Genomic DNA, 57671 nt, shown 5'->3' with positions numbered 1-57671 from the left:
AATATTATAATAATGAAACGGTTTTACAACTTGCGGCTAATCAAAAAGGATTAAACAAAAAACCTGGAGAAAAAGTGTTGTACAGCAATACAAATTATAACCTATTAACAATTATTATAGAAAGAATTTCGGGAAAAAATTTGAATGAATTTGCCAAAGAAAAATTGTTTAAACCTTTACAAATGAACTCCAGTTGCTTTAAAACTTCTAACAAACAAATTATTGAAAACAAAGCTGTTGGTTATCAATTTACAAATGGAAAATATATTTCAAACACAAGTTCACAAGAAAGTTATGGTGCTGGAAGTATGGCTTCAACCGTTGAAGATCTTTCAAAATGGATTGCTGTTTTAAATGGAGCTAATTCGGAATTCAAATCACTTTCGAAATTTTTAATTCAATCTGAGAAATTAGAAAATGGCGAAAAAGCCAAATATGCACGAGGCGTAATGGTGGACAAGTATAAAGGCTTTCAAACAATTAGTCATAGTGGTTTTGGTTGGGGCGGACAATCGCAATTGATTACTGTTCCAGAAAAAAACTTAGGTGTAATTATCATGACGAATTTAGAGTCGATTAACCCTACTCCTATTTCCTATCAAATTTTAGATTTGTTTCTTAACGAAGAAACTATAGAAAAATCAAATATAAAGAAGCTTTATCAAAACGAGAATTTAGATGCTTTTATTGGGCAATATAAAGAAATGAATAGCGCCATGAAGATGGAAATCTTTGTGGAAAATGATACGCTTAAAGCAAAAGGAAGTCAAGCTAAAAAAGGAATTAGTCTTTTAGCATTTGAAAAAAATAAATTTCACAGAATAAATAATGAAAGTGTTACTTATGATTTCACAAAAGACAAAAATAAAGATTTAATTATTTCTTTTGGAGGCCCGCCTTTTTACTTCAAAAAAGCACAATTTGTAAAACCAGAAACTGTAAAAATCAATGAATTTGTTGGTATTTATTATTCCGAAGAGCTAAAAACCACTTACTCCTTTTTTGAAAAAGACAACAAACTATTCTTAACCTATAAAAACAATGAAAACACACCATTATCAACCATAGAAAAAGATGAATTTGGCAATAATGCTCGAACTTCTTATCAGTTTAAAAGAAATTCAAACAATCAAATTGTAAGTATGGAACTTTCATCTGAAGGAACGGTCAAAAACATTAGCTTTATAAAACAAAAAAACCGCCTATAAAGCGGTTTTTCTTCTTTTATGTAACTTTTATACTTCTTTGAAACATCTTTTATTAAACACAATTAAAACACCAAATCCAGTAGAAATGGCTACATCGGCAATGTTAAAAATGGCATTAAAAAAAGTAAATGGTTTTCCGCCAATAAACGGCACCCATTCTGGCATTGGAATATCTTTAATGATTGGAAAATATAACATATCTACTACTTCACCGTGAAACCAAGTTCCGTAAGGTTCGTTAGAAAAAATCGTTGCAACTTGACTATAACTGTCATTAAAAATTACGCCATAAAAAACCGAATCAATGATATTTCCAATCGCTCCTGCTAAAATTAACGTAATGGCGAAAGTTAAGTAATTAGATAAGCCTTTTTTGATTGTATCATTTAACCACCAAGAAATTCCTCCAACAGCAAAAATTCTAAAAACAGTTAAAAACAATTTTCCGTAAGCACCTGGAATTTCTACACCCCAAGCCATTCCTTCGTTTTCCACAAAGTAAATTCTAAACCAATCGAACACTTTTACTTGTTCGTTTAGATAGAAATTCGTTTTAATATATATTTTACTTACTTGATCAATTAGTAAGATAAGAAATACAAATAAATAGGCTTTTTTTAGATTCATTTTTTTATAATTTGTGCAAAAATAGGAATTTAATGTAATAAAAAACGCTCCAATAGGAGCGTTTGTATATTTATTAACGTTTTTTAACGCTGTAAATTTTTAGCTTCAATGCTCATAGTGGCGTGAGGAACAATTTTTAATCTTTCTTTATTGATTAATTTTCCTGTTACTTTACACAAGCCATACGTTTTGTTTTCAATACGAATTAAAGCGTTTTTTAAATCACGAATAAATTTTTCCTGACGAATAGCTAATTGCGAATTCGCTTCTTTACTCATTGTTTCACTTCCTTCTTCGAAAGCTTTAAATGTAGGCGAAGTATCGTCAGTTCCGTTATTAGAATCATTTAAATAAGCACTCTTAATTAAATCTAAATCGTTTTTAGCTTTATCTAATTTCGAATTGATTAATTCTCTAAATTCTGCTAATTCTGCATCTGAGAATCTTATTTTTTCATCTACCATAATTTCTTATTTTGAAATTAATATTATTGTTTTTAGCTCATCAAACTCAATTTCCGTACCATTATTGATTTCTGATACAAAAATTAGTTCATTTGTTAGTGTTTCTGATTTTATGTACGATTCATTTGCGGCAACCGCTTGTTCAATAATTTCATTATTTTGAATTTGAACTTTAATTTTATCGGTAACTTCAAAACCAGAATCCTTACGGATATTTTGAATTCTGTTGACTAACTCCCTTGCTATCCCTTCTTTACGTAATTCATCAGAAATTGTAATGTCTAATGCAACTGTAATTCCGTTTGAATTGGCTACTAACCAACCCGGGATATCTTGAGAAGAAATCTCAACATCTTCGATGGTTAAAGTAATACTTTTTTCTGAACTAACAAGTGTTATTTCGCCTGTTTTATCTAATTCATTTATCTGATCTTGCGAAAAAGCTTGTATCTCTTTGGCAATCAAGCCCATATCTTTTCCAAAACGTGGCCCTAAAGCTTTAAAATTTGGCTTAATTTGCTTCACTAAAACACCTGAAGCGTCTTCTAATAACTCAATTTCTTTTACGTTAACTTCCGCTTTAATTAAGTCTTCAATAGCTAAAATTTCTGCTTTAAAAGCTTCGTCAAGTACTGGAATCATTACTCTTTGTAACGGTTGACGTACTTTAATCATTTCCTTCTTACGTAGTGATAAAACCAAAGAAGAAATCGTTTGCGCTTTCTGCATTCTACTTTCTAGTGATTTATCAACAAAGTTTTCAACCGAAACCGGGAAGTTTGCCAAGTGAATACTTTCAAAACTTTCCTTGTTAGTCGTGGCATTCAAGTCTTTATATAACCTATCCATAAAGAATGGCGCTACTGGTGCAGATAATTTAGCAACTGTTTCTAAACAGGTATAAAGCGTCTGATAAGCTGCAATTTTGTCTTGCGCGTACTCACCTTTCCAGAATCTACGACGACATAAACGCACATACCAGTTACTTAAATTCTCTTGTACGAAGTCGGAAATTGCTCTTGTGGCACGAGTCGGTTCGTAATCCGCATACGCTTCATCAACTAATTGAATTAAAGTGTGTAATTCTGATAAAATCCAACGGTCAATTTCTGGTCTTTCTGCTAATGGAACTTCCGCTTCACTATAAGTAAACCCATCAATATTTGCATATAAACCAAAGAAAGAATACGTGTTATATAAGGTTCCGAAGAATTTTCTACGTACCTCAGCAATTCCTTCTAAATCGAATTTTAAGTTGTCCCACGGATTGGCATTTGAAATCATGTACCAACGTGTGGCATCAGGACCATATTCAGACAAAGTCTCAAACGGATCGGCAGCATTACCTAAACGTTTCGACATCTTTTGTCCGTTTTTATCTAATACTAAACCATTAGAAACTACATTTTTATACGCTACTTTATCGAAAACTAATGTCGATATAGCATGTAAAGTATAAAACCAACCACGAGTTTGGTCGACTCCTTCTGCAATAAAATCAGCAGGGAAATCTTTATTTTCGTCAATTTTATCTTTGTTTTCGAAAGGATAATGCCATTGTGCATAAGGCATTGAACCTGAATCGAACCAAACATCAATTAAATCACTTTCACGGTTCATTGGTTTGCCCGAAACGGAAACTAATATGATTTCATCCACTACATTTTTATGTAAATCGATTAAATCATAATTTGATTCTACCATATTTCCGATTTCGAATCCTTTGAATGGATTTTCGGTCATGAAACCAGCGGCAATTGACTTTTCAATTTCGTTATATAATTCTTCTACAGAACCTACACAGATAGTTTCTGTACCTTCATCATTTCTCCATAAAGGCAAAGGAATTCCCCAATATCTTGAACGAGATAAGTTCCAATCGTTAGCGTTTTTCAACCAATTTCCGAAACGCCCTTCACCAGTTGCTTTTGGCTTCCAGTTGATAGTTTCGTTTAAATCGAACATTCTATCTTTAACTTCCGTTACTTTAATGAACCAAGAATCTAAAGGATAATATAAAATAGGTTTGTCTGTTCTCCAACAATGTGGATAACTGTGTACGTATTTCTCCACCTTAAAGGCTTTGTTTTCTTCTTTTAACTGGATAGCGATTTCTACATCTGCAGAACGTTCTGGTGCTTCGCCATCATTATAATATTCGTTCTTGACATATTTTCCAGAATATTCTCCTAAATTTTGGATGAATTTCCCTTGTAAATCTACTAAAGGAACGGCGTTTCCATTTTCATCTAAAACCAACATTGGTGGCACTTCTGGTGTAGCTTCTTTAGCTACTTTCGCATCATCCGCTCCGAAAGTTGGTGCCGTGTGAACAATTCCAGTTCCGTCTTCAGTCGTAACAAAATCTCCAGAAATTACTCTAAACGCATCTTCTGGATTTTGATATGGTAAAGCTAATGGCATTAATTGTTCGTAACGAATTCCAACTAAATCAGCACCTTTGCATTCCGCTACAATTTGGTATGGAATGTTTTTATCGCCTTCTTTAAAGTTTTCGAAATCTGAAGCTTCAGTACTTGCAAAAAATCCTTTTCCGAATTGTTTCCCAACTAAATTCTTAGCTAAAATTACTTTTACTGGTCGGAAGGTATATTGATTGAACGTTTCAACTAAAACATAATCGATTTTTGGACCAACTGTTAAAGCCGTGTTACTTGGTAATGTCCAAGGAGTTGTTGTCCAAGCTAAAATATGAACATCACCAAAATTCTGTAAGAAACTTGGAAGCGTTTCTTTTAATGATTTGAATTGCGCTACCACAGTTGTATCTGTTACATCACGATAAGAACCTGGTTGATTGACTTCATGAGAAGACAAACCTGTTCCTGCTTTTGGTGAATACGGTTGAATCGTATAGCCTTTGTATAATAAATCTTTGTTATAAATTTGTTTTAGCAACCACCAAACCGACTCCATGTATTTAGATTTGTACGTCACATATGGATCTTCCATATCTACCCAATATCCCATTTTTTCGGTTAAGTCGTTCCAAACGTCTGTATAACGCATTACGGTTTTTTTACACGCTTCGTTATATTCTGTAACCGAAATGGTTTTTCCAATATCTTCTTTGGTGATGCCTAGTTCTTTTTCGGTACCTAATTCTACAGGTAAACCGTGCGTGTCCCAACCGGCTTTACGCTTTACTTGGAACCCTTTTTGAGTTTTATAACGACAAAAAATATCTTTAATCGCACGCGCCATTACGTGGTGAATTCCAGGTAATCCATTAGCTGAAGGTGGTCCTTCAAAAAACACATACGGTTGGTTTCCTTCACGAGTGGTTACACTTTTTTCAAAGATGTTATTTTCTTTCCAAAAATCAAGAACTTCTGATGCTACTGTTGGCAAGTCAAGTCCTTTGTAATCCCTAAATTTTGTACTCATTTTGTCGCTTTCTAAAATCAATTTGCGAAAGTAATGATAATAAGTAAAAAGGCAAAAGTAAAAAGGTAAAAGTTGTAGGTTAGGAAAAAACTTCTTTTAAAATTTCTAAAGAATTTGGTTTTTTGAAACCCTGTAAATGAATGGAATAATACTCTAAAAGAATTTTAAGAAGTACTTGTCTTTCTTCTTTATGGAAGTTTTTTTGAGTGTCTTCAAATCTTAAATTTAATAATTTTTTCAACAACTGTGTTTCGTGTTCGTTTAAACAACTTGTGCCTTGAAATGGTGAAAAAACGCCGTCAATCATTTCAAAATAAGTAGCATCCGTTTCTTGCAGTTGTGGATAAAAGCCTAAGAATTTTGTGAGTTGTACTAAAAAGATAAGGTGAAAATTTGAAATAGAATCATGTGTATCTAACCACATTAACGAGGTTTCTAAGTAAGAAAAAAGATTTTCGTTTTTTTCCTCTTCAAAAATACTGTTGTGCAATACTTCTGACAAGAAAAGAACCATCGAACTCTTTATAATATCGGTATGTATGTTTTGGTAATTATATGCGAGTTTAACTTCTTTAAAATGTTCTAAAGTACCTTTGTTTTTATGATTGGCTTCTATTTCTAAAAGGTTCAATGGTTGAAAATAAGCAATTTTCTGATTCGATTTTTTGGAAGAAAAGGCACTTTGTATAAAATAGGATTTTAGCCCATCAGATTGGGTAAAGCATTTTACAATTAAACTTTTTTCTTGAAACTTAATAGCGCTTAAAACAATGGCTTTAGTTTTAATTTGCATTACCTAACGACCATTATTTTTTTCACGGTAGTTTCAGCGGCATCACTAGAAGTTACAAAAACCATATAAACTCCAGAAGCCACTTTGTATTTACCAAAAGCCGTAGTATCCCACTCTACAGTTCCTCCAGAAGAGGTAGTTTCAAAAACTAAATTCCCTTCAATATCGGTAATTTTAAGATTTACTTTATCCATTAATCCAGATATTTTTACTGTTCCTGTATAACCAGGTCGAACTGGGTTTGGGTAAGCATAAACATTTTCTAAATTTTCATCACCTCTAGTAGAAGTTCCTAAATAGGAAACTAAACCTTTATCTGTTGCGAAAAACACTTCACCTGAAACCTCATCAATATCAATATCCATTACGTTATTACTTGGTAATGGTGAGTTTTCTTTAGTAAAACGTCGCAATGTCGTTTGTCCATTTGGGCTAACTTGAAACACACCCGCATCAGCAATTGAAACCCATTTATTATTTGATCCATCAACTTTGATATCTTGAATTACCTGTTGGTAGAATAACTCTTGAGCTAAATCTCCCTCTTGGATTACAATGTTAGTAGTTGATAATTCATTTTCTGAAAGGAATCTATCAACGCTGTTTAAAATTCTTAAGCCTTTAAATGTTCCTACCCATAATTGATTTTTATTATCCACAGCTACACAACGCACATCATTACTGGGTAAATTACCGTTTTCTTCATTAATAACAATAAACTTATTATTATATTTTTCATTAAAAGCAATTACACCTCTACCGTAAGATGCTACCCATTTTGTGCTGTTTTTATCAATATCAATGTTTCCGTAATGTATGCCTTTGGGATTTTGTACAACACTACTTAAATTATAAGATTGCCAAGTATTGTTACTTCTTAATACTTTAATTCCTTTATCAACAAGTGCATTTGTTATCCACAAACCACCATCTTTATCATATTTCATTCCGTTAATTCTAACTGAAATAAAATTTTGATTCGGTGGCGGTAATTGCACTGTTTCTAAAAAATTAGTTTGATTGTATAAAAAAGCATTTGCTTTATTAGTAAATTTCAACATACCACTATGGCCAGAAGCTACAAAAACCTCATTTAAATTTCTAGGATTTTCAGCTATTACCGCTAAAGAAACAGCACCTTGTACATCAGTTGATGGTATTTTACTCCAACCATTGTTTTTATTAAAGAGACTAATTCCTTGTAATTTATAATCCGGAGTATACGTTCGGTCATATTTTCCGTGAGCCAACCACAAATCGTTAGTTGTTTTTGTAACTTTAAACGCATAATCTTCAATAGGTCCGTTTGGAGAAATGTTTGTAAAAACCGTTGGATTAACAACAGTAGTTTCAAACAAACCGTTTTTTGAAGTACCGATATATAATTTATCGTTTTTAGTTATGGCACAAGTAAAAGAATCTGGAAAATTAGGAATTTGATAAACAATACTAACCAAAGAAAAGCTCTGATTATAAATCAAAATTTGCCACTGGTTGCTGATTGTCAAATAGGAATTATCTGTTCTTAATTTTAAACCTGCTCCTACCTGATTTGAAAATTGTTGCAGTGTGCTTCCTAAAAACTTATAAGTAAATCCATCATTATTCATAGCTACCAATTGATTATTGAAAGTAACAACACTTAACCAATTTGAAGTATTAAAAACCGACCATTGTGAAAAATCATATAAAAAAGGATTGCTTAGTGTTGCTTTTTTTAATCCTTGAGTTCTAGTAGCGGCAAAAATTTCACCATTAAAAATGGTAGTTTGCAAAACATCAATAAATTCCCCAGCACTTCCAATATAAAAATTACTTTCAATTTCAAAATTTGACAGTTTAATAACACTAATTCCATACTGAGTGGAGACGTAAACTTTACCGTTAAACTCATAAAAATCGTTTATTCTTTTACTATTTGGGGGAACAGGAACGTCTGTAATAATGTCTACTTTGTTTAAAGTACTCCCGTCTGGCTTGATCAAAATAATTAAACCATTTTTATTTCCAATTAAAGTATGCTTGTTTGAAGTTTGAAAAACCGCTGTAATTTCATCTGGTTTTACATCATTTACCGAAGTAAAAGTGGTTAAAATATTTGAAGAAACCTCTTTGTTAAAAACAGAATTTTTAGTACTTGAATATACTTTACTTGGTGAAATACAAACATCTGTAATTTCATTATACGAGAAATACCCTTTCCATAATTTCTGTTGTGAAAAAGAAAATAGCGTAAAGCTTAAAAACAAATATGGAAATAATTTTTTCATTTGTAAATGATTATTGTTTTTTATTGGTCAAATGTAATTCGCAAATAATTATAGAAATTTCGACAAGTTTTGATGATGCTCATTTCATAAATAATAAAACATTTTAAACTACAAATATACAATAAACGTAAATATCTGAATTTTATTGAGTTTACGCACCAATAACTTGTACTAAATGTTGCAATTTTTCAAAATCTAATTGCATGTTTCCTTCGGAAGTTGGCATATATCTTGCCTTTTCACAACTTTGTAACAAACCAATAAAATCAGTTGTGTTTTCTGGAGAAACATTATATTCTTGAAACTTTTGAATGATATTATCTTTATTGAAATCTGCTTTTTCTAATGAAAATTTATGATGTAAAAACTCGGCAATTTTACCTTCCATTTTCTGATAAAACAATTCTTTGTTTGAAATAAATTCTTGGATCTCGGTTACAGAAAAGTCCTTTTTTATCGGTTCTTCTTCAACAATAACTTCTTCTTCACTTGGTTTTTTGTTTCTCTTTAAAGTGAAAAACAGCAACGCTAATCCGCCGGCAGCAACCGTACCAATAAAATGCATAAATGTAAATTCAAAACCAAATTTAGTTTCTTCTTTTTGCTCTTTTACTTCGGGTTTTGCTTTTGAAGTTGCCGTTACATTTGCTTGATTTTCTCCTTGTAAAACATTCAAATCAACAGCTTCCGAAGAAATTGTTTTATACGATTTAGATTGCACATCAAAGAAAGAAAACAGTTGAGGTTTTAGTCTGAAAACACCCTTTTCTTGAGGAATTATCGTATAACTATCCATGATTTTACCTGAAATCCCTTTCATGTTTTCACTGATAAATTCTTGGTGTTTCGGTTCGTAAATTTCAAAATTGGAAGGTAAACTTGGCTTCGGAATTTCGAATAATTTTAAATTTCCATTTCCAGAAACAATCAAATCCAATTGTAAAGATTCACCTGATTTTAATTCGCTTTTTTGAACGTTAACATTGAATTCGAATTTACCAACCGCTCCCGTAAAATTATCAGGTTTTCCCTTTTCAGGTAACGGATTTACTTGAATATGTTTAACATTAGAAACCACTTCTCTTCTGGCAACTCTATATTCGGGCTGTCCAAAAAAATCGTAATCACCAGTTGGATAATTGATATTTAAATCGAGAGTAATGGGTGTAATTTCTAACTTTCCAGTTTTTTGTGGATACAGAATGGCTTTCTTGAAAAGTTTCGATTTATACACGCGATTATTTACCACGGAACGTTCCCATCCACCTTGTACATCTTCGGTTTGACTCCAAAAATTATTGAATTTTGTCGCAATTTTTTTATTCAGTTCCACGTCTAAATTTGGCGCTAAATAAATGCGATAATACACTTCAACAGGTTCGTTTACAAATGCGGAAGTTTTGTTCACTTCTACATCTACAAACAATAAATTATTCGCGCCTGTAATTGTTTTGTTATTAGAATTTGGTTTTGGAGTAGCTGGTGGATTTTGTCTAGGAATAGCATTCGAAGCTTTCTCGTTTGAAACAGAAACCAAAACAGGGTTTGAAGCATATACTTTTCCATCAAACCTAATATTTGCTGGTGAAATAGTGACTTTTCCAGCTTTAGCCGCTTGAATTACATAAGTATAAACCTGTTGAATCGAATACACACCATTGTTATACACTTCGTTAGACGAAACATACGAACCACCTTTATTAAAACCTGCAAAACTTGGCGGCACAAAGTTTCTTCCTTCTTCATTAAAAACATAATTAACCTGAGTCACTTCGCCTAGTTTTAGGCTCGTTTTCTCTATTTTGACTTCCAATTTAACTTGACTTAAAGCTAAAAAAGGAAGCAGAATAATCGTTATTACTATTTTAATTAATGAATTCATTTTTACCAATCTTTTTCTGAAACTTTTGTATTCGTCTTTGTTTTATTTGCGTTTATTTTTTCTTGTACTTTCTTTTCATCATTCCCAATCGCTTTTAAAACATTATCCATGCGTTGCTTGTTGGCGTTTGGTTTCTTTTTATTCTCCCCATCTCTCTTCTCCTTATCTCCTTTTTTCTCCTTGTCTTTTTTATTCTCCCCTTCTCCTTTTTTCTCCTTATCCTCTTTGTTTTTTCCTTTTTCCTTATCGTCTTTTTTATCTTTGTTCTTGTTTTTAGGCTTTGGTTTTGGCGGATTTTTTTCTAACAATTTCTTAGCTAAAGCTAGATTATATCTCGTTTGTTCGTCTTTAGAATTTGCTTTTAATGCCTTTTTATAAGATTCAACAGCCGATTTATAATTCTTATCTTGCATGTACGCATTTCCTAAATTGTGAAAGGCTTTGTGTTTTTCGATATCCGTTTTAGCAAGTTCTGAAGCGTTTTTATAATTCGTAATCGCTTCGCTATATTTTTTATTTTTATAAATCGTGTTACCTAAATTGTATTCCGCTTTTTCTTTTTGAGCTTTTTCCTTAGATTTTACGATGCGTAATTGCTTTTCTTTTTGCTGCGAATTCATCGTTTTCTCTTGTGCAAAAGTAGTTCCGGAAACAAAAATAAATACTAAAACCAAGTTAAACTTTTTAGAAGTCAACCATTTTTTAGCGTGAAATCCTTTGAAATCCTGATTCACCATAAAGAAATCAATCAATAACAATAAAAAGGCAATGCCTAAAAACCACTGAAATTGCGATTGTTTTTGCGCCAATTGTTGGGCTTTAAATTCTTGTTGTTCTACGTTAGATAAAGCACTTTTTATATTAGAAACCGCTTTTGAAATCTGGTTTTCGTACACATAAGTTCCTTTAGATTCCGAAGCAATTTTTTGTAAAACCTCATCGTTTAATTTTGTGATTACAACTTGTCCGTTTTGGTCTTTTTTAACTTGTTGAAATCCGAATTCGTCCAGATATTCAATATTTCCACCATTTGTTGTTCCGATTCCAACCGTAATAATTTTAACGTTTTTGCCTTTGGTTAATTTCGACACATCAAAATTCGCGTTTTCATGATCTTCCCCATCCGAAAACAAAATAATTGCTTTTCCAGAGGTTGGATTATCGAAGAAATCGACACTTGTTTGCACCGCGCTTTCAATAGCTGTTCCTTGTGAGGAAATCAAATCGGTATTGACACTTTGCGTAAACATCTTTGCTAATTCATAATCAGTTGTCATTGGTAAAACCGGATATGCACTTCCAGCATATGCTACAATTCCGATTCTATCACTTCCAATAGAGTTGATAATTTGCGTGATAATTTGTTTAGTTTTTTCTAATCGATCAGGTGCAACATCTTTACACAACATACTTTTCGAGACATCGATAGCGAAAACAATTTCCACACCTTTTGCGTTAACCGTTTCGACTTTCGAACCTAATTTCGGATTCACTAAAGCTAAAACAATAAAAAACACAGCCATTAATTGAAGTGTGAATTTTAATCGTTGTTTTTGGTTGGAAGCATTAACAAGTAATTTTTGAATGGCTTTTTCGGTACCAAATTCCGCTTGTTTTTCCGTTTGCCATTTGACATACTTATTTTGTGCTACTAAACCAATTGGGATCAGCAACAGCAAAATAAAATAATATGGATTTTCAAATTCAAACATTAAATAAAACTTTTAAATAGGGTGCGACTCAAAATCATTTCCAAAGCCAATAAAAACAGACCGATTAACAACCATGGTCGAAATTGCTCATCAAACATCATAAATCTGTTTTCTGTAATTTTAGATTTTTCTAATCTGTCAATTTCATCGTAAATCGCTTCTAACTTCTTATTATCCGTAGCTCTAAAGTATTTCCCGTTGGTAATTGTTGCAATTTCTTGCATTAATTTTTCGTCAATTTCTACTTTTTGTGGTTGAAAAACGATGTTTCCATTCGCGTCTTTTGCTACTGGAAAATTCGCCATTCCGTTCGTTCCTACTCCAACTGTATAGACTTTAATTCCGTACGTTTTAGCAATTTCTGCGGCTGAAATCGGATCTAAACTTCCTAAATTATTCACACCATCAGTTAATAAAATAATAATTTTAGATTTCGTTTTACTGTCTTTTAATCGGTTAATTGCTGTGGCTAAACCAATACCAATTGCGGTTCCGTCTTGCAAAACCATTCCGTTATATTGTACTTCTTTTAGTGAATTTAATAACATTGCTTTATCTGAAGTAACAGGTGTTCTGGTATAACTTTCCCCAGCGTAAACTACCAAGCCCATTCTGTCATTCGTTCTTTTTTGAATAAAGTTGTAAGCTACTTCTTTAATCGCTTCTAGTCTATTGGGTTTAAAATCCGTGGCCAACATACTTCCCGAAACATCGGTCGCAATTACGATATCAATTCCGCTGGTGTTATCTGTGTAACTCGATTTTTGAGTATTTCTTGGTCGCGCCAAAGCGATAATGATAAAACCTAAAGCCAATAATTTCAATACGTACAAAAACGGTCGCAACTTAATTAAAAGCGATTTTTTTGTGGACAAACCTTCAATTGTGCTCATTTTTATAGCGACTTCCTGCTGGTTTTTGATAAAATAATGCCAATAGAACGCTATTGGAATCACCAACAACAACCATAAAAAATGCGGATGCATAAAACTACTACTCATCTTCTTCTTGGTTTAGTTGTTCTAGGCTATTAGTGACACGTTCTATAAAATTTTTAGCAAATTTATCTTTGGCTTCATGTGTAATTCTTACAGTTTGTAAACCATAATTATCCGAAATAAAAACAGTTAAAAAGCGCATTTGCTTCGTTTCAGAGCCTTCATTGATTTCATAAGTTCCTTCTAAAATATCACCAGAAAGGTCTTTTACGTTTTTAAATTTTCTGGCTGTAGTTTTGATATTTTTCGCTTGTTCTTGCATTAAACTTTCTAATTCTGAATCAAAAATTACTTTTAAATCGGATTTTATAGAATCTGTATATGCTACGGTACGCAAAGAAATTGACAATTTATCTGATACTTTTTGCCATGAAAACTGCGAAATACTCCTAATATTCGGATTTTTACTTTCAATTAAATCACGAACTAAAAATTCAGGTGTTTCAATTTGTAAGATGGGTAATCCGTATTCGGAAACCATCCATTCTTTTTTCAAGTAATAATCAGCGTCTTTTCCGTTGATTTTCGCATTGCAATAATTCGTTACATTTTCCCATCCGAAATAGAAAACTACAGAAACAATCGACACCAAAAACGTGACAATAAATGCTGTTTGTCTAATATTTTTATATTTATGCTGTTTTTGTTCTTCGGCTAATTTAGCGAATGCGAAACGTTGTTCTTCGGCAGATGTTGGTAATGTATTATGAAAAACAATAATAATGTTTTCAGATATTTTTTTATCTGAATTTTGCTCTTCATTAGATATAGAAATCTTTGCGAATTTTACTAAATCCGCTTTATTGAATAAGGTTTCTGTTTTAGCAATCGTGGTTTCTGAAATTTCGAATTGTTTTTCTGCAACGGCAGTTTTCAACTTGAAAATAAATTGTTCGGTTGTGCTTTCTAAAGCAGAAAATTCGAGTGTTTTTTCAAAATACGATTTAATAATTTGTGTTAAACTTGAATAATAAGCTTTCGAATCGGACTGATTATCTAGTTCTGAAAATTGTAAAAAAGCTTTATTGTAAGGCGAAATGTAAGATTCAGATTTCTTTTTGTTTCGATGTTTTACTCGTAGTATTAGATAGAAAATTCCAGCTATTATAAAAGCTATCAATCCACCTAGAAGCACTTCATTATCTGTTAGTTCTGGAGTTTGTTGTGTTTGTTCTAATTGAATTACCTCATCTTCTTTGATGTCGTGCATTTTCTGTTTCGTCGTGTCAACAGCTACATCTATGACAGAAATTTCAATGCTTTCGGAATTAATTTTCTTTTTATTTACGACAACTTCTAACGACGGAATTTTATATTTTCCGGCATCAAATTGTGTTAAATTGTATTTTTTTATCCATTCAATTTGATTAGCATTTTTAATTTTTTCTGGCGGAAAAGATTGTACCACTTCAAATTTTCCAATAGAATCTAAATCGGGAAAAACGACCAAATCCTTTTTGTTTACTTTTGTTTTTAAAGACAACTGAATTTGTTCGCCAATTTTGATTTCTTTTTTGGATACCGAAGTGCCAACCGTTTGAGAAAATCCAGAAAAAAAACTGAATAGAAAAATCAGTAAAGCAAAAGTTCTAGATTCGTCACTTCGAGTGCGAAGCGTATCGAGAAGTTTTGCTTCGCTTCTCTTCGCAAAAAACACTCGAACTGACGATTTTAATTTCGCTTTTGAAGTTACAAACCTTCTCATTACGTTCTACTTTTAAAATAGGTTAATAATTTTGTTACGTAACTTTCGTTCGTTTCGGTTTCTACCAAACCGGCAGAGCATTTGCTAAACATATTTTGACAGTTTTCTACTTTCGAAATATAATTTTTTTCGTACGCCAATCTTGTTTCTGAAGTTTGGGTATCGATCCAAACCAATTCACCTGTTTCGGCATCTTGCATTTGAATAATCCCAACATTTGGTAAGCTTTTTTCACGCGCATCGTAAATTCTAATTCCAGTTACATCGTGTTTTTTGGATGCGATTTGTAACGGTTTTTGGAAATCAGATGTCATAAAATCGGAAATTACAAACACAATGGCGCGTTTTTTAATCACACTTGATAAGAATTCTAAAGCACCAGAAACATTGGTTTTTTGACTTTTTGGATGAAATTCAATCAGTTCACGTATGATTCGTAACACGTGAGATTTTCCTTTTTTGGGTGGAATAAACAATTCGATTTCATCGGTAAATAAAATCAAACCAATTTTATCATTGTTTTGCGTGGCTGAAAAAGCTAAAGTTGCGGCAATTTCAGTCACAATATCTTTTTTATTCTGTTCCGATGTTCCAAAGTTTTGAGAACCAGAGCAATCGACCATTAACATCATGGTTAGTTCGCGTTCTTCTTCGAAAATCTTAACAAAAGCATCGTTATTTCTAGCGGAAACATTCCAATCAATTGCTCTAAAATCGTCACCGTATTGGTATTGTCGCACTTCTGAGAAAGTCATACCCCGCCCTTTAAACGACGTGTGGTATTGCCCCGAGAAAATATGATTGCTCAATCTTCGGGTTTTGATTTCAATTTTCTTGACTTTCTTAAGTAACTCTTTGGTTTCCATTTTAGTTTTCAGTCTCAGTTTTCAGTCTCAGTTTTCAGTCTCAGCACAAAAACTGTAAACTGCGACTGCGACTGTAAACTACTTTAAGGTACTTGAACCTGATTTAAAACTTTATTGATAATGTCTTCTGAAGTAATGTTTTCGGCTTCGGCTTCATACGTAATTCCGATTCTGTGACGTAAGACATCGTGAACCACGGCGCGAACATCTTCTGGAATGACATAACCTCTACGTTTGATAAAAGCATAACATTTCGCGGCTAACGCTAAATTGATACTTCCACGAGGCGAAGCTCCGAAACTAATTAAAGGTTTTAAACTTTCTAAACGGTATTTTTCTGGATAACGCGTGGCGAAAACAATATCTAAGATATATTTTTCGATTTTCTCATCCATGTAAACTTCTTTTACCGTTTCCTGCGCTTTGATAATTTGAGCAATACTTACTACTGGATTAATTGTAGCTGCACTTTCTTTCAAACTGTTGCGAATAATTAATTGCTCTTCTTCCATTTTCGGATAATCGACGATGGTTTTTAGCATAAATCTATCGACTTGCGCTTCAGGTAACGGATAGGTTCCCTCCTGCTCGACTGGATTTTGTGTTGCTAAAACTAAAAACGGATTGTCTAATTTATATGTCGTTTCCCCAATCGTAACTTGTTTTTCTTGCATCGCTTCTAACAACGCCGATTGCACTTTGGCTGGCGCTCTGTTGATCTCATCTGCTAAAACAAAATTCGCGAATATTGGGCCTTTTTTAACGGTGAATTCGTTTTCTTTGAAATTATAGACCATCGTTCCTACTACATCTGCGGGAAGTAAATCTGGTGTAAATTGAATTCTGTGGAAACTTCCGTGAACGGCTTTTGAAAGTGTATTGATCACTAACGTTTTGGCTAAACCAGGCATTCCTTCTAACAAAACGTGACCTTGACCTAATAAACCAATCAATAATCGTTCAATCATGGATTTCTGACCCACAATAACTTTGCTTAATTCGGAAGTCAATAAATCTATAAAAGCGCTTTCTTTTTCGATCTTTTCGTTGATAGCACTTATGTCGATACTTGTATTATTTTCTTGCATTTGATTTGGTTTAATTCGGGTGTAAATTTTAAAAAAATACTTTAACAATGCAAGTTGGAATATAAAAATATTTTTTGTTGTTAATTGTCCGTTAAATTATAGTGAAAAGGTGAAACTTTAGTGAATAATTAAGAAAATGTTGTTATTTTTAATAAAAATTAAATCTTTATGATTAATAAACGACTTCTTATTAAAAATTTATTGGCTCATAATAACGAAAACAGTTTTTATGATAAAAAGCGCCAATTAAATTTGCATTCCAAAGAAGGAAAAGGGAAGTTTTTAAAACATATTTGCGCGCTTTCAAATTCCAATCCGTTTAACAATTCGTACATTGTGGTTGGCGTGGAAGATGATGATAATGAAATTGTGGGTGATGATTTTTTTGATGACAGTCGCATTCAGAATTTAGTCAATGCCTATTTAGAAAATCCACCAAAAATAACCTACGATAACATTCCATTTCCAAATTTACCGAAGGAAAAAGTAGTAGGTTTGGTTACGATAAAACCCAAAAACAAGGTTTCTTTTTTTAAGAAAAATATTTATACAATTTTTACGGGTGCTACTTTTATTCGAATTGGTAGTAATACACAACCTACAGAAGAAAAAATTTCAGCTTCAAAATCCAATGTGGAAACGGTAATTAGTATTGAAAATAATTCGAGAAACAGTATTCAGCATACGTTAGATGGCGTGTTGGATTTTATCACGGTTCGACACAAAGATTTAGACAATCAATATCAGGTTTTTAAAGAAAATTTTGTGGTGTGTTGGGCTGGGAAAAAAAATGTGGTTCGAAATGAAACCTATTATTCTCGGGTTGATATTGAATTGGTAAACGAACAAATTAAACTATTTTATTCCAATCAAGATGAAGTGATTGTGAGTTATGATGAAGATAGTTTTACGATTACCGAATATGTGAAATTAGGCTTAAATGACAAAACCAGTTATTATCCATTAGAAAAATTAACGTTCTATTTTTACGATAATGGATATTATAAAATGGAAACACAAATGTTGTTTGAACCGCCACAATACAACAAGAAATTACTGCATCATATTTATAATTCGGTATTAATTACGATTGAAAAATTACACAAAAACAAAGAAGTTCCAGAAATGGAAGTGTTGCGAATTCCGCACACTTTAATGATTTGCTATTTGAACGATTTTAGAGAAGCCAAACACAAATTGATTGAAGCCAAAAGTGTTTTAAAAGCCTATAAAAATCCGTTAGCATATATTTATTTTAAAGAAAGTTTGAGGATTTTGAGGAAGATGAAATATAATTGATTTGTTACCAATCTGGATTCATTTTATTTATTGAAGTTTTAGGATGTACTTTTACATATTTTGAAAAAAAGCCACCTCCATTAGCGCTTGGTACTGAATAAGTAATTAGAGAATCTTTATTAAGAAAAATAATTTCATATTCACTTAAATTATAAGCTCCTTGAAATTTATATTTGTACTTCATATGAGATTTACCTTTCTTTTTACCATAAAAACCCATCTCTGCTTTTTTTGGGTTAAAATCAAAGCTTTCCTCATAGTCTAAATATCTTCCAATCTTTCCGTTACTATAAAAAACCAAATAATTTTGTCTCACTTCTGAAGATTCATGGATTTTACCTAAACCTTTAGCTTTTTCTATTTTATAGAAACCATTAAAAATCTCTAAACTGTCTTCCAAAATATATTTTTCTTTATATGGTGATAATCCAATTGTAGTAAAACGTGGCTTTTTAAACTCGTTTTTCGTAGGAAAACAGGAAATTAAAACCAAAAAAACTGAAAGAAGTATTAGTGCCTTTTTTACCATGATTTAAAAATGTTTTTAATAACTAATCTTTTTCAGATAAATACTCAATATCTTCCAATAACTGGGTTAGATTTTTTTCGTCTTTTACGTTTTTGTCGATATTTAAACCGTTGTAAAAACCTCTAATTCTACCTTTTTGATCGACTAAAACAAAATTTTCAGTATGAACCATATCGTACATTTCTTCTGGTTTTCCTGTTTTTACTACCAAATACGATTGACGTGCAATTTTATAAATTTCGTTTTGATTTCCGGTAACTAAATTCCATTTTGAATCGATAACACCTTTTTCTGTAGCGTATTTTTTCAATACTTCAACCGTATCTTCATCAGGAAAAACAGAGTGAGAAAGCAATTTTACTTTCGGATTGTCTTTAATTTTATCTTGTAACCAAACCATATTATCCGTCATTTTCGGACAAATCGTCTGGCAAGTTGTAAAAAAGAAATCGGCTACATAAATTTTTCCTTCATAATCTTTATTTGTAACCTTTTTTCCGTTTTGATTTGTAAAGGCAAAAGGTGCAATTTTATGATTATATCCAATGTGTTGTACTAAAGAATCCACCAACTCAGGATTTACATCTCTAGGCATAATTATGGGTAAATTTTTTCTATTAATTAAACTATAAATAGAAAAAAAAATTACAGCTAATAAACTTATGAAGAAAATTGTAAAAATTTTATTTTTAAACATCATGAAAAATTTAGCTGCAAAAGTATAAAAAGTTGGTGTTAGAACTAAGTTTTTTAACATTTCTTAAAAAATAATTTAGTAAGTTTGCGTAACCTAAAAAACTACTAACATAATGAAAAACACCTACTTAACCTTATTATTTCTTTTTTCAGCTGTTGGATTTTCCCAATACAATCCAACTGCACCATGGAAAAATTCAACTTCAAATTCAAAAAGCACCAACTTTCAAAATGAAGTTGATGCGTTTAATGAATATTGGAAAACCCATAACAAAAACATCAAAGGAAGCGGTTACAAGCCTTTCAAAAGATGGGAAAGTTTTTACGAAAATCAATTAAACCCTGATGGAACAATTGTTACACCTCAACAACTTTGGGCAGCATGGGAAGAAAAAAACAATGCGAAAGCATATAGAACTAATAGTGCCATGGCATTACCGCCAAGTAACTGGCAACCTGTTGGCCCTTTTTCTCATACAAATACTGGTTCTTGGTCTTCTGGTCAAGGAAGAACAAGTGCCGTTGCTGTTGATCCATCAAATCCAAATATTATTTATGTTGGTTCGCCAGCTGGAGGGATTTGGAAATCAACCAATTCTGGTTCTACTTGGACTCCATTAGCTGATCAATTACCACAAATAGGTGTGTCAGGGATTGCTGTTGACCACACCAACTCTAACACGATTTTTATTGCTATTGGTGATAAAGATGCTTCTAATACGTATTCTATTGGCGTTTTAAAATCTACTGATGGTGGGTTAAATTGGGGAACAACTGGATTAGTTTTCGCTGGAACAGGAAATCAAGCTGGAGATTTAATCATGCATCCAACAAATAATCAAATAATTTTATGTGCTACATCAGCTGGTTTATATAAAACTATAGATGGAGGAACAACTTGGGCAGTGGAACAAGCTGGAGATTTTTCTCAAGGATCAGTACGTTTTAAACCAAATGACCCAACGGTTGTATATGCAACTACAAATAATCAATTTTTCAAGTCAACTAATACAGCAGATACTTTTACAAATATTACAACTGGATTATCAGCTGCAGGCTCAACAAGTAGAATGATTTTAGATGTAACACCTGCTGATAATAATTATGTTTACGTTTTAAGTATATCGAATGGGGGAGCATTAAACGGATTGAATGGAATTTATCGTTCTACAAATAGTGGAACTTCTTTTACTGCTACTCAAACCACAACAGATATATTAGAATCTGGACAAGGTGGGTATGATTTAGCTTTAGGGGTTTCTGACACCAATAAAGATTTGGTTTTTACAGGTTGTTTAAATGTTTGGAAATCAATAAATGGTGGAACTGCAGTAACGAAAGTAAACAATTGGAGTAGTCCAACTTCAGCAACTTATACACACGCTGATATTCATCATTTACAATATATTAATGGAAAATTGTTTTGTTTAAGTGATGGTGGTATTTATGCTAGTACTAATAACGGAACGAGTTTTACAGATTTAACTGCAGGGCTTCAAATAGGTCAGTTTTATAAAATTTCTGTTTCTAAAACATCATCAGGTAAAATGGTTGGTGGGCTACAAGATAATGGTGGTTATGCTTTTAGTAATGCTGCTTGGAAAAATTATTATGGCGCTGATGGTATGGATACAGCTGTGAGTCAATCAAACAGTAATTTATACTATGGATTTATTCAAAATGGTTCTTCTATGTATATTTCTAATAATGCTGGAAATGGAATTACAGGAAGTGTTGGTTCTCCTGGTGGTCTTGATGGAAATTGGGTAACACCTCTAAGAGGTGATAGTCAAGGAAATATGTATTCTGGATTTAATGGATTATATAAATTAGTAACAGGTGGTTGGGTACTACAAAACACAAATTCTGTAGGATCTACTAACTTAGAACTTATTTCTATCGACCCTTCTAATGACAATATAATTTACGTAGCAAATGGTAGTTCTTTATACAAAAGTATCAATGCTGGAGTTACTTTTTCTCTAGCTTCAACTGCTGCGTCAACAATTACAAGTATTTGTGTTCATTCTTCTAATAGTAATATTGTTTATATTACAAGAAGTGGAACTGGCGGTCAAGCAATGATTTCTAATAACGGTGGAACAACATTTACAAACATTGCAACTGGTTTACCTGCAATTGCTAAAAATTGTATTGTACATCAAGCTCGAAACACTGATAATCCTTTATATGTTGCTACTTCTTTAGGTGTATATTATAAAGACGATACAATGACAACTTGGCAACCATTTGACACGAATTTACCAAATGTTTCTGTAACCGATTTAGAAATTAATTTAGAAGATGCTAAAATAATTGCTGCAACTTATGGTCGTGGTATTTGGCAAACTGATATTCCAATTCAAATTCCTGCAACGGATGTAAAATTTATTTCAGTAAATAATCCGACCCTAAACATTAACTGCGGTGCTTCGGTTACACCACAAATAGTAGTAAAAAATGGAGGCACAAATGCAATAACATCTGTAACTGTTAATTACACTGTTGATGCTACACCTTACACCTTCAATTGGTCTGGAAATATTGCAGCTTCTCAAAATCAAAACATTGATTTACCTGCAGTTACTACGACCAGAGGTGTTCATAATTTAAACTTCAATATCACTACAACAGGTGATGCTTATGCTGACAATAATACTGGAACCTCAACTTTTTACACAAATGATACTGGTGTAGTTGGTTTGGTTAATACTTTTACCGCTGCTTCAGATGAATTACTAGTTATTTCTGATGGCGCAGGTTGGGTAAGAGGAAATAGAACAGGCGATGTATTACAAACTTCTGGAAACCCAGCATACTTAACAAGTTTATCAGGAAATTATTCAGATTCTTCAAAATCATATTTAGTTTCTCAATGTTACAATTTATCAAATGTTTCAAACCCTCAAATTAGTTTCAAATTGGCTTACGATTTAGAATTAAATTGGGATGTTGCTTATGTAGAATATTCTACAGACTTAGGAGCTACTTGGAGCGTTTTAGGAACAATGGGGGCTGGTTGGTATAACAGTAATAGAACTCCTCAAACAACAGGATCAGATTGTAACGATTGTGTTGGCGCACAGTGGACAGGAACAAATACAACATTTAATACCTATTCATATGGTTTATCAGCTTTAAATACTCAAACAAATATCATTTTTAGAGTAGTTTTTATTGCTGATGGAGGCGTGAATCAATTAGGAATAAAATTAGATGACTTTGTAATTAGTGGTGTTTTATCTGCAAGTGCTTTTGAAGCGAATCAAATTGCTGTTTTCCCAAATCCTTCAACAGGTATTTTTAATATCGCTTTCGGTAATTTAAATCCAAATAAAATTGAAGTTTATGACATTACTGGAAAATTAATTATGAAAAAAGACAGTTTAGAAGTAAGTGGTAATAATCAAACTAATATTGATTTATCAAATACCTCAAACGGTGTTTATTTTGTGAAAATTTCAACTGAAAATAATACTATTACAAAAAGAATAATTAAAAACTAAAACATATAAAATCGTTTTATCTTCTGGCATATTTTACGATATGTCTATTAAGATAAAACGATTTTTCATTTCAAAAAACTAACAGACAAGTTACTAAACCTTATGAAAAACAAAATTTTAATATTGAGTGCTCTACAGCTAATTGTACTTTTTCAAAGTTGTTCCATTTCAATTGGAGCAGGAAAAGATGGACTACCAGGAAAAGATGGGTTACCAGGAGAAGCAATTAATTCAAAAAAATACGGAATTCATACCGAGCATATGGACGCTTCGGTTAAACCAAATGATGATTTTTTTAGATATGTAAACGGAACTTGGTTAGACAACACAGAAATTCCAGCCGACAGAACGCGTTGGGGAAGTTTTGATGAATTAAGAAAAAACACGGATGACGATGTAATGGCTATTTTGAACGAAGCTGTTGCGAATAAAAATTTAGATCCAAAATCAGATCAAGCCAAAGCTTTAAACTTATACAAAGCAATTTTAGATACCGTTTCTAGAAATAAATTAGGAATTACACCTATCCAACCCTACTTAACAAAGATAAATGCTGTTAAAAACAGTGGTGATTTAATGAATCTTTTAGTAGACACAAAAGCTGATGCTAGTTTAGGTTTCTTCAGTGCATTTGTTAGTGCTGATGCTAAAAATAGTAATAAAAACGTGGTATATGTTGGAACTGGAAGTTTAGGTTTACCAGATAAAGATTACTACATGTCTGACAAACCAGACACCAAAGAAAAAAGAGAAAAATACGTGTTACATGTTGCTAAAATGTTCGGTTATTTAGGTATGGATGCTAAAACAGCTTCTGACAAAGCAACCAGAGTTTTAGCTTTCGAAACTTCTCTTTCTGAACCAACTTTAGACAGAGTTGAAAGACGTGATAGAAGAAAAACCTACAATCCAATGTCTGTTGCTGATTTACAAAAAATGGCGCCATCAAACAATTGGAAAACGTATTTTGAAAAATCTGGTTTTACTAGTTTAGATTCTGTTGTGGTTTCTCAACCAAAATACATGACGAAATTAGATGAAATTCTTAAAGAAAATAAAGTTGAAGACTGGAAAGCTTACATGACATGGACACTTTTACGTTCTAATGCTGACGAATTAACTACAGAAATTGAAAAAACAGATTGGGATTTTTATAGCAAAACTTTATCTGGAGCCGTAAAACAAAGACCTGCAACAGAAAGAGCATTAGCGACAGTAAATGGGGTTTTAGGTGAAGCTTTAGGAAAACTTTATATTGAGAAAAAATTCCCAGCAGAAGCGAAAGCTAAAGCAGAAGCTATGATTGCCAACGTTTTTAAAGCGTATGAAAACAGAATTAATAATTTACCATGGATGACACCAGCAACAAGAGCCAATGCCATCGTGAAATTAAAAAAATTCAGAGTAAAAATTGGTTATCCTGATACTTGGAAAGATTACAGCGAATTACAAATTAAAAGTCCTGAACAAGGCGGAACTTTACAAGAAAACTCTCTAGCAATTAGCCGATGGAGCAATAAAGAAAACGTTTCAAAACTTGGAAAACCTGTAAATAAAGAAGAATGGGGCATGTCGCCACAAACCGTAAATGCATATTATAGTCCTACAAACAACGAAATTGTTTTTCCTGCAGCGATTTTACAACCGCCTTTTTACGATTATAGAGCAGACGAAGCGGTTAATTATGGTGGAATTGGTGGTGTAATTGGTCATGAAATTTCTCATGGTTTTGACGATTCAGGTTCAAGATACAACGCAGAAGGAAACTTAATCAACTGGTGGAGTGAAGAGGATTTAAAACAATTTACTTCTTTAGGAACAGCTTTAGCAGATCAATATTCTGCTTTACAGCCTTTACCAGGAATTTATGTAGATGGAAAATTCACTTTAGGAGAAAATATTGGTGATTTAGGTGGTGTAAATGCTGCGTATGACGGTTTACAAATTTATTTGAAAGAAAAAGGAAATCCTGGATTAATAGATGGTTTTTCTCCTGAACAACGTTTCTTCCTTTCATGGGCAACCATTTGGAGAAGTAAAATGCGTGATGAAGCCATTAAAAATCAAGTGAAAACAGATACACATTCGCCAGGACAATACCGTGCGTATGTGCCGCTTCAAAATATTGAATCTTTCTACAAAGCTTTTGGTATTAAAGAAGGAGACAAAATGTATATCGCTCCTGAAAAAAGAGTGAAAATTTGGTAAAAAATCTAAAACCATCTTGCTAAAAACAAGATGGCTTTTTTTTTATACATTTGCGGCATGCAATTTTCTTACCCAAAAAACGAAAAACTTAAAAGCCATAAAACAATTGACCGCTTGTTTTCTGAAGGAAAATCCGTGTCGAAATATCCGCTACGTTTGGTTTATGTGGAGAACACCGATGAACATAATTCGGAAAAAGTATTAATGGGCGTTTCTGTATCTAAAAAATATTTTAAAAAAGCCGTTGACCGAAATTATTTTAAAAGAGTTTTGAGAGAATGCTACCGTTTAAACCAAAATTTATTGAAAGAAAACTTAAGCAAACCCTACGCTTTCATGTTTTTTTATCAAACCAAAGAGAAAATTTCTTATCAAGAAATTGAAGAAAAAACCATTCAATTGTTTCAAAAATTTAAGGAAACTGTGAAGTAAATCACAACTTTGGATTGGTTTTTGAAGATTTTAATTAAATTCGTAAAAAATTAAACTACAACTCATGGGTTTTTTAAATAAAAAGAAAGTAATTATTCCAACACTTGCGGCTGGATTTTTATTTATTGCAGTAAGTTTTCAAAATGATTTTTTTGCCTTAGCGAAACAAATTGAAATTTTTACAAGCCTATATAAAACTGTTAATCAGAATTATGTAGACGAAACTAACGCTGGAAATTTAATGGACGTAGCTATAAAAAGCATGTTAACCGAGTTAGATCCTTACACAGTTTACTTTGACGAACAAGATGTGTTGAAATTTAAAATCAACAACACCGGAGAATATACTGGAATTGGCGCAATGATTACCCGAAAAGACGATAAAATTATTTTAAAAGAAATCTATGAAAACATGCCTGCTGACAAAGCGGGTTTCAGAGCTGGTGATATTATTATTCAAATTGGTGATGTCGTTTTAAAAGATTTTAAAGACGATGCTTCTCAATTGCTAAAAGGCGCTAAAAACACCAAAATTGATATTGTCTATTTCCGACAAGGAGTTGAGAAAAAAGGACAAATCGTTTTAGATGAAGTAGAAATAAAAGCGGTTCCATATTTTAAACTTTTAAGTGATAAAACAGGTTATATTGTATTGCAAAAGTTTAACGAAAAAGCATCAGCAGAAACAAAAGCGGCTTTATTGACCTTGAAAGAGCAAGGTGCTACCAAAATTATTTTAGATTTAAGAGACAATCCGGGTGGTTTATTGCACGAAGCGGTAAATATTTGTAATTTATTTGTCGCAAAAGACGAAGTAATTACGACGACCAAATCTAAAAACACAGCTCATAATCATATCTACAAAACAAAAAACACTCCAATTGATACAGAAATTCCATTGGCGATTATTGTAAATGATAGAAGTGCTTCTGCTTCAGAAATTGTTTCTGGTGCATTACAAGATTTAGATAGAGCGGTAATTGTTGGAAACAGAAGTTTTGGAAAAGGATTAGTACAACGTCCATTTAACTTAAGTTACGGAACACAAGTAAAAGTAACTATTTCCAAATATTACACACCTTCTGGAAGATGTATACAAGCCACAGATTACAGTAGAAAAGACGCTAACGGAAAAGCAATAAAGACTTCAGAAAAAGAATTTAACGCCTTTAAAACGAAAGGCGGAAGACCCGTTTATGATGGTGGTGGCGTTTTACCAGATGTAGAAATTGCCGACATGAAAAAAAGTGCAATCAGTTTAAGTATTGCTAATTCTGATGCTGTTTTTGAATTTGCTAATATCTTGTTTTACAGAAATCCGTCTGCGAAAAGTGTTTCTAGTATTTCTGATTCGGAATACAATGAGTTTAAAGCGTATTTAAAGAAAGAAAAAGTGGAAATCAGCACCAATATCGATAAATCTTTAAAAAACCTTTTAGAAGCGGCTAAAAAAGATAAAATTGATGGTGATTTATCTGTTGAAATTAAACAACTAGAAACTGCGATTGAAAAATCTAAAGACAAAGAATTAGATAAAAATAAAGACGAAATCAAACGTTTGCTTTTGCAAGAATTATTATTGAGATACGGTTACCGAACTGCATTTTACGATTATGTATCTACTAAATATTCCGATGTTTTAAAATCGCAACAAATTTTAAATAACCCAACAGAATATAATAAAATTTTAAAAAAATAATTAAAAAATAAGATGAAGAAGCTAGTATTTGCCCTATTATTACTTTCAACATTTCTTGGTTTTTCTCAAGAACAAACTGTTCACTCTATTTATTTCGATACTGATGTTCGAGAAATAAAACAACTTCAATCAGATGGAGTAGTACATTTTTTAAGCTTAATTGATACCACACGTTTAGAAAGCGTTTCTATTTATGGTTATTGTGACGATGTAGGAAAAGTAGATTACAACTACAAATTATCTCAAGACAGAGCCAATAGCGTGAAAACCATGCTGGTAAAAAAAGGCGTGAAATATAAAATTATCGTAAAAATTGAAGGAAAAGGAAAAGTAATGATCGACGAAGATTTGGAAGATAATGTTCCAGATGCCCGTTCTAAAAACCGTCGTGTAGATGTGGTTTTAAATTTCAAACCTTTTGTGGTGGAAGATTTACACATTCCAGGCTTATATTCTACAATTAGAAAAAACGCTTTAGTTGGTGATCGTGTGTATTTAGATAAATTACTTTTTGATGCCGGAAGCAGTAAATTAAAGGAAAGTGCCAAAAAAGAATTAGATAAAATTACCATTCTTTTAAAAAGATTTCCAAACTTAAACATTGAAATTCAAGGTCACGTTTGTTGTACACCAACCTTCCATAAAGAAGCGATTGATAGAGATACTCGAAAACGAGAACTTTCTAAAAACCGTGCTGAAAGAGTTTACAAATATTTACAAACTCGCGGAATTGGCAAAGCAAGATTAACTTTCAAAGGCTACGGTAATACACAACCATTAAATAAAGGTTCAGAATACGACCGAAGAGTAGAATTAGTAATTACGAAGATTTAAAATTCTTATAATAAAAAAATTAAAAAATATCGTTTCAAACACATGAAACGATATTTTTTTAACAATTTTTATGGATAATACGTAAAATAAAAGTTAAAATAAAATATAAATTTGAAAAGCTTAGTTTAAGTGTTGATTTGATTTTATAACTTAAAAATAACGCCATGAAAAAGAAACTTATCCTTTGGAGCATAATTCCAGCTTTATTATATGCTTTGGTGTGTTATTATAAAATTTCGAACAACAACAAAGCTTTTTATATTTCGTTAAGCTGTTTTATTGTTTTTTTTATCTTATTATTTTACAAAATTTACATCTTTCACAAAGAAGATTGAATTTAAACTTTCCTCATTTCAATATGCGGAATATCATCTTCTAAATAACTTTCGCCAACGGCAACAAAACCATGACTTTCGTAAAATTTCAGCAAATACAATTGTGCAGAAATGGTAATGTTCGTTTCATCAAACAATTCTTTTATTGTAGCAATAGAAGCTCGCATTAAATCGTGTCCTAATTTTTTATCTCGATGCGATTCTTTTACAATCACACGTCCAATCGAACTATCGGTAAAATAGTCATTGGGTTTAAAAAGTCGGGAATACGTAGCCAAAACACCTTCGTAATAACCTAAAACGTGAATCGCTTTCTCGTCTTTGCCATCAATGTCTTGATAGACGCAATTTTGTTCCACTACAAACACTTCTGAACGCAATTGTAGTATTTGGTATAGTTCTGTTGTAGAAAGTTCTTTAAATGGCTTTATTTTGAATTGTATCATATTTGATTGTTTTAAACACATAGACACATAGTTCTATTTTTTCTTTAAGAATAGTTTAGTCCCGAAATTTAGGGAACACATAGTTTGTTTTACTATGTAAAGCGAAGCTTCTCAATTCAATTATTTTTCTATGTTCCTATGTGTTTTTATTTTATAATATTTTCGTCGATTTAATAATCGCTTCCATTTCAAATAGTAATTCTTTTTTGGAATGTACTGGATTGTAGGCAAAACCATCTATAATAATAAATCTTTTGCGTTTGTTGTCTCTAATAGCGAAATTCACATAAGGTCCATTCATGAAATCTTTATGAAATTCCCAATTCCCTCTCATTTCGTAAGCTAATTTGTTTTGAATTTCTGTAGTATGAAAACTCGGATAATACGCTTGTTCTGTAATCATATAACTTCCCTCTGTTTTTCCTAAAACATATTTTTTGGAAACTTGATTTCTGATAAATAAACTATTAGTTACCATGGCGTTTTTATTGTATAAAGCCGAAAAACTTGCGGTATAAATTAGCATGTTGTTATAACCGGAACCGACTTCTTTTCGCAACCACAAAAAGTTTTCACCTTGTAGACCTTTTTTATATTCTGTTGGAATTTGAATGTCTACCGAAAACTGCTTTTTAATTTGTTTTTGCAACTTCGTATTGATTTTGTTTTTAGATAAAATCAAATTAATCTCCGAATTATAAAACGTGTTCATAATTTCTTTAGATGCAAGTTGCAGTTGGTTCAATAAAATTTCTTGGTTTTTCCCTTGAATCGTATAAATATTCTGATTTTCAGCATATTTATTTTTCACATGTGTAGTTTGTGTTTTAAAACTCGAAGAAAGTATCAAAATGTTTCTTGAAACCTTCGCATCTGAAGGAAAATAATTGGTATGAATAGGCATTAATGTAAATACCGATTCACAATCGTGCAAACCAGTAATTGGAGCGGCAAATGTTTCTCTAATTTTTTCACCTACTTTTCCATTCCAAAGGGATTGTGGAATTAAAACGGTAACCGAATTCTGATTCAAATACGGATTTTTAGCCACAAGCTCTTTTTTCTCTTTTTCGTTTTCAAAACAAGAAAGTAAGCAAAAGGAGATAAGTAAAAGAATTGTTTTTTTCAAGGGGTGATTTTTAATGAGGCTAATTTAAAAATTATTACACAAAGATTCACAAAGAAAGCCACAGAGTTAAACAAAAAAAGAAAAACCTTTGTTAAAGCTTATTTTTACTAATAAAACTTTGACAAAGGTTTTCGAAAAACTATATAACTTATTTGTTGTTAACCTTGAATTTTTAATTTCATTCCTGGTTGAATGTTGTCTGTTTTTAAATCGTTTTTCTTTTTTAAATCATCTGCCGTTAAATTTGGAAACTTTCTTGTAATTGAAAAAATAGAATCTCCTTTTTGAACGATGTAATAATCTTCTTTAATGTCAATTTTGCTTTTCGCATCAGCGTATTTGTTTGTAACTGGTTTTTTCACCGCTTCACTAGTATTTGCTTCTGTATTTTCTGCAACAGCAGTTTCTACATTTGCTTCAATAATTTCTGTTTTCTTCTTCGGTTTCTTAATCACTTCATTGACCGTAACTTTTTTCGTAGTTTGTATCACTAAACTTTGTCCGGCGTTAATAGTGCTTCCTTTGATGTTGTTCCATTTTCTTAAATCTGTAATAGAAACATTGTTTTTATCCGCAATTACACCAAGTGATTCGCCTGATTTAACTTTATGATAGTTTTTACTAACGACATCTTTCGTACGTTTTTTGATAACTTCTTCGTATTCCGTAGTATCGTTGTTTTTAATTTTGAAATTAGAAGCCACCGCTATAGAATCTTTTTTGGCAATACTATCACGTTTTCTTAGTTGAGCCAATTGAATATTGTTGATTTTCTCTTGTTCTAAATACGCTAAATACCCATAAATTTTTTCTTCATTCGAAACAAAAATTCCGATTTTATTTTTCGGTAAACGCAAGTAAAAATGCTCATTACCTATAGAAGGAATGTATTTCGATTTGTAAATCGGATTTAAATATTCTAATTGTTCTTCAGAAATATCTAATAAATCAGATAATTGTTTGAAAGTCATGGCTTGTTTCACCATAACCGTATCTGTTTCTGCATATTTCATTTCTGCTTTATGAGGCACTAATCCGTGTTCTTTTTTGAACTCGTAAATGTACATCGTAGCTAAAAACGCTGGTAAATAATTGGCAGTTTCTTGTGGTAAATATTTTCTGATTTCCCAATAGTCTGTTTTTCCACCAGAACGTCTGATCGCTTTAGAAACATTTCCTGGTCCGCAATTGTACGACGCTAAAACCAAACTCCAATCGCCAAAAATTTCATACATGTTCATCATATAATGACAAGCAGCTTCAGTTGATTTTATTGGATCATGACGCTCATCAACATACGTTGTGATGTCTAATTTATATTGTTTACCAGTAGCTGGCATAAATTGCCATAAACCGCCCGCACCAACTTTAGATTTGGCTTTCGGTTGTAATGCAGATTCTACAATCGCTAAATATTTGATTTCTAACGGTAAATTGTATTTTGATAATTTTTCTTCGAAAAGTGGGAAATAATATTCCGCAATTGCCATTTGTCTTTCAAAACTTTTGGCTCTGTTTTTTAAGAACGATTTGATTACGTTTTCTAATGCAGGATTGTACTCAATTACGAAAGGTGATTGCACATCTAATTTGTGTAAACGTTTTTTAAGTAATTCTGTATCTAAATCATAAGACACTTTTTCATCAATGTTCATGTTTTCAATATCAAAAAACATTTCATTTGACAAAGTCGCATCCGATAATTCTTTAGTCCATCTTTGGTCGATACAAGCACTGGTTTCGTGGTTGTTAAACGTTTTTTTAAGCGAATCTAAGTACGAAACTTTAGGTTCAAAAAAGGTGGGTTTTGTTTCAATATTTTCCTGTGCTAACACTCCGTTTGAAAACAGAAAACCAGCTGCAAGTACAATTAAATTCTTCATTTATTTATATGTTTTTTCTCCATAACTACCGGAGCATTTTATCTAAATCATTAGTATACAATTACTTGTATGAACGCAAATATATTTTATTTATTGTTAAACACCCAACTTTTAACGTTTAAATTTCCGTTTTAACGTTTTTTTTAGAATTTTGGCGACATATTTAAAAACCCCTCAGGAATTTTAAACTCTTGAAGGGTTTTTGTTTTAAATAGAATTATTTTTAACCCAAAAAAGCCGCAATCCAATACAAAGTTTTGCCTTCTAACATTTCTAACATTGCGCCACCACTAGTAGAAACTGGTTTTTTTATCTATTAATCCAATTATAATGGATTTTATTTTTAGAAAAACAATCCATTATAATTGAAGTAAGAATAGTTACATTTTAATAATTTTCTTTATGATATTTCCTTTTTCATTACTGATATTTGCAAAATATATACCCGATGCATAATTATTGATATCTAATATTAGGTCAGTATTATTAGTGTTTTTTGACTCAAAAACAACATTACCAGTAATATCAGAAATCACTATTGAGTTTATATTGTATCCAGATTTTATATTCACTATACTTGAAGTAGGATTGGGATAAATGGATATTTCATTATCAATTCCAAACTCTTCTGTTCCAAGAATTGTTATGTTGTCATTTTTTAAAATTTTCCCTGAATCACCAACTACTATAGCTTTTGATGCAGATAGCATTCTCACGTCTCTTAAATGTGAAGTTAAGCCTGAGTTTTGCAAATTCCAAGTCACACCACCATCGTTAGTAAATAAAATTTTTCCACTTAGTCCAACTGCTAAACCGTTATTAATGTCAAAAAAATGAACCCCTTGTAAATGTGCTGTACTGTTTGTTACAAGTAGTGTCCAAGTTAAACCTCCGTCAATAGTTTTTACAATTTTACCATTACTACCAACAGCATAACCAACATTTGTATTAACAAAACACATTTCTGTTAATGAAGTTGTTGCATTTACAACACTCCATGAAACCCCACTATTTGTAGTTCTTCTGATTCCAGTACTTTCTCCAATTATCATTCCGATTGTCGGACTAATAAAAACAATATCATTTAATTGCTCGGTAGTACCCGAATTTAATACGGTAACACTTGTGCCTCCATTTGAAGTTTTCCAAAGAACACCTCCTGTTCCAACAAAGTAAGCAGTTGTGCTATTAGTTGCAGAAACTGCCCACAACGAATTTGATGTTGGTGGTGTGAAATTTGCCCATGTATTTCCTCCGTCTATTGTCTTTGCCATTGAGGTACCAACAACTGAAGCTGAATAGCCAAAAGTATTGTCAACAAAACTAAAGTCTCTAATTTTTTGAGTAGAAAGAGTAGTCCATGATGCACCACCATTAGTTGTCTTTCGTAAATTAACAAATCCACCACCACAGTATCCTAGTTGTGAATCAACAAAGTGTATTGCATCTATTTCACCTGTTGTTCCAGAAGGTACTACAGTCCATTGTGCTAATGTTGGCAGACTAAATAAAGTGATTAATCCTAAAGTAATTTTTTTCACTATTCTATTTTTTATGATTTTTAATTTTAATAAATATTTATCAATATAACTATTCCTTTTTTACTACTTCAAAATAGCCGCAATTCCAGGTAACGTTTTCCCTTCTAACATTTCTAACATCGCACCACCACCAGTAGAAACGTAGCTCATTTTATCTTCTAAACCGAATTGTTTTACTGCAGCAACGCTATCACCACCACCTACTAAAGAGAAACATCCATTTTTAGTTGATTCTGCAATAAAATCTCCTAAAGTAATCGTTCCGTTAGCGAAAGCTGGTAATTCAAACACACCAATTGGACCGTTCCAAAGGATAGTTTTCGAACTTAAAACCACTTCTTTTAATTGTTCTAAAGTTTTCGGACCAGCATCTAAACCTTGCCATCCAGCAGGAATTTCAGCCACATTTACAATTTGTGTATTCGCGTCATTTGAAAACGCATCAGCAGCCACAACATCAATTGGCAAGTGAATTTTCACGCCTTTTGCTGTCGCTTGTTTCATGATGTCTAAAGCCAATTCCATTTTGTCATCTTCACAAATAGAATTTCCAATGTTGCCACCCATCGCTTTGATGAAGGTAAATGTCATTCCACCACCAATAATCATGTGGTCGACTTTATCTAAAATGTTTTCGATAATCGTAATTTTAGAAGAAACTTTACTTCCTCCAAGTATTGCTGTAACTGGTTTTTCAGAGTTTTTCAATACTTTATTGATGCTTTCAATTTCTTTTGCTAATAAAGCGCCGAAACATTTATCATTCGGGAATTCGTTAGCAATAATTGTGGTTGAAGCGTGTGCTCTGTGCGCCGTTCCAAAAGCATCGTTTACATACACATCACCTAAACTCGCTAATTCTTTAGAAAAACCAACATCTCCCGCTTCTTCTTCCGCATAAAAACGTAAATTTTCTAACAATAAAATCTCTCCGTTTTGTAAATTGGCAGCCGCTGCTGTAGCGATTTCACCTCTACAATCTGAAGCAAATTTTACTTTTTTTCCTAAAACTTCTTCAATTTTGTAAACGATATGACTTAACGAATATTTGTCTTCTTTTCCTTTTGGTCTTCCTAAATGCGACATTAAAATTACCGAACCACCATCGTTTAAAATTTTATCGATTGTTGGTTTTACTGCTTCAATACGATTCGCATCTGTAACTTTAAAATTTTCATCTAAAGGCACATTAAAATCTACACGGATTAAAGCTTTTTTGTTGTTAAAATTGATGTCGGAAATAGTTTTCATAAATTTATTTTTTATTGTTGTTGTTTGTTTTTTCACTTAAAGAGAATTGCAAATATAAAAGTTTGATTTTAAACCAAGATAAAAATCTCTTATATTTGCTCGATGCTTTTTAACGACATACTTGGTCAAGACCACATTAAAAACTTTTTAATTACTACTGCCAACGCAGGAAGAATTCCACACGCCCAATTGTTTATTGGTCCGGAAGGTTCTGGAACGTTGCCAATGGCGATTGCTTATGCGCAATATATTTTGTGTAGCAATACTGATGGCGAAAACAATACGGGAAAATCGGCATGTAATTTAAAATTCGATAATTATTCGCATCCCGATATGCATTTTGTGTATCCGATTACGGCTACCGATGATGTCAAAGGTGATAATGTCGTAAGTGCGAATTTCTTAGAACATTGGAGAAGTTTCTTAAAGGAAAATCCGTATGCGAGTTTATTCGATTGGTATAAAAAATTAGAAATTCCTAAAAAACAAGGGATTATTAGCGTTAAAGAATCGGCGGCCATCAATAAAAATTTATCCTTGAAAGCCTACGAAGGCGGTTACAAAGTGATGATCATTTGGATGGCCGATAAAATGAGAACGGATGCAGCCAATAAATTACTGAAATTATTGGAAGAACCGCCAGAAAAAACGGTTTTCATTTTAATTTCTGAAAGCATTGACGATTTATTACAAACAATCATTTCTCGTTGTCAAGTTGTTGATTTCTTAGCGTTGCCGGAACAAGTCATTACAGAAAAATTAATTTCAAAACATCAAGTTGATGCGAATTTGGCTAAAAAAATCGCCCATCAAAGTGAAGGAAATTATAACAAAGCCTTGCATTTATTACACAAAGACGACGACGATAGTATTTTTGAAGAATGGTTTATCAACTGGGTTCGTGCTGCATTTAAAGCGAGAGGAAATGCGAGTGTTATTTCCGATTTAATTGTTTGGAGCACCACAATTGCAAAAGAAGGAAGAGAAACACAGAAGAATTTTTTACAATTTTGTATTCAATTTTTCCGTCAAGCGTTGTTGTTGAATTATCAAACGAAAGATTTGGTGTATTTAGAACCAAATTTTGAGAATTTTAAACTAGAAAAATTTGCGCCTTTTATTCACGGAAATAACATTGTTGATATTTTCAAAGAATTGGAAGATGCAATTTATCATATTGAAAGAAACGGAAACAGTAATGTTATTTTAACCGATTTGTCGATTAAGTTAACGCGATTGTTGCATAAAAAAGAAGTCTAAATTTACGAATTAAGATTTACGATTTACGAAAAAATAAACAACCTAAAATTATAAAACTATGAATGAATTTGCCCTTATTTTACTAGCTTTTTTAGCCATTACATTTTTACAATCAGGATACGATAAAATTGCGGATTGGAACGGAAATGTAAGTTGGTTAAAAGGACATTTTTCTCAAACTTTCTTAAAAAATCAAGTGCCTTTTGCTTTATTAACGGTTTTGGCATTAGAAATTGTAGCAGGAGTTCTTTCTATAGTTGGAATTGCTGAAAACCTAATGAGCGGTGCCACAAGAATGGGTGATTATGCTTGTATGGTTTCATGTGTAACGTTATTGATGTTGCTTTTCGGACAAAGAATCGCGAAAGATTACGATGGTGCAAGAACGATTGTAATTTACTTAATTCCAGCGTTGATTGGCGTGTATTGGCTTTAAAAATTTTCGATTTACGAATTGAGATTTACGATAAAAAGAAAGCTCGGATTTAAAATCCGAGCTTTCTTTTTTTATTCCAATCCCACTTTAAACAATCGCAATTCTTCCCAAGAAAAAGCATCACCGTATTTTTCTTTTAAAATACCTAAACCTTCACCATTATAATCCTTGAAAACTTCTTGCAAAGCGGCAATTTTTTCATCGGACATAATATCAGAAATGGTTAACGCTTCCATTTGAATTAATTTGGTAAAATGCGAGTAAATGGAGCTTACGGTTAATTTTCGTTTGGCTGCGATTTCTTCAAGCGATAAGTTTTCTTTCCAAAGATCTAAAGTAATTTCGATAGTGGATTTTTTGGGTTCCGTCGATTTGGCTTTTTTGGCTTTGGTTTTCTTACTGAAGGTTTCCGAATGATCTTTCTCTATGAAACCATCAATTTGCTTGAATTTTTCGGATAACGAACCAATTTTATTGATTTTATAAAACTTCATTTCGTCCGAAGACATGGTTTTTTTATTAAATTCAACACCATTGACTAAATTCTTAATCAACAACATTGATTTTTTCAATTGTAAAACGGTTTTCACTTGGATTTCTTCTAATTCTAAAAGTTCGTCGTGGAACGTTTTGACTTTTTTCAAATTACTCACTTCTGCGATTTTCAATAACAAATCAGTAACTTGATAATCTAACGTTTTGAAATAATATTGATACGCGGCTTCACATCGTTCCGCTAAAAAAGGAATATCAATGGTTTCTTGATAACAAATTTTCTGAATTTGATTGATGAATTTCTGCGAAGTATCGAACAAAGCAGCGACAATACTTTCATTTTGTTGTGCCCAAATTCGGTATTTAGACTTCTGAGAATTCGAAACTTCATCGTTATACGAAAACAAATGATTGCGCCATTCTTGAGCCAATTGTCTGAAATCAAAACTCTTACATAATTCTAAACGTAAAAAATGTTTGGTTTCTAATTCTAATGACTTTTCTAAAATCGTTTCATCGGCTTTGTTATTAGCATAATTCAGCACTTCAGTATCCGAAGAAATACCGTTTAATTGTATCGGAGAAAGTAAAATTAAGCCATTTAACGAACGAAGTCGGGATAAAGCCACATATGCTTGTCCAGGTGCAAAAACACGCGAAACATCTAGCGCAGCGTTGTCGAAAGTTAAACCTTGACTCTTATGAACGGTAATCGCCCACGCTAATTTTAGTGGATAATGACTAAAAGTTCCCACAACCGTTTCTTCAATCTCTTTAGTATCAGGGTTTACGGTGTATTTTATGTTTTCCCAAGTATATAAATCGACTTCAACAGTTTTATTTTCTTCCGGAAAATGCACTAAAATTTCTTTATCAGCTAACGAAGTAATCGTTCCGATTTTTCCGTTGAAATAATTTTTCTCAAAAGAGGTGTCGTTTTTAATAAACATCACTTGCGCGCCGACTTTTAAATCCATTTTGGGTTCAATCGGATAAATTTTTTCTGGAAAATCTTCTACCAATTCTGGAAAATACGAAAAGGTTTTTGCTTTTAATTCCGCTAAAGCTTCTTTGTTAATTTCATCAGCTTTGGCATTATGTGTTGTAACGATAATACAACCGTTATGATTTTTTATATTGAAATCGGGTTGCACGTACTGATTTAAAACTGCGATATTTTCCTTCGTAATTCTGTTATTTCGAAGATTGTTTAAAATAGAAATAAACGTTGCATCATCTTGACGATAAATTTTATCTAATTCGATATACAACGGCGGATTCTGACGAATGACTTGCGAATGAAAAAAGAACATGCCTTGATAATAGTTTTTCAATTCGTACCAATCTTCTTGTTTGATAACGGGTGGTAATTGTAATAAATCTCCTATAAATAAAACTTGTACACCACCAAAGGGTGCATCAACTCTACGAACTTTTTGTAACATAAAATCGATCGCATCCAAAACATCAGGGCGAAGCATAGAAACTTCATCGATGATTAACAATTCTAAATTTAAAAGCACTTGTTTTTTGGTAGCGTTCATTCGAAAATGTTTGCTAATCGTACTTTTGGTTTCAAATTTATGTTGATGAGAATTAGAATTAACTACTTTATAATCAGGAATAAATGCAGCAAAAGGCAATTGAAACATCGAATGAATTGTAACTCCACCAGCGTTTAGTGCAGCAATTCCAGTAGGAGCGACCACCACGGTATTTTTGTGCGAAGTGGCAATAATTTCTTTAAGAAGAGTAGTTTTACCTGTACCAGCTTTACCTGTTAAGAAAACAGATTTATTCGTCTGGTTGATAAATTGAAGTGTGTATTGAGCGGCTTTAGATAAATGTTCCACGTGGCGTATAGTTTAGATGACAAATATAAAAAAAGCCTTGATTTCTCAAGGCTTTCTTATTATTTTTTTTCTTTTGTTATTTTGTATTCTTCATTTAATTTTTTCAGCAACTTGTCTGTTAAATTATATGAATCCTTTGCATATATTACGTTTGGAGCAGCATCAGAAGTAGTAAAAATATAATCGAAACCTTCTTTTTTACCGTAAGCTTGAATGTATTTTTTCACATCACTTACTAATGAATCTTTTAAAGCTCCACCTTCTGTTTCAACTTGAGCCATAATTTGGTTTCTTTCTTGCATTAAAGCTTGCTCTCTTTGTCGTAATTCACCAGCTTTTTGTTGCGCCCAAGCTTGACCGTTTGCTTGTGCTGCTTTTTGAAAACTTTTCATTTCAGCTTCTAATTGCTTTCCTTTTGCTTCTAATGGACGACCTAATTCTTCTGTTTTTACTTTAAATTTCTCATTTTCATCAGTAAATTTTTCATATTTTTCTAATAAAACAGAAGTATCAATATAACCTGTTTTAAAATCTTCTTTTTTTGCAGTTGCAGTTTCTTGACAAGAAATCATAGCTACACCTAATGCAACTAATACTAATAATTTTTTCATTTTTCTTTTATTAATTTTTATTGAAATGAAATCCAAAAAGGAAATCGGGTTTTTTAATTTTGGTAAAAATAATAGGTTTCTTTTAAATTATTATTCTTTTTTGAAATTTTCTTTAAATATTAAAAAATTTGCCAAAAAACAAACTATAACAAAACCTTATGTGTTTTCAAAATAACGATAAATAATTACTATTAAAACTTGATTATTTAAACCACACTTACATGAAACAACTTTTTTCGGTAATATATTTCGATGTTTTAAGGATAAATCAGCTTTAAAATCGCTTTATTTTACGTTTTACTTGTTTTTAATGATATAAATGTGTGAAGAAAACTCCTTTTTAAACAATCCAGACACATTTGAAACGAATCCGATGAAAAATCCTTTTACGAAACTCATTTTTCCGTTTTTGTATTTTTCAGATAAAAGCGACACATAAAAACTATCAAACCACATTGGTTTTACTTTTTTCAATTCCATCTCCACATCTGAAAATAATTTTTTGATACTGGTTTTAGAGAAATGCCATAAATGTCGAGGCACATCATAAGCTGCCCAAAATTGTTTATAATAATTCGCATCATACGATTTGTAATTTGGAACTGCTATTATTATCGTTCCTGTTGGTTTTACAATTCGTTTTAAATTAGCAATGTATTCTTGTAAATTAGGAACGTGTTCTAAAACATGCCACATGGTAACGACATCAAAAGAATTTTCTGGTAAGGTAAAAATATCTTCTGTGAAAGTAACTCCTTTGTTAACTGCTAAATTCTTCGCATCATCATTCGGTTCGTATCCTAAAATATCCCAACCTTGGTTTTTGGCTTCCACTAAAAAATCTCCTGTTCCAGATCCAATATCTAAAAGTTTTCCTTTTTGATTTTGTTCAGATGTAATTAAAGATACTTTTCCTTTAATTGCATTTCGTTTTACTAAATGATAAATTTTTTCAAACAACGTACGTTTTCCATCCGTATGAGAAATATAATCTTCACTTTCGTAATATTTTGGTAAAACGTCTAGCGATGGAGTAGGTGTAGTTTTTAATAAATCATATTCCTTGTTATGTAACAAAGAAAAGGTTTCTTTTGAAACTGAATGATCTTTAACTATAATAAATTGGTTTTCTTCTAAAAAATTCATTTTCTATTTGGTCTTTATTTATAGGCTTTGACAAGATTGTTTCACGTGGAACATAAAAGTTACGATTTTAGATTTGAGATTTACGTAACGTTTAAATCGCAAATCCAAAATCGCAAATCATAAATATGTTTATCTTCCCATATGAATTAATAATACAGAAATATCACTTGGAGAAACTCCGCTAATTCTTGAGGCTTGTGCAATTGTAGTTGGACGTATTTTTGTGAGTTTCTGACGTGCTTCGATAGAAAGCGCTTTTATTTTATCGAAATCGTAATTATCTGGAATACGAACATCTTCTAAACGATTCACTTTATCTGCATGTACTTTTTCTTTTTCGATATAACCAGAATATTTCACTTGAATTTCTGCTTGCTCAATGACTTCTTGATCTAAATCATGTTCTGTAATATAATCAGTAACGGCTTCAAATTTTAAAATATCTTCTAAATCAATTTGCGGACGAGAAAAAACTTTAAACATTTTATCACCTTGCGTCATTAGACTAGAACCTTTCGATTCTAAAATTGGATTCGCTACAGCAGCTTTTACACTTGTTTCTTTAAAGAAAGTGACAAACTTATCTGAAGCGTCTAATTTATATTCCATTCTTTTTAAACGTTCTGGTTTAGCTAAACCAATTGCAAAACCTTTTGGAGTCAAACGTAAATCAGCATTATCTTGTCGAAGTAACGTTCTATATTCTGCACGAGAAGTAAACATACGATAAGGTTCTTCTGTTCCTTTCGTAATTAAATCGTCAATTAAAACTCCAATATAAGCTTCGTCACGTTTTAAAATTAAAGGTTCTTTTTCTTGCACTTTTAATGCAGCATTTATTCCTGCCATTAAACCTTGAGAAGCCGCTTCTTCATAACCTGTAGTTCCATTAATTTGTCCAGCGAAATATAAACCGTTAATTAATTTTGTTTCTAAAGTATGTTTCAATTGCGTAGGAGGGAAGTAGTCGTATTCAATCGCATAACCAGGACGGAAGAATTTTACTTTTTCAAATCCTTCAACAGAACGTAACGCTTTAAATTGCACTTCTTCTGGAAGAGATGTTGAAAATCCATTTACATAGACTTCACATGTATGCCAACCTTCTGGCTCTACAAAAAGCTGATGGCGATCTTTATCTGCGAAGCGATTAATTTTATCTTCAATAGACGGACAATATCTTGGTCCGATAGATTTTATTCTACCGTTGAACATTGGACTTCTGTCAAAACCTTCACGTAAAAGATCGTGAACCGTTTCTGAAGTATACGTCATATAACAAGAACGTTGTTCTGTTAATGGTTTAGTGATATCTGAATACGAAAATTTTGAAGGATTGACATCACCAGGTTGTTCGATCATTTTAGAATAATCTAAAGAACGACCATCAACACGAGGAGGCGTTCCAGTTTTCATTCTTCCTGATTCGAAACCCATTTTCAATAAATCTTCTGTAATTCCGAAAGAAGCACTTTCACCAGCACGACCACCGCCAAATTGCTTGTCGCCGATATGAATTAATCCGTTCAAGAAAGTTCCATTCGTTAACACAACTGTTTTGGCTTTAATCTCCAAACCAAGAGAAGTTTTGATTCCGACAATTTCATTACCTTCTGATAAAATTCCAGAAACCATTTCTTGGTAAAAATCTAAATTTGGAGTTCCTTCTAACATCATTCTCCATTCTTCTGCGAAACGCATTCTGTCGGATTGACATCTTGGCGACCACATCGCTGGACCTTTTGAAAGGTTCAACATCTTGAATTGGATGGCGGTCAAATCAGAAACAATTCCAGAATAACCACCCAACGCATCAATTTCACGCACAATTTGTCCTTTTGCGATTCCTCCCATAGCAGGATTACACGACATCTGTGCGATGTTTTGAAGATTCATTGTAACCAACAAAGTGGAGCATCCCATGTTTGCAGCAGCAGCAGCGGCTTCACAACCAGCATGACCCGCACCAACAACAATTACATCATATTTTTCTTGAAACATATTTTTTGTTCCACGTGAAACACATGGATTGATTTTAAAAATTTTTTGTTCCACGTGGAACAAAAAACTTAAGTTATTATATTAAAGTTCCACGTGGAACAATTTTATTTTTTCTTCTTCTTTAGTACGCATTAATAAAGCATCTTCATCAGACTTGTCTTTATACCCGCAATAATGTAAAACTCCATGAGCTAAAACACGTTTTAATTCTTCATCAAAAGGCACGTTAAAATCTTTTGCGTTATCTTCAACTCTTTCAATTGAAACGAAAATATCACCACTAATAATATCGCCTTCAGTATAATCAAAACTAATGATATCTGTTAATGTGTCGTGATTTAAATACTGCATATTAATACTATGAAGGTATTCATCATCACAAAAGATATATGAAATTTCACCTAAAATTTTATTCTCAGATTCAACAATAGTTTCTATCCAAGAAGCATAAACCTCTTCTTGTTCTAAACTAAAATCCGATTCGTAATTAAAACTAATCATTGCTTTTAAAATATTGTTGTACTTTGTTATTAAAATTGGGTTGCAAAGGTAGGCTTTGTCTGTTTAATATTTCAACACTTTTTAAATAATTTAATAGAGCAGGAGGTAAGGGTTTGTTCGTACCAAGGAAATCTTTTTTGTTAGTATTCGATTCTCTTTTGGTATCTTGACCTTGTTGTTTTAAAGCTGATTCTAATTTTAATAATTCATGATTGATCTGCAAAGCTCTATTGATATTGTCTTGAGTCAATCCTTTATTGATTAATTGCTTTTCTAAATCCTTCATTTGTTTCACAGCGTTTTGACCGTTTCCACCCATACCATTTTTCTCCAATTCGTTTTGTAACGATTCACGTAACTCTTGTTGTTCTTTGATAATCTCTAATAATTTTCCTGCATCACCTTCACCATCTTTTCCATCATTTCCTTGAGAACCGCCTTGGCCTTGCTCTCCAGGTTTCTTACCTTGTCCTGGTTTTTCTCCTTCACCAGGCTTCTTTCCTTGACCAGGTTTTGGTATTCCATCTTTGATTTTATCACCTAATCCTTTTTGTTTCGAAATAATATCTGATAATTGACTGCCTTTTCCTTTTCCTGGTTTAGGCTTTCCGGCACCACTTGAAGAAGAGGAACTCATGTTCATATCACTTTGAACATTACTTAAATAATCTGCTAACTTATTAGCAGAAGATAATGTAAATTGTTGGTGAGAAATACCTTTTCCACGATTTGTAGAAACTAGATTCTCAATAGATTTATCTAAATTATAATGGATTTCTTCCACTTCTTTTAAAACCAAATCAGATAACTTTGGTTGACGTAAAGACAAAGAAAACAAACTATCATCTACATGTTTGAATTGTGTTTTTAAATCATGTTGGTTTTTCAACAATACACTTACATTGGATTTTGAATTAGCAACCGTTTTAAATTGCTTCATTAATTTTTCTTGATCAAAAGAAAACGATAATAAGTTATCTAAGATTTGACGTAACACTTTAGCGTCTTCTTGATTGTCTTCCATTTCTCCAGACGACATCGATTCAGACATTTTTTTACTCATTTCTTTCATCTTCTGAGCAGCCGATTTCTGATTCTTTTTTGCAGATTTACTATCTTTCTTCTCTAAATTATCTTCTGCTTTTTCTTGTTCTTGATCGACATCTTTTTGATCCTCTTTATCATTTGGAATCTCCATTGGATCTTTCAATTCCTTATTTTCTTTATCTAAATCATCTAGTTCTTTTTTCAAATCCTCAAACTCTTTAGATAATTTTTCTTGCTCTTCTTTAGTTGGAGTTTCTTTCTCAGCAAGTTTGTCTTGTTTATCTGCAAGCTTATCTAACTTATCAGATAACTGTTCTGCTTTTTGTTCCACATAATAACGCTTGGTTAATTCTACCAATTGCTCTAAAGATTTTTGTTGCGTCTTTGCTTGTTGTTTTAATTTGTCTGCTTTGTCAAACAATTCTTCCTTCTCTAATTTCTTAGTCAGCTCTTCTAATTCCTTTAAAAGCTTTTCGTTTTTGGCCGCTTCTTTTTCATTCTTTTCTAAACGATTTAAAAGCTCTTGTTTCATTTCATCTTTTTGTTCTGGTTTAAATTGCTCCAGATTTTCCTTCATCTTTTCAGAGAATTCTTTCATCATTTCGTCTTGTTGTTTTTGACGATTGATAAAATCTTGAATCTTCTTTTGGTCTTTATAATCTAAGTTATCTTTTTGCTTATCTAATTTTTTTAATTTCTCTAATTCATCAAATTGCTTGTCTTGATTATCCAATGCTTTTTGTAAACTGTTGATGTTCGATTGCTGTTCTTGTAACGATTTTTGCTCTTTTTGTTCTTGAGTTAACTCAGAATGAGAAAAAACAGAAGATTTTGATGATTTTAAACCATTAACTACATCATTATCAAATACTTCAAAGTAATAATCGTAATTTATACCTTGTTGTAAAACAATTCCATCAGGAAACGAATACACAAACTGATCTACAACCTTACTTTTTAAAACTAAACCTTTTCTATACACAACATTTGGTTTGTTTTTATCGTAATAAACAACTTGTAATTTAGACAAACCATAATCATCAGAAACTTGTCCGATAATTACTTTTTGTTTTAATTTTAAACTATCCGGAGTTTCCGTAGCAGAAATACTTGGAAACTGATCTTTTAAAATCGTTAATTTATATTGTAAGTTTTCGTGGTTTTTTAATTGTTTGTTTGAAATCGAAATTTGATAATCGGTGTTATTTACAATTCGTTTCGAAAGAGTAAATTGATTATTACTTTTCGAAAATAAAGTTGACAAAGAATCTTTCTTGAATTTAACTTCGGTTGTAGCTAATGTATTCAATTTCCAAGTTACGATAGTTCCTTCTGGAAGAACAGCATTTCCAGTTCCTTGAATAACTTCTGGTTTCTTTCCTAAATATTTCGGAAAATTCAATTGCATCGTGAACGAAGAAATCGTTGGAACGTTAACCACATTCAACACATAATCGGCAGAAGTAATTTCATTCGATTTAAAATGAAAAGAAATATCCTTTTGAACATTATCAAATTGGTACGTAAAATTTCCTGGAGACGTGTTTTCTAAAAAATATTCTTCGTTGTTAATAATAATAGAAGCGTTTTGAGGAATCACAGTTCCAACTGTTTTAACTACCAACTTGAACGATTTGTTTTGTTCGACGTTTAAATTGTTGGAATTAATCTCAAATTTAAAAGCGGCTGGTTTTTCGAAGTTCTTATCGTAATGAACAACTCGTGCAAAACTTTTAGAAATAATATCTGAATTTCCAGAGATAAAAAAGAACAAAATAAACAACAAAGGAATTAACGCAAACGGTAAATACTTTTTGTTTTTATTGAAATTAATAGCGTTCGAAAACGGAATCGGTTGTAAACTATTTGCTTTTTGTTCGATAGAAGCTAAAACCAATTCTGTAGGAGTTGCTGTGTTGGCTAATTGTAAAAAATTTAGCAACTTGTCTTTGACTTCGTCGAAATGTGTTCCAATAATTTTTGAAGCTTCTGTATAGTCTAAACCTTTTTGAATTTTAAATAATTTGAATAACGGAAGTAAAATGAATTTGGACAACAAGAAAACTTGCACGCTAATAAACAACCAAAACAAAATGGTTCTTCCTTGAGTGGAAAACCAAAGAAAATATTCAATCAAAAAAGTGAAAATAAAATACAACAAGCCAATAGCAATAAAAAGAATTACTCCTTTTATCAACTCATTGGTGTAAAACTTCTTGATAAAACCTTCCAGTTTATCGTAAATTAGTGCTTTCTTCTCCAAAATTGTTAATCAATTGTTTATAACTGATAAAATTACAAAAATTTTAAGCAATTAGTCAAGAGTAAAAAGTTAATAGTTGTATAAAATGTTAATAATGTGATGAAACAGAAAAAAAACTTCCAACTTCTAACTCCTAACTTCCAACTTCCTTTTATCTTTGCCAAAAAAATTACAACAATGTCAAAACCAGTTAGAGTACGATTTGCTCCTAGTCCTACAGGACCTTTACATATTGGTGGTGTAAGAACCGCGCTTTTTAATTATTTATTTGCCAAAAAACACGGTGGAACTTTCTATATTAGAATAGAAGATACAGACCAAACTCGTTTTGTAGCGGAAGCAGAAGCTTATATTTTTGAAGCTTTAGAATGGTTAGGAATTGCACCTGATGAAACCATTGGAAAGAATGAAAAATTTGGACCTTACCGTCAATCGGATAGAAAAGAAATGTACAAACAATATGCAGATGAATTAATCAATTCTGGTTCGGCGTATTATGCGTTTGATTCTTCTGAGAAATTAGATGAATTACGTAAGCATGCAGAAACAGATGGTAAAACATTTATTTATAATCATACGGTTAGAGAAACTTTAGATACTTCTTTAAATATTTCACGTGAAATTGTAGAAGCAAGAATTGCAAATGGAGAACATTATGTCATTCGTTTTAAAACTCCAGTTAATGAAACGTTGCATTTACAAGATATCATTCGTGGTGAAGTAAATTTTGAAACGAATTTATTAGACGATAAAGTTTTGTTTAAGTCGGACGGAATGCCAACGTATCATTTAGCGAATATTGTTGATGATCATTTGATGGAAACTTCGCACGTAATTAGAGGTGAAGAATGGTTACCTTCTATGCCATTACACGTTATGTTATACCGAGCATTTGGTTGGGAAGCGCCAGAATTTGCACATTTACCTTTGATTTTAAAACCTGTTGGTAATGGAAAATTAAGTAAGCGTGATGGAGATAAATTAGGATTTCCAGTGTTTCCTTTAGAATGGAAAACAGCGGAAGGAACTTCGAAAGGGTATAAAGAAGCAGGATTTTTCCCAGAAGCAGTAATTAACTTTTTAGCTTTATTAGGTTGGAATGACGGAACGGAACAAGAAATATTTTCATTAGCAGAGTTAGTAGAAAAGTTCGATTTAAAACGTATTCATAAATCGGGTGCGAAGTTTGATCCAGAGAAAAACAAATGGTTCAATCACCAATATTTACAAAAACAAACGGATGAAAGTTTAGCAGAAGCATTTAAAGTTATCTTAGAAGAAAAAGGAATTTCAACATCATTAGATATTACAAGAGTAGTTGCTTCCATTAAAGAACGTGCGAATTTTGTAACGGAACTTTGGGATTTATCAGATTACTTTTTTGTGGCACCAACATCGTATGATGAAAAAGCTGCAAAAAACTGGAAAGAAGAAACTCCGGAATTAATGAAACAAGTAATCGAACAATTACAAAATATAGAAGATTTCACTTCACTAAACATTGAAACCCTTTTAAAAGAATGGATGACTTCAAATGAAATTGGAATGGGTAAAGTGATGCAACCTTTAAGATTGAGCTTGGTTGGTGCATTAAAAGGACCGCATTTGTTTGATATTATTGAAATGATTGGTAAAGCAGAAACGGTTAGCAGAATAGAAAAAACGATACATACTTTATAAAAAAAAAGCCCTGAAAATTTCAGGGCTTTTTTTTATAATTTAATTAAACCAATATGGTTAAATGTTCTTGTTAAGAAATTACCGTTTTTTAAATAAAAAGAATTTCTGAATAAAAGTTCTCTCTTGTCATTTTTATAATCAAAAATCTTGTGCTTTTTATATTTTCCATCAGGTTGAACAACAATAGAAAAAATTGATCTGTCTTTTAAATTTGAAACAAACCCTTTAGTAATATTTCTTTTCAAATCATCTTCATTCTTCAATTCAAAATTTGCCGCTAAATCATCATAAAAAACATAAATTACATCATCTTTAAACGTAGATGCTATAGATACATTTGAAAAATTACTTTGAAGTTTAGGGATTCTAGTTGTGTTCTCAATTTCAAAATTTTTCTTAAAATTAATAACTGCAATATCTCCATATTTTTTCACAGAACTATATGATACCATCGGTGAATTAAAACCAGATGTCATAGCACTATAATTATAATTCTGTTCAGCAACAACAGAATACCCGCCATTTGATTTATAATAAATATTTTTAATGTCATAAGCCATAAAATCATCTTTGTTGTTAATTTTTTCAGGATATAAACCGTCTACATTAACTAAATTCTCATTCACTAATTTATAATCATTACTACTAAAATTAGAGAAAAACATTTTACTTGTAACTCTTTTGTCTTTGCTATTTCCGTCTAAACTATTCAAAAAACCAGTAAAAATTACTGAATTAGGCGTCGTAAAAAAACAGTTGATATAAGAAATATCATAGCCTTTGAAATCAAAAGTAATGGGTTCTGTTGTTTGGTTATTTTTAGTAATAAAAGCAATATATTGGGTTTCACTAAAACCTTTCAATTTATCATTTTTCTCTTTTAATTTTGAAACAATTGAAATTATGTTTCCATTATTGTCTACATTAAAACTTTCAAACTTACTCTTATCATCGCTTACAGGAAAAATGTAATTTCCTTCATTAATAATTTTGGTAAATGTATTATCATAAACTTTATAGGTTAATTCTTGTTTCTTTTTATAAAAAAAAAGAATTTTTGATTTATCCTGTGATATTACTACTCCTCTTCTGGTTTTATCCATTTCATTAATTTCAAAAACCTTATTCAACTTTATTTTTTTTGATAAGTCTGAAGTTGATAAACCATAATATATTTGTAAAATATTTTTCTTTTCATCAAAACTTCTAACTAAATGAATGATTTTATCAGAAACAACTTCGTACTCTAAATTAGTATATTGTTTCAAAGTAGGGTCATCAAATTGAAACAAAGCATCCTCACAATCAAATGATAAATTTCCTTCTTTAATTTTTGTTAAGTTTTTATCTAAAACATAAAACTTCAATTGGTTGTTTTTTACAAAAGAAAAATACAAATCAGTATCTATTTCACCAATAATATCATAGGAATGCTTTATATCAAACGATTCAGACCATTGAAAAGTTGGAGATTGGGAAAAACTGAAAATAGAGAATAAAAATAAAAAATACTTCATAATAAAAAATAAGGTTAGGGTTTTAAAATAAGAAAGGGCAAATATAAATATTTACCCTGACTTAATAGTTTTGTATGTACTCGTATTGGAATAAAATTACTTACAATTTTTAATATTTTCTAAGTCTTTCTCCATTACATAATGACTGATATTTTGACCGAAAGCCGCAAAACCAGTTGGTAAAAACTGATACAATAATTTACCTGATTCGCAATCTACAACCACTTTATATGACATTATAAAAGATTGAGAAACTGGACCCATTCCTCCTTTTCCTATTTCCCAAGGCACAGAAAAAAGACAAACTTTATCAGCTGCTTTTTCAATAAAAGCTTTATCAAACTCTTCGTCAGAAACAAATTTTATATTTGAACCGTATGCAGCAATACATTTTGCTTTTGTAGTTTTTTCATATAAAACACTTTCTTTAACCAATAAAGTTTTAGCTGGTATTTGCTTACAATTACCTTTACTAATTAGTTGAACATACTTTTCAGAATTGATTGTTTTTTTATTTGTAATGATATAATCAACGTTTGATTGTAAAACATTTAAACAAAACTTATAATCAGATTCTAATAAAAATTTACCTGTTGCCTTTGATGCAGTTGTTAAGTAAACTTGAGAATCCGCTTTGTCATAGTTAGATTCAATTCTTGTGAAAACTAAAGTTGTGACAAACAAACTACTTTTAGAACCAAAATCGATATCAATATCTTTTAGTCTTAAATTTCTTAAAACAGCATATGACTTATTTTTTTGATCTCTTAAAGCTTCAACTTCCGATTTCGTTTTAAATTCGATGTTTGAATTCAAATTCCAGTACTTTTTAGCATATAATTGAATTTCAGCATTATAATTGCTAATCATTTCATTGTATAATTTAAGATCAGTAGCGTATTTTGGTTTAGAAAGTTTTTTTACAATTTTTTCATCTGCTTCTAATAATTCTACTATTAAATTTCTTGTTTTTAAATTAGCAAATATTTTAGCGTCTCCATGAAAATGTGAACTTACTTGCCCGTTTGAATAAAAGGAAATAAAGCATAATACTAGTAATAAAATTTTTTTCATAATAATAATTTAAGTTAAGTGTTAAATAAGAAAGGGCAAATATAAATATTTACCCTTTCGTTTATGTGTTTTTGTAAGTATTTTACAAATAAATAGTCAAATGTGCACTTGCCATTCCTATGTTTCCTTTGAATTTTTCTCCAATACTTGGAACTTTATCATTATTGTTTAAGTTATTGAAAAAGTTATTTAAACCATATTGATACCCTAAACGCAATCTGAAGTTTTTCACTCCAAAATTAACACCTGCGTAAATATTTGCATTGATTTTAGAAACATCCGTAATGTCTTTTGCGGTTAATAAAGGTTGATCAACTAAAATATTGTTTTCTTGTTCTTTATCAATTACTAATTTATCATTAATTTGAAGTACTGGTCCAAACTCTATATTTAAATGGTTTTTACTTACCACATAACCAGGCATAATATAAATTTGAACAGCAGATAATTTGTAGTTCGTTTCAACAATAGAAACTATTTTTCTGGTTTGAACAGAGAAATTACTATCGGTAAAAAACATACCGAAACTCATTTGCCAATCGTTATAAAAATTTCCACGAACGTGAAAACCTCCTGTCCAACCAGTTTGTGGTGTTATATTAAAATTATTAGTAAAAATATTCATTTGAGTTAAACCACCACTAATACCAATTCGATTACTGTCTTTATGACCTCTTTGAGCCACTCCAACAATTGAAAATAAGGCACATACTACAATTAAAATCTTTTTCATTTCTATATATTAAGGGTGCAAAAGTAGTATAATTATTTAATTAATAGGCCTAAAAATGGTTTTAGCCACGAATTCACAGATTTATGATTAAAAATTAGAATAAAATCAAAGTAAATAAGTCGATAATTCGTGGCTGAAATTTACATACAATGTTATTAAAATGTAATTATTGTAACTTTTATCAGAAACAAACGTATAACAAGTGTAACTAAAAAATTATTCACTATGTCACCAATTTTAATTATTATCCTAGTCTTAGGATTATTTATTTTATTAAGTTCTTTTTTTACTGTAAAACAACAAACGGCTGTAGTAATTGAGCGTTTCGGAAAGTTTACAAGCATTAGAAGTTCGGGTTTACAACTTAAACTTCCTATCATTGATAGAATTGCGGGAAGAGTAAATCTTCGTATTCAACAACTTGATGTTTTAATTGAAACCAAAACGAAAGATAACGTGTTTATCAAAATGAAAGTTTCTGTTCAATTTAATGTGATTCAAACTAAAGTGTATGAAGCTTTTTACAAATTAGAATACCCGCATGATCAAATTACAGCATATGTTTTTGATGTAGTTCGTGCTGAAGTTCCTAAATTGATTTTAGATGATGTGTTTTTAAGAAAAGATGATATTGCCATTGCGGTAAAACGTGAATTAAACGAAGCCATGACAACTTATGGATACGATATTATCAATACATTGGTGACAGATATTGATCCAGATATTCAAGTTAAAAATGCAATGAACAGAATTAATGCTGCTGATAGAGAAAAAACGGCTGCTGAATTTGAATCAGAAGCACAACGTATTAGAATTGTTGCCAAAGCTAAAGCGGAAGCAGAAAGTAAAAAATTACAAGGTCAAGGTATTGCGGATCAAAGACGTGAAATTGCTCGTGGTTTAGTAGAAAGTGTTGAAGTTTTAAACAATGTTGGAATCAATTCTCAAGAAGCTTCTGCTTTAATTGTTGTTACTCAACATTATGACACATTACAAGCGATTGGTGCAGATACGAATAGTAATTTAATTTTATTACCGAACTCGCCACAAGCTGGAAGTGATATGTTAAATAATATGGTAGCAAGTTTTACTGCAAGTAACCAAATTGGTGAAACGATGAAAAACCAACCGAAACGTCCTAAGAAAAAAGGAGATCATACTTCAACAGATTATAATCCATCGGATACAACAAATCCAGAGGTTTAAATTATATTTTTTACAACAAAAAAGAGGCTTAATCGCCTCTTTTTCTATTTAAATACCAGTTGAATACATAAGGAATAAGCATTTTTAAAATGGTTCCATACGTTCCAGAAAATACCTTTTGATATATATTTCCAATTAATGTTGCAGATTTAGAAGGCAAAATACTTTCCTTAGTTTTGTCTATACTTAATACCATTTTTTGATAAGAAATTTCTTTTTCTAATTTAAGAATTTCTAAATCGCGTTCAATCTCAGCGTATGAGGAATATTTTTTGTTCTCCATAACTTAGTCGTTAAAAAATATTTCTGAGAATTTTTCTAAAATGGTTCCTTCTACAATTTTATCTTTTACTAAAAATAAAAGTAACGCTAAAACTAAATAAACTCCAGCTACACATAAAAAACCTAACGGATAACTTTCTAATACATTACCTAAAGCAAAGGCGCCTGCAACGGATAAAAAAAGCAAAACTATTGAAAGACAAATGGCAATTAAAAAAAACTTAAGCATCAAAGTAGTAGATTTCATCGCTACCTTAAAACCCCAAAGTTTATAGTACGCAATACTACTTTCAAGATACACTTTAGCGTTTTCTTGAATAGCTTCTGTATTTTCTTTTAACTCTTCAAAAGCCATTATTTTTGAAGTTTAGCATTTTGTTGTTTTAATTCGGCTAATTTTTCTTCCAGAAACGAAATCGCTTCTTCGGCTTTATAACTAGAATTTGAAAGTAAATTATCTACCGTTTCTTTTAAGTCTTCTTTAGAGCCCGAAAGTTTAGCACGAATATCTTCTTCATAATCTGCTAATTTATTATTGACGTCAATTTTCAAATCATCTAAATTGCCTTTTATTTTTTCTCTTGTTTTTGATCCTTTATCTGGAGCAAATAAAATTCCTACTCCAACTCCAATTGCCGCACCAAGTAAAAGTGCAATTGCATTATTTCCATTATTGTTTGCCATAACTATTTTTTTTAATAATTATAAAGTTACAAAATTCATTTTGAAGTAATGTTAAATCGTCGTTAAACATAAATTGATGATTTTTGATGAAAAATGTAACAAAAATCAAAATAAAGCGATTTAAGAAAACTTCTTAACTATAGATGTAAAAACACTTTAAGTAAAATTAATTTTTTATTAGAATTAATTTATGGATGTCACTTTTTTAAGTTTTTAATTATTGATATTTAATTTTTAATAGATTTTATAAATAATAAGAAATATATATAATAAGAAATATATATAATAAGAAATATATATAATAAGAAATATTTATATAAAAGATTCTGAAATAAATTCAGAATAAAAAAAACCTACAAGGAAAATTCTTGTAGGTTTGAAATATTATTTAAATTCTGAAACAAGTTCAGAATGACAAACTTCTTTTTTTATTGTTCAGAAACTTTTGCCCAAGTATCTCTTAAGCCAACTGTTTTGTTGAAAACTAGTTTTTCTGCTGAAGAATCTCTATCGACACAGAAATATCCTAAACGTTGAAATTGGAAATGATCCAATTCTTTTGAAGTTTGTAAACTTGGTTCTACAAAACCTGTAATCACTTTTAACGATTCTGGATTGATGTATTCTTTGAAGTCTACTTCCTTGTTTCCATCTGGATTTTCATGAGTAAATAAACGGTCATAAATTCTAACTTCAGCTTGTTTTGCGTGAGCGATTGAAACCCAGTGAATCACTCCTTTTACTTTTCTATTACTTGCTTCTGTTCCACTACCAGACTTAGAATCAACATCATATGTACAATGAATTTCTGTAATATTTCCGTCAGCATCTTTTATAACTGATTCACCTTTAATGATATACGCATTTTTCAAACGTACTTCAGTTCCTAAAGTTAGACGGAAAAATTTCTTGTGAGCTTCCTCTTGAAAATCTTCTTGTTCAATGTATAATTCTTTAGAAAAAGGTACTTCTCTGTATGTCATTACCTCTTCTTCTGGATTATTTTCAGCTGTTAGCCATTCTTCTTTTCCTTCAGGATAATTCGTAATTACTAATTTAATCGGATTTAAAACCGCCATCACACGAGGTGCAATTTTATTTAAATCTTCACGAATACAGAAATCTAAAAGCGACACATCAATTAAATTCGAACGTTTTGCAATACCAATTGTGTTGGCAAAATTACGAATTGCTGTAGCTGTAATTCCACGTCTTCTCATTCCAGAAATCGTACTCATACGAGGATCATCCCAACCTGTAACATGCTTTTCTTCAACCAATTGTAACAATTTACGTTTAGAAACTACAGTGTGTGATAAATTTCTACGAGCAAATTCTCTTTGTTTCGGTCGGACTTTCGTTTCATCATAAATTTGATTCAAAAACCAATCGTATAATTCTCTATGTGGTAAAAATTCTAACGTACAAAAGGAGTGAGAAATTTGTTCTAAATAATCACTTTCACCGTGAGCCCAATCGTACATTGGATAAATACACCAATCGTTACCTGTACGGTGATGATGCGCGTGCATGATACGATAAATAATAGGATCACGCATTAACATATTGTTCGCACCCATAGAAATTTTAGCACGTAAAACATGAGTTCCTTTTTCGAATTCTCCGTTTTTCATACGAGTAAATAAGTCTAAATTCTCTTCGATAGAACGACTTCTAAAAGGAGAATCTGTTCCTGGAGTAGTTGGAGTTCCTTTTTGAATCGCCATATCTTCAGAAGATTGACTATCCACATACGCTTTATCTTTTTTGATTAATTCCACTGCCCAATCGTATAATTGTTGGAAATAATCAGAAGCATAACATTCTTTATCCCAGCTAAAACCTAGCCATTCCACGTCTTTTTTAATCGCATCCACAAATTCTTGTTCTTCTTTCGAAGGATTTGTATCGTCGAAACGTAAATTAACCGGTGCTTTATAATCTATTCCTAAACCAAAATTAAGGCAAATCGCACTGGCATGTCCTACGTGTAAATACCCATTTGGTTCTGGTGGAAAACGAAAACGTAATTTATCAGCTGATAAACCATTTTTTAAATCGTCTTCTATAATTTGTTCTATAAAATTTAAAGATTTTTCTTCTGCAGACATAAGAATTTGTAATTTTGACAAAGATAACAATAAGTTTATAAGTTTAAAATGTTTATGAGTTTAAAAGACTGTAAACTGTAACTGTAAACTGATAACTAAAAAAAATGGGAATTATAAAATTAACTAATATTCGAACGTTTTCTTTTCATGGATGTTTGGAAGAAGAAGCAAAAATAGGCAGTAATTATCGTGTAGATTTAACGATAAAAACGAATTTAGAACCTTCAGCTAAAACAGATGAATTAACTGATACGGTAGATTATGTAGATTTAAACCGAATTGTTGTAGAAGAAATGGCAATTAGAGCCAAACTTTTAGAACATGTTGCGAAAAGAATTATAGATAGAGTGTTGAAAGAACTAAAAATGGTGACAAAAATTGAAGTCGAAGTTACGAAATTGAATCCTCCAATTGGTGGTGATGTTGAAGGAGTTACGATAATAATGAAACAGAAAAGATAGTTTTTTATATAGTGAAAAGTGATAAGTAAATAGTGAATAGCTGAAAATAACACGGAGAAAATCAAAATAAATTAAAAACTTTTTACTTTTTACTTTTTACTTTTTACTTTTTTAGTATATTTGCAATCCAATTATGGCGTCGTGGCCGAGCGGCTAGGCACCGGTCTGCAAAACCGTCTACTCCGGTTCGAATCCGGACGATGCCTCAGAAAGAGTTACTTGAAAAAGTAGCTCTTTTTTTTTATGGTAAATTTTTAGAAAAAATTAAGTAAAGTTGTGGTTCGAATCCGGACGATGATTTAGAAAGAGTTACTTGAAATAGAGATGTTTTTTTTATAACACAAAGTTTCACAAAGAGATTCACGAAGTTTTAAACACAGATTTCACAGATTGACACAAAATTAATACGTACAGTTTGTCATCCTGAAAGGATCTTTATTAACACAAAAATTCAATTAATAAAAAACCCTTCAAGAGTTTAAAACTTTTGAAGAGTTAAATAAATAATATTATAATTTACTCACCAACATGTTCAATTCCTAATTTATCTTCTACAATATCTTTTCCTTTTGGAAAAATACCTTGAAGAATTAAAAAAGCTCCGAAAATTAAAATGACAATACTGATAATTCTTTTAATTTTATAAATGTTGGTTGGTGTTAATTTGTGTTTTAATTGTTTGGCTACTACTATTTTAAAAACATCTATAGCTAAATAAAAAAGTAAGGTAGACGTAAAAAAGGTAAAAATTCTTAATGGTTTCATTTCTAATTGTGGTCCTTGTGTAATGATCACCATCATCCAAAATCCAAGTATTCCAATATTGATAATGTTTAAGAAAAAACCTTTAAAGAATAAGCCTAAATAGTTGTTTTTCTTAATATCTTCCTCATCATCTTCCTCCATTTTTTCATTGAATTTTTTCTTTAAAGCTACATAAGAAACAATTCCGTAAGTGGACATAATTAAACCGCCAATAATATAAATAATTGGGTTGTCTTTTAATTGAGCAAGTATCTGATTGGTAGCGAAATAAGCAATTAATATAAAAATTAAATCACTAAAAACAATTCCTAAATCGAAAGTAAACGCCGCTTTAAATCCTTTCGTGATACTAGTTTCTAATAACATGAAAAAACCAGGACCAATTGAAATAGCTAATAAAAATGCCCAAGGAATGGCTAATAATATATCGTGAATCATTAAAAAAGTTTAAAAGTTTAAAGTTTATGAGTTTAAAAGGTTTTGTAAACAAATTAACTTGAATTGTAAAATTAGTAATTTTAAAAGTTATAAAAAAACCTACAAGTAAATTTACTTATAGGTTTTAGAATTATTGAGATTTTAAGATTTCTTTTTTTAATCGAAATAAAATTTTTGTAAGTAGATTATTTCGCTTGAATAATTTTTCCACCAGCAACTGTTTTCTGATTAATTTGCTTTGGTTTTCCGAAAATAGTGATTGTTCCACCAGCTCTTGTTTTAGCTTCTACTAAATCTG

General features: G+C 31.4%; 45 protein-coding genes and 1 tRNA gene (2 of these 46 only partly in view). 13 read left to right on the top strand and 33 right to left on the bottom strand.

The features are described 5' to 3' along the window. Window positions 1–1208 carry the 3' portion of a serine hydrolase domain-containing protein gene (locus tag G6N05_RS11075; RefSeq protein WP_166128804.1) on the top strand. It extends 436 nt beyond the left edge of the window, so the window shows 1208 of its 1644 coding nt (coding positions 437–1644); its start codon lies off the left edge, out of view; the stop codon is at window positions 1206–1208. 27 nt (window positions 1209–1235) lie between these two features. Here G6N05_RS11075 and G6N05_RS11070 read toward each other — a convergent pair whose 3' ends face one another. From G6N05_RS11070 to G6N05_RS11020, 11 genes are all read right to left on the bottom strand, one after another. Then, window positions 1236–1835 carry a lipoprotein signal peptidase gene (locus G6N05_RS11070; RefSeq protein WP_166128801.1) on the bottom strand — a complete coding sequence of 200 codons (600 nt, stop codon included), beginning with the start codon at window positions 1833–1835 and terminating at the stop codon, window positions 1236–1238. A gap of 83 nt (window positions 1836–1918) precedes the next feature. Next, window positions 1919–2299, bottom strand: a complete 381-nt coding sequence (locus G6N05_RS11065; RefSeq protein WP_166128796.1) for a TraR/DksA family transcriptional regulator — start codon at window positions 2297–2299, stop codon at window positions 1919–1921. A 6-nt stretch (window positions 2300–2305) separates the two neighbouring features. Continuing rightward, a complete protein-coding gene (gene ileS, locus G6N05_RS11060; RefSeq protein ID WP_166128793.1) occupies window positions 2306–5707 on the bottom strand; it encodes an isoleucine--tRNA ligase in 3402 nt (1133 codons plus the stop codon). A gap of 79 nt (window positions 5708–5786) precedes the next feature. Then, window positions 5787–6500, bottom strand: coding sequence for a DNA repair protein RecO (gene recO, locus G6N05_RS11055; protein ID WP_166128789.1), 714 nt, complete (start codon window positions 6498–6500; stop codon window positions 5787–5789). Then, a complete protein-coding gene (gene porZ, locus G6N05_RS11050) occupies window positions 6500–8770 on the bottom strand; it encodes a type IX secretion system anionic LPS delivery protein PorZ (protein ID WP_166128783.1) in 2271 nt (756 codons plus the stop codon). The genes recO and porZ overlap by 1 nt, the downstream gene beginning before the upstream one ends. Window positions 8771–8921: 151 nt before the next feature. After that, window positions 8922–10652 carry a BatD family protein gene (locus G6N05_RS11045; RefSeq protein WP_166128779.1) on the bottom strand — a complete coding sequence of 577 codons (1731 nt, stop codon included), beginning with the start codon at window positions 10650–10652 and terminating at the stop codon, window positions 8922–8924. Between the two features lie 2 nt (window positions 10653–10654). After that, entirely contained in the window at window positions 10655–12364 is a 1710-nt protein-coding gene (locus G6N05_RS11040; RefSeq protein ID WP_166128775.1) for a VWA domain-containing protein, read from the bottom strand. Further along, window positions 12364–13365 carry a vWA domain-containing protein gene (locus tag G6N05_RS11035; protein WP_166128771.1) on the bottom strand — a complete coding sequence of 334 codons (1002 nt, stop codon included), beginning with the start codon at window positions 13363–13365 and terminating at the stop codon, window positions 12364–12366. Before G6N05_RS11035 ends, G6N05_RS11040 begins: the two co-directional genes overlap by 1 nt. Continuing rightward, entirely contained in the window at window positions 13358–15067 is a 1710-nt protein-coding gene (locus G6N05_RS11030) for a BatD family protein (protein WP_166128767.1), read from the bottom strand. The genes G6N05_RS11035 and G6N05_RS11030 overlap by 8 nt, the downstream gene beginning before the upstream one ends. Next, a complete protein-coding gene (locus tag G6N05_RS11025) occupies window positions 15067–15933 on the bottom strand; it encodes a DUF58 domain-containing protein (protein WP_166128762.1) in 867 nt (288 codons plus the stop codon). Before G6N05_RS11025 ends, G6N05_RS11030 begins: the two co-directional genes overlap by 1 nt. An 83-nt stretch (window positions 15934–16016) precedes the next feature. After that, entirely contained in the window at window positions 16017–17021 is a 1005-nt protein-coding gene (locus G6N05_RS11020; protein ID WP_166128757.1) for an AAA family ATPase, read from the bottom strand. A 168-nt stretch (window positions 17022–17189) separates the two neighbouring features. Here G6N05_RS11020 and G6N05_RS11015 point away from each other — a divergent pair, with 168 nt between their 5' ends. Beyond that, window positions 17190–18320 (top strand): ATP-binding protein, encoded by a 1131-nt coding sequence (locus tag G6N05_RS11015; RefSeq protein ID WP_166128753.1) that lies wholly within the window; start codon window positions 17190–17192, stop codon window positions 18318–18320. A 4-nt stretch (window positions 18321–18324) separates the two neighbouring features. On the opposite strand, the gene G6N05_RS11010 is transcribed toward G6N05_RS11015, so the two are convergent. Both G6N05_RS11010 and G6N05_RS11005 read right to left on the bottom strand, forming a co-directional pair. Next, window positions 18325–18849 (bottom strand): hypothetical protein, encoded by a 525-nt coding sequence (locus tag G6N05_RS11010; protein WP_166128750.1) that lies wholly within the window; start codon window positions 18847–18849, stop codon window positions 18325–18327. Between the two features lie 22 nt (window positions 18850–18871). After that, a complete protein-coding gene (locus G6N05_RS11005; RefSeq protein WP_166128913.1) occupies window positions 18872–19549 on the bottom strand; it encodes an SCO family protein in 678 nt (225 codons plus the stop codon). A gap of 109 nt (window positions 19550–19658) precedes the next feature. Here G6N05_RS11005 and G6N05_RS11000 point away from each other — a divergent pair, with 109 nt between their 5' ends. The 5 genes from G6N05_RS11000 to G6N05_RS10980 all read left to right on the top strand — a co-directional run bounded on the left by G6N05_RS11000 (window position 19659) and on the right by G6N05_RS10980 (window position 28224). Next, the gene (locus tag G6N05_RS11000) at window positions 19659–23051 is read left to right on the top strand and encodes a T9SS type A sorting domain-containing protein (RefSeq protein ID WP_166128746.1); all 3393 of its coding nucleotides are present in this window, start codon (window positions 19659–19661) and stop codon (window positions 23049–23051) included. A gap of 102 nt (window positions 23052–23153) precedes the next feature. Continuing rightward, entirely contained in the window at window positions 23154–25259 is a 2106-nt protein-coding gene (locus tag G6N05_RS10995; protein WP_166128742.1) for a M13 family metallopeptidase, read from the top strand. Between the two features lie 57 nt (window positions 25260–25316). Beyond that, window positions 25317–25691 carry a ribonuclease P protein component gene (gene rnpA, locus G6N05_RS10990; RefSeq protein ID WP_166128908.1) on the top strand — a complete coding sequence of 125 codons (375 nt, stop codon included), beginning with the start codon at window positions 25317–25319 and terminating at the stop codon, window positions 25689–25691. Between the two features lie 64 nt (window positions 25692–25755). Further along, entirely contained in the window at window positions 25756–27390 is a 1635-nt protein-coding gene (locus G6N05_RS10985) for a S41 family peptidase (protein WP_166128738.1), read from the top strand. Between the two features lie 12 nt (window positions 27391–27402). Further along, window positions 27403–28224, top strand: a complete 822-nt coding sequence (locus G6N05_RS10980; protein WP_166128735.1) for an OmpA family protein — start codon at window positions 27403–27405, stop codon at window positions 28222–28224. Window positions 28225–28561: 337 nt separating this feature from the next. On the opposite strand, the gene G6N05_RS10975 is transcribed toward G6N05_RS10980, so the two are convergent. From G6N05_RS10975 to G6N05_RS10955, 5 genes are all read right to left on the bottom strand, one after another. Further along, window positions 28562–29005: a GNAT family N-acetyltransferase gene (locus G6N05_RS10975; protein WP_166128731.1), complete on the bottom strand. Its 444-nt coding sequence runs from the start codon at window positions 29003–29005 to the stop codon at window positions 28562–28564. A 151-nt stretch (window positions 29006–29156) separates the two neighbouring features. Continuing rightward, complete coding sequence (locus tag G6N05_RS10970) at window positions 29157–30134, bottom strand: DUF4837 family protein (RefSeq protein ID WP_166128727.1); 978 nt, start codon at window positions 30132–30134, stop codon at window positions 29157–29159. Window positions 30135–30292: 158 nt separating this feature from the next. Beyond that, window positions 30293–32017: a lytic transglycosylase domain-containing protein gene (locus G6N05_RS10965; RefSeq protein ID WP_166128722.1), complete on the bottom strand. Its 1725-nt coding sequence runs from the start codon at window positions 32015–32017 to the stop codon at window positions 30293–30295. 380 nt (window positions 32018–32397) lie between these two features. Continuing rightward, complete coding sequence (locus G6N05_RS15780; RefSeq protein WP_166128718.1) at window positions 32398–33558, bottom strand: T9SS type A sorting domain-containing protein; 1161 nt, start codon at window positions 33556–33558, stop codon at window positions 32398–32400. Between the two features lie 63 nt (window positions 33559–33621). Next, entirely contained in the window at window positions 33622–34809 is a 1188-nt protein-coding gene (locus tag G6N05_RS10955; protein WP_166128715.1) for a phosphoglycerate kinase, read from the bottom strand. Window positions 34810–34911: 102 nt separating this feature from the next. On the opposite strand from G6N05_RS10955, the gene G6N05_RS10950 reads away from it, so the two are divergent. Beyond that, the gene (locus G6N05_RS10950; protein WP_166128712.1) at window positions 34912–36069 is read left to right on the top strand and encodes a DNA polymerase III subunit; all 1158 of its coding nucleotides are present in this window, start codon (window positions 34912–34914) and stop codon (window positions 36067–36069) included. 58 nt (window positions 36070–36127) lie between these two features. Continuing rightward, window positions 36128–36505, top strand: a complete 378-nt coding sequence (locus G6N05_RS10945; RefSeq protein ID WP_166128707.1) for a DoxX family membrane protein — start codon at window positions 36128–36130, stop codon at window positions 36503–36505. A gap of 71 nt (window positions 36506–36576) precedes the next feature. Here the strand turns inward: G6N05_RS10945 and G6N05_RS10940 are convergent, their stop codons facing one another. The 6 genes from G6N05_RS10940 to G6N05_RS10915 all read right to left on the bottom strand — a co-directional run bounded on the left by G6N05_RS10940 (window position 36577) and on the right by G6N05_RS10915 (window position 46422). Then, complete coding sequence (locus G6N05_RS10940; RefSeq protein ID WP_166128703.1) at window positions 36577–38853, bottom strand: helix-turn-helix domain-containing protein; 2277 nt, start codon at window positions 38851–38853, stop codon at window positions 36577–36579. A 59-nt stretch (window positions 38854–38912) separates the two neighbouring features. Then, complete coding sequence (locus G6N05_RS10935; RefSeq protein ID WP_166128700.1) at window positions 38913–39464, bottom strand: OmpH family outer membrane protein; 552 nt, start codon at window positions 39462–39464, stop codon at window positions 38913–38915. Window positions 39465–39761: 297 nt separating this feature from the next. After that, on the bottom strand, window positions 39762–40610 hold the full coding sequence (locus G6N05_RS10930; protein ID WP_166128697.1) for a class I SAM-dependent methyltransferase: 849 nt from the start codon (window positions 40608–40610) through the stop codon (window positions 39762–39764). Between the two features lie 129 nt (window positions 40611–40739). Then, on the bottom strand, window positions 40740–42611 hold the full coding sequence (mnmG, locus tag G6N05_RS10925) for a tRNA uridine-5-carboxymethylaminomethyl(34) synthesis enzyme MnmG (protein WP_166128694.1): 1872 nt from the start codon (window positions 42609–42611) through the stop codon (window positions 40740–40742). An 81-nt stretch (window positions 42612–42692) separates the two neighbouring features. Next, window positions 42693–43112: an rRNA maturation RNase YbeY gene (gene ybeY, locus G6N05_RS10920; protein ID WP_166128691.1), complete on the bottom strand. Its 420-nt coding sequence runs from the start codon at window positions 43110–43112 to the stop codon at window positions 42693–42695. After that, entirely contained in the window at window positions 43105–46422 is a 3318-nt protein-coding gene (locus G6N05_RS10915; RefSeq protein WP_166128687.1) for a DUF4175 family protein, read from the bottom strand. Before G6N05_RS10915 ends, ybeY begins: the two co-directional genes overlap by 8 nt. A gap of 177 nt (window positions 46423–46599) precedes the next feature. Between G6N05_RS10915 and gltX the strand changes: the two genes are divergently transcribed. Beyond that, window positions 46600–48102, top strand: coding sequence for a glutamate--tRNA ligase (gene gltX, locus G6N05_RS10910; protein ID WP_166128684.1), 1503 nt, complete (start codon window positions 46600–46602; stop codon window positions 48100–48102). A gap of 32 nt (window positions 48103–48134) precedes the next feature. Here the strand turns inward: gltX and G6N05_RS10905 are convergent, their stop codons facing one another. From G6N05_RS10905 to G6N05_RS10895, 3 genes are all read right to left on the bottom strand, one after another. Next, window positions 48135–49619 carry a hypothetical protein gene (locus G6N05_RS10905; protein ID WP_166128681.1) on the bottom strand — a complete coding sequence of 495 codons (1485 nt, stop codon included), beginning with the start codon at window positions 49617–49619 and terminating at the stop codon, window positions 48135–48137. Window positions 49620–49715: 96 nt separating this feature from the next. Further along, window positions 49716–50693 (bottom strand): hypothetical protein, encoded by a 978-nt coding sequence (locus G6N05_RS10900; protein ID WP_166128677.1) that lies wholly within the window; start codon window positions 50691–50693, stop codon window positions 49716–49718. Between the two features lie 82 nt (window positions 50694–50775). Beyond that, window positions 50776–51426, bottom strand: a complete 651-nt coding sequence (locus G6N05_RS10895; RefSeq protein ID WP_166128673.1) for an outer membrane beta-barrel protein — start codon at window positions 51424–51426, stop codon at window positions 50776–50778. 225 nt (window positions 51427–51651) lie between these two features. Here G6N05_RS10895 and G6N05_RS10890 point away from each other — a divergent pair, with 225 nt between their 5' ends. Continuing rightward, the gene (locus G6N05_RS10890; protein ID WP_166128669.1) at window positions 51652–52632 is read left to right on the top strand and encodes an SPFH domain-containing protein; all 981 of its coding nucleotides are present in this window, start codon (window positions 51652–51654) and stop codon (window positions 52630–52632) included. Between the two features lie 28 nt (window positions 52633–52660). Here the strand turns inward: G6N05_RS10890 and G6N05_RS10885 are convergent, their stop codons facing one another. From G6N05_RS10885 to G6N05_RS10870, 4 genes are all read right to left on the bottom strand, one after another. Beyond that, entirely contained in the window at window positions 52661–52915 is a 255-nt protein-coding gene (locus tag G6N05_RS10885) for a DUF6327 family protein (protein WP_166128666.1), read from the bottom strand. A 3-nt stretch (window positions 52916–52918) separates the two neighbouring features. Further along, window positions 52919–53269 (bottom strand): competence protein, encoded by a 351-nt coding sequence (locus tag G6N05_RS10880; protein ID WP_166128663.1) that lies wholly within the window; start codon window positions 53267–53269, stop codon window positions 52919–52921. After that, window positions 53269–53598, bottom strand: coding sequence for a YtxH domain-containing protein (locus G6N05_RS10875; protein WP_166128660.1), 330 nt, complete (start codon window positions 53596–53598; stop codon window positions 53269–53271). The genes G6N05_RS10880 and G6N05_RS10875 overlap by 1 nt, the downstream gene beginning before the upstream one ends. Before the next feature lie 428 nt (window positions 53599–54026). Continuing rightward, window positions 54027–55709, bottom strand: coding sequence for a glutamine--tRNA ligase/YqeY domain fusion protein (locus G6N05_RS10870; RefSeq protein ID WP_166128655.1), 1683 nt, complete (start codon window positions 55707–55709; stop codon window positions 54027–54029). A gap of 104 nt (window positions 55710–55813) precedes the next feature. Between G6N05_RS10870 and folB the strand changes: the two genes are divergently transcribed. Both folB and G6N05_RS10860 read left to right on the top strand, forming a co-directional pair. Then, window positions 55814–56170, top strand: a complete 357-nt coding sequence (folB, locus tag G6N05_RS10865) for a dihydroneopterin aldolase (protein WP_166128652.1) — start codon at window positions 55814–55816, stop codon at window positions 56168–56170. Window positions 56171–56305: 135 nt separating this feature from the next. Further along, window positions 56306–56376 (top strand) — tRNA-Cys (locus tag G6N05_RS10860). Between the two features lie 310 nt (window positions 56377–56686). On the opposite strand, the gene G6N05_RS10855 is transcribed toward G6N05_RS10860, so the two are convergent. Both G6N05_RS10855 and G6N05_RS10850 read right to left on the bottom strand, forming a co-directional pair. After that, window positions 56687–57373 (bottom strand): LysE family translocator, encoded by a 687-nt coding sequence (locus tag G6N05_RS10855; RefSeq protein ID WP_166128649.1) that lies wholly within the window; start codon window positions 57371–57373, stop codon window positions 56687–56689. A 185-nt stretch (window positions 57374–57558) separates the two neighbouring features. Continuing rightward, window positions 57559–57671, bottom strand: partial view of a head GIN domain-containing protein gene (locus G6N05_RS10850; protein ID WP_166128646.1) — the end only. The gene runs 556 nt beyond the window's last position; the window shows 113 of its 669 coding nt (coding positions 557–669); its start codon lies beyond the right edge, outside the window; it ends in the stop codon at window positions 57559–57561.

Source organism: Flavobacterium bernardetii (assembly GCF_011305415.1).
GTDB lineage: Bacteria > Bacteroidota > Bacteroidia > Flavobacteriales > Flavobacteriaceae > Flavobacterium > Flavobacterium bernardetii.
The sequence above is the reverse complement of the archived record's forward strand: the minus strand, read 5'-3'. Positions and strand labels throughout refer to the sequence as shown.

What these genes read in the sequence shown, in the direction of transcription:
- ybeY (WP_166128691.1), bottom strand. Translation starts at nt 43,112, where the DNA reads ATGATTAGTTTTAATTACGAATCGGATTTTAGTTTAGAACAAGAAGAG.
- G6N05_RS10950 (WP_166128712.1), top strand. Translation starts at nt 34,912, where the DNA reads ATGCTTTTTAACGACATACTTGGTCAAGACCACATTAAAAACTTTTTA.
- G6N05_RS10890 (WP_166128669.1), top strand. Translation starts at nt 51,652, where the DNA reads ATGTCACCAATTTTAATTATTATCCTAGTCTTAGGATTATTTATTTTA.
- G6N05_RS11065 (WP_166128796.1), bottom strand. Translation starts at nt 2,299, where the DNA reads ATGGTAGATGAAAAAATAAGATTCTCAGATGCAGAATTAGCAGAATTT.
- G6N05_RS10870 (WP_166128655.1), bottom strand. Translation starts at nt 55,709, where the DNA reads ATGTCTGCAGAAGAAAAATCTTTAAATTTTATAGAACAAATTATAGAA.
- folB (WP_166128652.1), top strand. Translation starts at nt 55,814, where the DNA reads ATGGGAATTATAAAATTAACTAATATTCGAACGTTTTCTTTTCATGGA.
- G6N05_RS11035 (WP_166128771.1), bottom strand. Translation starts at nt 13,365, where the DNA reads ATGAGTAGTAGTTTTATGCATCCGCATTTTTTATGGTTGTTGTTGGTG.
- G6N05_RS11040 (WP_166128775.1), bottom strand. Translation starts at nt 12,364, where the DNA reads ATGTTTGAATTTGAAAATCCATATTATTTTATTTTGCTGTTGCTGATC.
- G6N05_RS10880 (WP_166128663.1), bottom strand. Translation starts at nt 53,269, where the DNA reads ATGGCTTTTGAAGAGTTAAAAGAAAATACAGAAGCTATTCAAGAAAAC.
- G6N05_RS10905 (WP_166128681.1), bottom strand. Translation starts at nt 49,619, where the DNA reads ATGAAGTATTTTTTATTTTTATTCTCTATTTTCAGTTTTTCCCAATCT.
- rnpA (WP_166128908.1), top strand. Translation starts at nt 25,317, where the DNA reads ATGCAATTTTCTTACCCAAAAAACGAAAAACTTAAAAGCCATAAAACA.
- G6N05_RS10930 (WP_166128697.1), bottom strand. Translation starts at nt 40,610, where the DNA reads ATGAATTTTTTAGAAGAAAACCAATTTATTATAGTTAAAGATCATTCA.
- G6N05_RS10955 (WP_166128715.1), bottom strand. Translation starts at nt 34,809, where the DNA reads ATGAAAACTATTTCCGACATCAATTTTAACAACAAAAAAGCTTTAATC.
- G6N05_RS10885 (WP_166128666.1), bottom strand. Translation starts at nt 52,915, where the DNA reads ATGGAGAACAAAAAATATTCCTCATACGCTGAGATTGAACGCGATTTA.
- ileS (WP_166128793.1), bottom strand. Translation starts at nt 5,707, where the DNA reads ATGAGTACAAAATTTAGGGATTACAAAGGACTTGACTTGCCAACAGTA.
- G6N05_RS11030 (WP_166128767.1), bottom strand. Translation starts at nt 15,067, where the DNA reads ATGAGAAGGTTTGTAACTTCAAAAGCGAAATTAAAATCGTCAGTTCGA.
- G6N05_RS11070 (WP_166128801.1), bottom strand. Translation starts at nt 1,835, where the DNA reads ATGAATCTAAAAAAAGCCTATTTATTTGTATTTCTTATCTTACTAATT.
- recO (WP_166128789.1), bottom strand. Translation starts at nt 6,500, where the DNA reads ATGCAAATTAAAACTAAAGCCATTGTTTTAAGCGCTATTAAGTTTCAA.
- G6N05_RS10875 (WP_166128660.1), bottom strand. Translation starts at nt 53,598, where the DNA reads ATGGCAAACAATAATGGAAATAATGCAATTGCACTTTTACTTGGTGCG.
- G6N05_RS10945 (WP_166128707.1), top strand. Translation starts at nt 36,128, where the DNA reads ATGAATGAATTTGCCCTTATTTTACTAGCTTTTTTAGCCATTACATTT.
- G6N05_RS10985 (WP_166128738.1), top strand. Translation starts at nt 25,756, where the DNA reads ATGGGTTTTTTAAATAAAAAGAAAGTAATTATTCCAACACTTGCGGCT.
- G6N05_RS10855 (WP_166128649.1), bottom strand. Translation starts at nt 57,373, where the DNA reads ATGATTCACGATATATTATTAGCCATTCCTTGGGCATTTTTATTAGCT.
- G6N05_RS10995 (WP_166128742.1), top strand. Translation starts at nt 23,154, where the DNA reads ATGAAAAACAAAATTTTAATATTGAGTGCTCTACAGCTAATTGTACTT.
- G6N05_RS11000 (WP_166128746.1), top strand. Translation starts at nt 19,659, where the DNA reads ATGAAAAACACCTACTTAACCTTATTATTTCTTTTTTCAGCTGTTGGA.
- G6N05_RS10895 (WP_166128673.1), bottom strand. Translation starts at nt 51,426, where the DNA reads ATGAAAAAGATTTTAATTGTAGTATGTGCCTTATTTTCAATTGTTGGA.
- porZ (WP_166128783.1), bottom strand. Translation starts at nt 8,770, where the DNA reads ATGAAAAAATTATTTCCATATTTGTTTTTAAGCTTTACGCTATTTTCT.
- G6N05_RS11015 (WP_166128753.1), top strand. Translation starts at nt 17,190, where the DNA reads ATGATTAATAAACGACTTCTTATTAAAAATTTATTGGCTCATAATAAC.
- G6N05_RS10965 (WP_166128722.1), bottom strand. Translation starts at nt 32,017, where the DNA reads ATGAAGAATTTAATTGTACTTGCAGCTGGTTTTCTGTTTTCAAACGGA.
- G6N05_RS10935 (WP_166128700.1), bottom strand. Translation starts at nt 39,464, where the DNA reads ATGAAAAAATTATTAGTATTAGTTGCATTAGGTGTAGCTATGATTTCT.
- G6N05_RS11010 (WP_166128750.1), bottom strand. Translation starts at nt 18,849, where the DNA reads ATGGTAAAAAAGGCACTAATACTTCTTTCAGTTTTTTTGGTTTTAATT.
- G6N05_RS11005 (WP_166128913.1), bottom strand. Translation starts at nt 19,549, where the DNA reads ATGATGTTTAAAAATAAAATTTTTACAATTTTCTTCATAAGTTTATTA.
- G6N05_RS10980 (WP_166128735.1), top strand. Translation starts at nt 27,403, where the DNA reads ATGAAGAAGCTAGTATTTGCCCTATTATTACTTTCAACATTTCTTGGT.
- gltX (WP_166128684.1), top strand. Translation starts at nt 46,600, where the DNA reads ATGTCAAAACCAGTTAGAGTACGATTTGCTCCTAGTCCTACAGGACCT.
- G6N05_RS11025 (WP_166128762.1), bottom strand. Translation starts at nt 15,933, where the DNA reads ATGGAAACCAAAGAGTTACTTAAGAAAGTCAAGAAAATTGAAATCAAA.
- mnmG (WP_166128694.1), bottom strand. Translation starts at nt 42,611, where the DNA reads ATGTTTCAAGAAAAATATGATGTAATTGTTGTTGGTGCGGGTCATGCT.
- G6N05_RS10975 (WP_166128731.1), bottom strand. Translation starts at nt 29,005, where the DNA reads ATGATACAATTCAAAATAAAGCCATTTAAAGAACTTTCTACAACAGAA.
- G6N05_RS10900 (WP_166128677.1), bottom strand. Translation starts at nt 50,693, where the DNA reads ATGAAAAAAATTTTATTACTAGTATTATGCTTTATTTCCTTTTATTCA.
- G6N05_RS11020 (WP_166128757.1), bottom strand. Translation starts at nt 17,021, where the DNA reads ATGCAAGAAAATAATACAAGTATCGACATAAGTGCTATCAACGAAAAG.
- G6N05_RS11045 (WP_166128779.1), bottom strand. Translation starts at nt 10,652, where the DNA reads ATGAATTCATTAATTAAAATAGTAATAACGATTATTCTGCTTCCTTTT.